Source organism: Nonomuraea sp. NPDC002799 (assembly GCF_053592075.1).
Genome location: NZ_JBSFVA010000015.1, coordinates 1 through 56,630, shown reverse-complemented (window position 1 = coordinate 56,630; position 56,630 = coordinate 1). Strand labels below are relative to the sequence as shown.

At 71.1% G+C, this 56,630-nt stretch carries 52 protein-coding genes (1 of these 52 running past the window's edge); 25 read left to right on the top strand and 27 right to left on the bottom strand.

The genetic code is table 11. The annotated features are described in order from the left end of the window. Nucleotides 1-570, bottom strand: the 5' end (the start) of a protein-coding gene (locus tag ACWD0F_RS26140; protein ID WP_449879698.1) for a fatty acyl-AMP ligase. The gene continues 1,095 nt to the left of window position 1, outside the view; the window shows 570 of its 1,665 coding nt (coding positions 1-570); it begins with the start codon at nt 568-570; the stop codon falls past the left edge of the window. Between the two features lie 183 nt (nt 571-753). On the opposite strand from ACWD0F_RS26140, the gene ACWD0F_RS26135 reads away from it, so the two are divergent. Beyond that, nucleotides 754-2,001: an MFS transporter gene (locus ACWD0F_RS26135; protein ID WP_449879696.1), complete on the top strand. Its 1,248-nt coding sequence runs from the start codon at nt 754-756 to the stop codon at nt 1,999-2,001. Between the two features lie 17 nt (nt 2,002-2,018). Here the strand turns inward: ACWD0F_RS26135 and ACWD0F_RS26130 are convergent, their stop codons facing one another. Both ACWD0F_RS26130 and ACWD0F_RS26125 read right to left on the bottom strand, forming a co-directional pair. After that, nucleotides 2,019-3,149 carry an NAD(P)/FAD-dependent oxidoreductase gene (locus ACWD0F_RS26130; RefSeq protein WP_449879694.1) on the bottom strand — a complete coding sequence of 377 codons (1,131 nt, stop codon included), beginning with the start codon at nt 3,147-3,149 and terminating at the stop codon, nt 2,019-2,021. 43 nt (nt 3,150-3,192) lie between these two features. Beyond that, nucleotides 3,193-3,816 carry a hypothetical protein gene (locus ACWD0F_RS26125; protein ID WP_449879692.1) on the bottom strand — a complete coding sequence of 208 codons (624 nt, stop codon included), beginning with the start codon at nt 3,814-3,816 and terminating at the stop codon, nt 3,193-3,195. 69 nt (nt 3,817-3,885) lie between these two features. Here ACWD0F_RS26125 and ACWD0F_RS26120 point away from each other — a divergent pair, with 69 nt between their 5' ends. The 7 genes from ACWD0F_RS26120 to ACWD0F_RS26090 all read left to right on the top strand — a co-directional run bounded on the left by ACWD0F_RS26120 (nt 3,886) and on the right by ACWD0F_RS26090 (nt 10,476). Beyond that, a complete protein-coding gene (locus ACWD0F_RS26120) occupies nt 3,886-4,515 on the top strand; it encodes an IclR family transcriptional regulator (RefSeq protein WP_449879689.1) in 630 nt (209 codons plus the stop codon). Nucleotides 4,516-4,592: 77 nt separating this feature from the next. Beyond that, nucleotides 4,593-5,762: a homogentisate 1,2-dioxygenase domain-containing protein gene (locus ACWD0F_RS26115; RefSeq protein WP_449879688.1), complete on the top strand. Its 1,170-nt coding sequence runs from the start codon at nt 4,593-4,595 to the stop codon at nt 5,760-5,762. After that, nucleotides 5,759-6,526 carry a hypothetical protein gene (locus tag ACWD0F_RS26110; protein ID WP_449879686.1) on the top strand — a complete coding sequence of 256 codons (768 nt, stop codon included), beginning with the start codon at nt 5,759-5,761 and terminating at the stop codon, nt 6,524-6,526. The genes ACWD0F_RS26115 and ACWD0F_RS26110 overlap by 4 nt, the downstream gene beginning before the upstream one ends. Continuing rightward, complete coding sequence (gene fahA, locus ACWD0F_RS26105; protein ID WP_449879684.1) at nt 6,523-7,629, top strand: fumarylacetoacetase; 1,107 nt, start codon at nt 6,523-6,525, stop codon at nt 7,627-7,629. The genes ACWD0F_RS26110 and fahA overlap by 4 nt, the downstream gene beginning before the upstream one ends. Before the next feature lie 85 nt (nt 7,630-7,714). Beyond that, nucleotides 7,715-8,893 (top strand): Ig-like domain-containing protein, encoded by a 1,179-nt coding sequence (locus ACWD0F_RS26100; RefSeq protein ID WP_449879682.1) that lies wholly within the window; start codon nt 7,715-7,717, stop codon nt 8,891-8,893. 71 nt (nt 8,894-8,964) lie between these two features. After that, nucleotides 8,965-9,396: an NfeD family protein gene (locus ACWD0F_RS26095; protein WP_449879679.1), complete on the top strand. Its 432-nt coding sequence runs from the start codon at nt 8,965-8,967 to the stop codon at nt 9,394-9,396. 3 nt (nt 9,397-9,399) lie between these two features. Next, nucleotides 9,400-10,476, top strand: a complete 1,077-nt coding sequence (locus ACWD0F_RS26090; RefSeq protein WP_449879677.1) for an SPFH domain-containing protein — start codon at nt 9,400-9,402, stop codon at nt 10,474-10,476. 222 nt (nt 10,477-10,698) lie between these two features. Here ACWD0F_RS26090 and ACWD0F_RS26085 read toward each other — a convergent pair whose 3' ends face one another. The 4 genes from ACWD0F_RS26085 to ACWD0F_RS26070 form a co-directional block, all read right to left on the bottom strand. Beyond that, nucleotides 10,699-11,223, bottom strand: a complete 525-nt coding sequence (locus tag ACWD0F_RS26085) for a hypothetical protein (protein ID WP_449879675.1) — start codon at nt 11,221-11,223, stop codon at nt 10,699-10,701. After that, nucleotides 11,220-11,474, bottom strand: a complete 255-nt coding sequence (locus ACWD0F_RS26080; RefSeq protein WP_449879673.1) for a hypothetical protein — start codon at nt 11,472-11,474, stop codon at nt 11,220-11,222. The genes ACWD0F_RS26085 and ACWD0F_RS26080 overlap by 4 nt, the downstream gene beginning before the upstream one ends. A 159-nt stretch (nt 11,475-11,633) precedes the next feature. Next, complete coding sequence (locus tag ACWD0F_RS26075) at nt 11,634-12,803, bottom strand: Gfo/Idh/MocA family protein (protein ID WP_449879671.1); 1,170 nt, start codon at nt 12,801-12,803, stop codon at nt 11,634-11,636. Nucleotides 12,804-12,973: 170 nt separating this feature from the next. Further along, nucleotides 12,974-14,116, bottom strand: a complete 1,143-nt coding sequence (locus tag ACWD0F_RS26070) for an ROK family protein (protein WP_449879669.1) — start codon at nt 14,114-14,116, stop codon at nt 12,974-12,976. A gap of 159 nt (nt 14,117-14,275) precedes the next feature. Between ACWD0F_RS26070 and tdh the strand changes: the two genes are divergently transcribed. The 3 genes from tdh (at nt 14,276) to ACWD0F_RS26055 (ending at nt 17,446) form a co-directional block, all read left to right on the top strand. Beyond that, nucleotides 14,276-15,304, top strand: coding sequence for an L-threonine 3-dehydrogenase (gene tdh, locus ACWD0F_RS26065; RefSeq protein ID WP_449879667.1), 1,029 nt, complete (start codon nt 14,276-14,278; stop codon nt 15,302-15,304). Next, a complete protein-coding gene (locus ACWD0F_RS26060; protein ID WP_449879665.1) occupies nt 15,304-16,473 on the top strand; it encodes a glycine C-acetyltransferase in 1,170 nt (389 codons plus the stop codon). Before tdh ends, ACWD0F_RS26060 begins: the two co-directional genes overlap by 1 nt. Before the next feature lie 70 nt (nt 16,474-16,543). Further along, nucleotides 16,544-17,446 carry a LysR family transcriptional regulator gene (locus ACWD0F_RS26055; protein ID WP_449879663.1) on the top strand — a complete coding sequence of 301 codons (903 nt, stop codon included), beginning with the start codon at nt 16,544-16,546 and terminating at the stop codon, nt 17,444-17,446. A gap of 60 nt (nt 17,447-17,506) precedes the next feature. On the opposite strand, the gene ACWD0F_RS26050 is transcribed toward ACWD0F_RS26055, so the two are convergent. The 6 genes from ACWD0F_RS26050 to lhgO form a co-directional block, all read right to left on the bottom strand. After that, nucleotides 17,507-19,402, bottom strand: a complete 1,896-nt coding sequence (locus ACWD0F_RS26050; RefSeq protein WP_449879662.1) for a YfjP family GTPase — start codon at nt 19,400-19,402, stop codon at nt 17,507-17,509. Then, a complete protein-coding gene (locus ACWD0F_RS26045; protein ID WP_449879660.1) occupies nt 19,399-21,156 on the bottom strand; it encodes an ABC transporter in 1,758 nt (585 codons plus the stop codon). Before ACWD0F_RS26045 ends, ACWD0F_RS26050 begins: the two co-directional genes overlap by 4 nt. A gap of 61 nt (nt 21,157-21,217) precedes the next feature. Continuing rightward, complete coding sequence (locus tag ACWD0F_RS26040) at nt 21,218-21,874, bottom strand: response regulator transcription factor (RefSeq protein ID WP_449879982.1); 657 nt, start codon at nt 21,872-21,874, stop codon at nt 21,218-21,220. A gap of 65 nt (nt 21,875-21,939) precedes the next feature. Further along, nucleotides 21,940-23,322 carry a sensor histidine kinase gene (locus ACWD0F_RS26035; protein WP_449879658.1) on the bottom strand — a complete coding sequence of 461 codons (1,383 nt, stop codon included), beginning with the start codon at nt 23,320-23,322 and terminating at the stop codon, nt 21,940-21,942. 29 nt (nt 23,323-23,351) lie between these two features. Beyond that, nucleotides 23,352-24,044 (bottom strand): response regulator transcription factor, encoded by a 693-nt coding sequence (locus tag ACWD0F_RS26030; RefSeq protein ID WP_449879656.1) that lies wholly within the window; start codon nt 24,042-24,044, stop codon nt 23,352-23,354. Between the two features lie 20 nt (nt 24,045-24,064). Continuing rightward, complete coding sequence (gene lhgO, locus ACWD0F_RS26025; RefSeq protein ID WP_449879654.1) at nt 24,065-25,288, bottom strand: L-2-hydroxyglutarate oxidase; 1,224 nt, start codon at nt 25,286-25,288, stop codon at nt 24,065-24,067. Between the two features lie 34 nt (nt 25,289-25,322). Between lhgO and ACWD0F_RS26020 the strand changes: the two genes are divergently transcribed. Further along, nucleotides 25,323-25,697 carry a hypothetical protein gene (locus ACWD0F_RS26020; RefSeq protein WP_449879652.1) on the top strand — a complete coding sequence of 125 codons (375 nt, stop codon included), beginning with the start codon at nt 25,323-25,325 and terminating at the stop codon, nt 25,695-25,697. A gap of 252 nt (nt 25,698-25,949) precedes the next feature. Here the strand turns inward: ACWD0F_RS26020 and ACWD0F_RS26015 are convergent, their stop codons facing one another. Then, the gene (locus ACWD0F_RS26015; protein WP_449879650.1) at nt 25,950-26,195 is read right to left on the bottom strand and encodes a hypothetical protein; all 246 of its coding nucleotides are present in this window, start codon (nt 26,193-26,195) and stop codon (nt 25,950-25,952) included. 142 nt (nt 26,196-26,337) lie between these two features. Beyond that, complete coding sequence (locus tag ACWD0F_RS26010) at nt 26,338-27,360, bottom strand: hypothetical protein (RefSeq protein WP_449879648.1); 1,023 nt, start codon at nt 27,358-27,360, stop codon at nt 26,338-26,340. A gap of 89 nt (nt 27,361-27,449) precedes the next feature. Here ACWD0F_RS26010 and ACWD0F_RS26005 point away from each other — a divergent pair, with 89 nt between their 5' ends. The 3 genes from ACWD0F_RS26005 to ACWD0F_RS25995 all read left to right on the top strand — a co-directional run bounded on the left by ACWD0F_RS26005 (nt 27,450) and on the right by ACWD0F_RS25995 (nt 30,320). After that, nucleotides 27,450-27,974 (top strand): SigE family RNA polymerase sigma factor, encoded by a 525-nt coding sequence (locus ACWD0F_RS26005; protein WP_449879646.1) that lies wholly within the window; start codon nt 27,450-27,452, stop codon nt 27,972-27,974. Beyond that, nucleotides 27,971-29,137: a hypothetical protein gene (locus ACWD0F_RS26000; RefSeq protein ID WP_449879644.1), complete on the top strand. Its 1,167-nt coding sequence runs from the start codon at nt 27,971-27,973 to the stop codon at nt 29,135-29,137. The genes ACWD0F_RS26005 and ACWD0F_RS26000 overlap by 4 nt, the downstream gene beginning before the upstream one ends. Before the next feature lie 214 nt (nt 29,138-29,351). Beyond that, on the top strand, nt 29,352-30,320 hold the full coding sequence (locus ACWD0F_RS25995; RefSeq protein WP_449879642.1) for an aldo/keto reductase: 969 nt from the start codon (nt 29,352-29,354) through the stop codon (nt 30,318-30,320). A 149-nt stretch (nt 30,321-30,469) separates the two neighbouring features. Here ACWD0F_RS25995 and thpR read toward each other — a convergent pair whose 3' ends face one another. The 4 genes from thpR to ACWD0F_RS25975 all read right to left on the bottom strand — a co-directional run bounded on the left by thpR (nt 30,470) and on the right by ACWD0F_RS25975 (nt 34,308). After that, nucleotides 30,470-31,027, bottom strand: a complete 558-nt coding sequence (gene thpR, locus ACWD0F_RS25990; protein ID WP_449879640.1) for an RNA 2',3'-cyclic phosphodiesterase — start codon at nt 31,025-31,027, stop codon at nt 30,470-30,472. A 14-nt stretch (nt 31,028-31,041) separates the two neighbouring features. Next, nucleotides 31,042-32,265, bottom strand: coding sequence for an MFS transporter (locus ACWD0F_RS25985; RefSeq protein WP_449879638.1), 1,224 nt, complete (start codon nt 32,263-32,265; stop codon nt 31,042-31,044). 23 nt (nt 32,266-32,288) lie between these two features. Further along, complete coding sequence (locus tag ACWD0F_RS25980) at nt 32,289-32,717, bottom strand: MarR family winged helix-turn-helix transcriptional regulator (protein ID WP_449879637.1); 429 nt, start codon at nt 32,715-32,717, stop codon at nt 32,289-32,291. Nucleotides 32,718-32,865: 148 nt separating this feature from the next. After that, the gene (locus tag ACWD0F_RS25975) at nt 32,866-34,308 is read right to left on the bottom strand and encodes an NCS2 family permease (protein WP_449879636.1); all 1,443 of its coding nucleotides are present in this window, start codon (nt 34,306-34,308) and stop codon (nt 32,866-32,868) included. Between the two features lie 83 nt (nt 34,309-34,391). Here ACWD0F_RS25975 and ACWD0F_RS25970 point away from each other — a divergent pair, with 83 nt between their 5' ends. Both ACWD0F_RS25970 and ACWD0F_RS25965 read left to right on the top strand, forming a co-directional pair. Next, nucleotides 34,392-34,604, top strand: a complete 213-nt coding sequence (locus tag ACWD0F_RS25970) for a DUF2530 domain-containing protein (RefSeq protein WP_449879634.1) — start codon at nt 34,392-34,394, stop codon at nt 34,602-34,604. A gap of 131 nt (nt 34,605-34,735) precedes the next feature. Next, nucleotides 34,736-36,187 carry an alpha/beta hydrolase gene (locus ACWD0F_RS25965; RefSeq protein WP_449879632.1) on the top strand — a complete coding sequence of 484 codons (1,452 nt, stop codon included), beginning with the start codon at nt 34,736-34,738 and terminating at the stop codon, nt 36,185-36,187. A 69-nt stretch (nt 36,188-36,256) separates the two neighbouring features. On the opposite strand, the gene ACWD0F_RS25960 is transcribed toward ACWD0F_RS25965, so the two are convergent. Beyond that, complete coding sequence (locus ACWD0F_RS25960) at nt 36,257-39,292, bottom strand: sacsin N-terminal ATP-binding-like domain-containing protein (protein ID WP_449879630.1); 3,036 nt, start codon at nt 39,290-39,292, stop codon at nt 36,257-36,259. Nucleotides 39,293-39,470: 178 nt separating this feature from the next. Next, nucleotides 39,471-40,271 (bottom strand): DUF3027 domain-containing protein, encoded by an 801-nt coding sequence (locus ACWD0F_RS25955; RefSeq protein ID WP_449879628.1) that lies wholly within the window; start codon nt 40,269-40,271, stop codon nt 39,471-39,473. A gap of 125 nt (nt 40,272-40,396) precedes the next feature. On the opposite strand from ACWD0F_RS25955, the gene ACWD0F_RS25950 reads away from it, so the two are divergent. Beyond that, nucleotides 40,397-41,914, top strand: coding sequence for an MFS transporter (locus tag ACWD0F_RS25950; protein ID WP_449879626.1), 1,518 nt, complete (start codon nt 40,397-40,399; stop codon nt 41,912-41,914). Between the two features lie 120 nt (nt 41,915-42,034). Here ACWD0F_RS25950 and ACWD0F_RS25945 read toward each other — a convergent pair whose 3' ends face one another. Both ACWD0F_RS25945 and ACWD0F_RS25940 read right to left on the bottom strand, forming a co-directional pair. After that, nucleotides 42,035-42,430 carry a cold-shock protein gene (locus ACWD0F_RS25945; protein WP_449879624.1) on the bottom strand — a complete coding sequence of 132 codons (396 nt, stop codon included), beginning with the start codon at nt 42,428-42,430 and terminating at the stop codon, nt 42,035-42,037. Between the two features lie 90 nt (nt 42,431-42,520). Beyond that, nucleotides 42,521-43,138, bottom strand: coding sequence for an HAD family hydrolase (locus tag ACWD0F_RS25940; RefSeq protein ID WP_449879980.1), 618 nt, complete (start codon nt 43,136-43,138; stop codon nt 42,521-42,523). A gap of 229 nt (nt 43,139-43,367) precedes the next feature. On the opposite strand from ACWD0F_RS25940, the gene ACWD0F_RS25935 reads away from it, so the two are divergent. Further along, nucleotides 43,368-43,985, top strand: a complete 618-nt coding sequence (locus tag ACWD0F_RS25935) for a TetR/AcrR family transcriptional regulator (protein ID WP_449879622.1) — start codon at nt 43,368-43,370, stop codon at nt 43,983-43,985. On the opposite strand, the gene ACWD0F_RS25930 is transcribed toward ACWD0F_RS25935, so the two are convergent. Then, on the bottom strand, nt 43,978-44,913 hold the full coding sequence (locus ACWD0F_RS25930; RefSeq protein ID WP_449879620.1) for a hypothetical protein: 936 nt from the start codon (nt 44,911-44,913) through the stop codon (nt 43,978-43,980). The genes ACWD0F_RS25935 and ACWD0F_RS25930 overlap by 8 nt on opposite strands. 45 nt (nt 44,914-44,958) lie before the next feature. Here ACWD0F_RS25930 and ACWD0F_RS25925 point away from each other — a divergent pair, with 45 nt between their 5' ends. Next, nucleotides 44,959-47,316: a helicase-associated domain-containing protein gene (locus ACWD0F_RS25925; RefSeq protein WP_449879618.1), complete on the top strand. Its 2,358-nt coding sequence runs from the start codon at nt 44,959-44,961 to the stop codon at nt 47,314-47,316. A gap of 23 nt (nt 47,317-47,339) precedes the next feature. Here ACWD0F_RS25925 and ACWD0F_RS25920 read toward each other — a convergent pair whose 3' ends face one another. Continuing rightward, on the bottom strand, nt 47,340-48,722 hold the full coding sequence (locus ACWD0F_RS25920) for a hypothetical protein (RefSeq protein ID WP_449879616.1): 1,383 nt from the start codon (nt 48,720-48,722) through the stop codon (nt 47,340-47,342). A gap of 352 nt (nt 48,723-49,074) precedes the next feature. Here ACWD0F_RS25920 and ACWD0F_RS25915 point away from each other — a divergent pair, with 352 nt between their 5' ends. The 3 genes from ACWD0F_RS25915 to ACWD0F_RS25905 all read left to right on the top strand — a co-directional run bounded on the left by ACWD0F_RS25915 (nt 49,075) and on the right by ACWD0F_RS25905 (nt 52,746). Then, complete coding sequence (locus tag ACWD0F_RS25915; protein WP_449879614.1) at nt 49,075-50,553, top strand: AMP-binding protein; 1,479 nt, start codon at nt 49,075-49,077, stop codon at nt 50,551-50,553. Nucleotides 50,554-50,628: 75 nt separating this feature from the next. Further along, a complete protein-coding gene (locus tag ACWD0F_RS25910) occupies nt 50,629-50,988 on the top strand; it encodes a hypothetical protein (RefSeq protein WP_449879612.1) in 360 nt (119 codons plus the stop codon). Between the two features lie 105 nt (nt 50,989-51,093). Beyond that, nucleotides 51,094-52,746, top strand: a complete 1,653-nt coding sequence (locus tag ACWD0F_RS25905; protein WP_449879610.1) for a DNA repair helicase XPB — start codon at nt 51,094-51,096, stop codon at nt 52,744-52,746. A gap of 216 nt (nt 52,747-52,962) precedes the next feature. Here ACWD0F_RS25905 and ACWD0F_RS25900 read toward each other — a convergent pair whose 3' ends face one another. Then, nucleotides 52,963-53,298 (bottom strand): hypothetical protein, encoded by a 336-nt coding sequence (locus tag ACWD0F_RS25900; protein WP_449879608.1) that lies wholly within the window; start codon nt 53,296-53,298, stop codon nt 52,963-52,965. 142 nt (nt 53,299-53,440) lie between these two features. On the opposite strand from ACWD0F_RS25900, the gene ACWD0F_RS25895 reads away from it, so the two are divergent. After that, nucleotides 53,441-55,447, top strand: a complete 2,007-nt coding sequence (locus ACWD0F_RS25895) for a HelD family protein (RefSeq protein WP_449879606.1) — start codon at nt 53,441-53,443, stop codon at nt 55,445-55,447. Between the two features lie 64 nt (nt 55,448-55,511). After that, complete coding sequence (locus tag ACWD0F_RS25890; RefSeq protein WP_449879604.1) at nt 55,512-56,042, top strand: YbhB/YbcL family Raf kinase inhibitor-like protein; 531 nt, start codon at nt 55,512-55,514, stop codon at nt 56,040-56,042. 119 nt (nt 56,043-56,161) lie between these two features. On the opposite strand, the gene ACWD0F_RS25885 is transcribed toward ACWD0F_RS25890, so the two are convergent. Next, nucleotides 56,162-56,386, bottom strand: coding sequence for a hypothetical protein (locus ACWD0F_RS25885; RefSeq protein WP_449879602.1), 225 nt, complete (start codon nt 56,384-56,386; stop codon nt 56,162-56,164). Nucleotides 56,387-56,630 lie beyond the last annotated feature (244 nt).

The window sequence follows — 56,630 nt, the reverse complement described above, 5'->3', positions numbered from 1 at the left end:
CAGCTCCCAGAGCTGGGTGGCGTTGGCGGTGAGGTTCCCGTGGGTGATCTCGACGCCGGCGGGGGCGCGGGTCGAGCCGGAGGTGTACTGCAGGTAGGCGAGGTCGTCCGGCGCGGGGTGCGCGGGCTCCCACTCGTCGGCGAGCAGGTCGGACACGCCGTCCACGGTGACGACGTGCCTGGGCGCCCGCGCCGTGTCCAGGAACCCCGCGACACCGGGCAGCGCGGCCGTGGTGGTCAGCACGAGGGCGGGGTCGGCGTCGGCGTAGGCCCCGGCCAGCCGTTCGGCGTGCCCGGGCAGCCCGGGGGCGAACAGCGGCACCGCGACGAGCCCGGCGTACATCGTGCCGAGCATCGCCACCACGTAGTCCAGCCCTTGGGGCGCCAGCACCGCCGCCCGGTCGCCGGGCCCGGCGAGTTCGCGCAGCCGTACGGCCAGGGCCCGGGCCTTGAGGTCGGTTTGCCGCCAGGTGAGCGTGCGCCGTGAGCCGCCCCCGAGATGGTCGACGAACGTGTACGCGGGCGCGTCCGGTGTTTCCCGCGCCCACCGGGCCACCTGAGCGATCAGCATGCCTGGTCCCCTCGCCGACAGCAGGGACCTAGCAAATTACGGGAGCGGGGGAACCGGATTCTTGCCAAACGCCTGCACATTCCGCGTTCGGACTTGTCCCGGAGTGACAAGAATATGGGGCGACACGGACAAAGAAGACCGGCAGAATAGCGGGGTTTGTCGTTTTCAGGGGGTCAAAGTCCGGTGCACAACTATCTCAGCGATCTCGGCCTGCTGCGAGACCGCCGTTTCGCCTTGTTGTTCTCGGCGCGGACGTTGTCGATGCTGGGCAGTTCGTTCGCCCCCGTGGCGCTGGCGTTCGGCGTGCTGGGCCTGCCGGGCGCGAACGCCACCACGCTGTCGATCGTGCTCGCCGCCGAATCGGTGCCCATGATCGTGTTCATGCTGATCGGCGGCGTCATCGCGGACCGGCTGCCCCGGCAGCGGGTGATGACGGCCGGCGAGCTGCTGATGGCGGCGGGCTTCCTCGGGCTGGCGCTGATGATGCTCACCGGCTGGACGCCGCTGCCCGCGATGTGCGCGGCGGCGGCGCTGACCGGGGTGGCCACGGCCGTCACGTTCCCCGCGCTGACCGGCATCATCCCCGAGGTCGTGCCGGTGGAGCGGCTGCAGACCGGCAACGCCCTGCTCGGCCTGGGCGCGAACGCCTCGCGGGTGGCCGGGGCGGTGCTCGGCGGCGGCACGGTGGTGCTGTTCGGCGGGGGCTGGGCGCTGGCGGTGAGCGCCGCGATGTTCGTCGTGGCCGCCGTGCTCATCGCGATGTTGCGCGGGGCGCCCGGCGCGGCGCAGGAGCGCGTGAAGCAGTCGGTCTTCGCCGACCTGCGTGACGGCTGGCACGAGTTCAGGTCGCGGCAGTGGATCTGGGTGGTGGTCGCGCAGTTCTCGGTGCTGGTCATGGCCATCCAGGCCGGGCACGGGGTGCTCGGCCCGCTGATGGCCCAGGAGCGCCTGGGCGGTCCGGCGGCCTGGTCGGCGTTCCTGGCCGGCGAGGCCATCGGGACGATCGTGGGGGTGCTCCTCGCCCTGCGGTTGCGGCCCCGGCGGCCGATCCTGGTGGGCGTGCTGCTCTGCCTGCCGGCCGCGCTGCCGTACGTGCTGCTCGGGCTCGACGCGCCCTTGTGGGCCATCGTGGCGGGGGCGTTCGTGCTCGGTGTCTGCTTCGACGTGTTCGGGGTGTTGTGGCAGACCACGATGCAGCGCGAGATCCCGGCCGAGGCGCTGTCCCGGGTCAGCTCGTACGACGTGCTCGGCTCGCTGATGTTCGGCCCGATCGGGCTGCTGCTGGCCGGGCGGGCGGCGGACGTGTTCGGCACGGAGGAGGCGCTGCTCGGCTGCGCCGTCCTGGTCGTGGTGTCGACGCTGGCCGCGCTGCTCTCCCCCGGGGTGCGCAATCTGCGCTCCGAGCGGGTCTCTCACACCGACCTGCAGTAGGCGTCGGCCCCTTGGGGCTATCCGGTCTGCCCGCTCGTGCGCAGCCCGCGTGCGGAGGCGCGCTCGTGCAGCCCGAAGCGCGGCTCCGGCTCGTGGGCTCCGTCGAGGGCGCCGGCCACGTAGCGGGCCAGCGCGGGCGCGTGCTTGAACCCGTGCCCGGACTCCCCGCCCATCAGCCACACCCCCGGCGACACCTCGGCGATCACCCACTCGGCGTCGGGCGTGAGCGTGTACTGGCACACCTGGCTGAACAGCACCGGCGCCTGCGCCAGCGAGGGGAACCTGCGCCCCAGGTAGCCGCGGGCCCGCTCGACGCTGATCGGGTCGACCACCCGCGTGCCGTGCTCCGGCTCGTACGGCGGCCCTTCCACGTCGGAGGTCGCCTTCATCCCCGTGCCGTCCACGTCGCCGTGCCCGTAGACGGAGGCCCCGTAGTCGACCCAGGCGGGCGTCTCGGGGATCGACCACGCGGGCGGCACCGCGAAGTGCACCGTGTCCTGCTTCGTCACGGTCACCGGCACCTCGCCGAACAACTCGGGCAGCCACGCCCCGCACGCCCACACCACCCGGTCGGCCCGCCGCACCTCGCCGTCGACCTCGACCGCGCTCAGATAGGGCGCCGCGTCGCCGGCGACCGGCGTCGCCCGCCCTCTGACCAGCCGGACCCCGGCCGCCGCCGCCAGGGCGGCCGTCACCTGGGTCGCCCGCCTGGCCCTGATCACCCCGGCGTGCGGCTCCCAGAGCAGGAAGCTGAGGCCGTCGCCGCGGAAGTCGGGAAAGAACCTGTCTCCGTCGGCCGGGTCGAGCACCTGGCAGGCGATGCCGAGATCCTTCAGCACCCGGGCGCTGGCCTGCTCCAAGCCGTCCGGCGTGCGGGCGAACCAGACCATGCCCGCCTCGTGGTAGAGCTCCTCGCCGGCCCGCTCACCCAGCTTCAGCCAGTCGCTCCTGGCCTGCCAGGCGAGCCGGGCGTACCAGTCGTCGCCGCCGTGCGCGCAGCGCAACAACCGCGTCTCGCCCGCGCTGGCCTGGCGTACGTGGCCCGGCTTGTGCTGCTCGATCAGCGTCACCTGCCAGCCGGTTTCGGCCAGCCACAACGCCAGTGACGACCCCCAAATGCCCGCTCCGACCACAATGACCGATTTCATGAGACCACGGTGACCGGAAAGAGCCGCCGATGGCAAGACTCGTTCACACGATGATGAGCCGGACCACGACGCCGGCGCAGTTGCCCGCCACGCAGACGCGCACCGGCACCTCGGAGATGCCCGGCTTCGCGGGCACCCCGCCCACGTGGCCGTCGGGCCCGATCGTCACGTCCGGCGGCAGCCTGCCGTGGTCGGTCACGGTGAAGGTGGGGACGACGCCTCTCGGGCCGCCGTTGATGCCGATCTCGCCGGTCAGGGCGGTGCCGGCCCGGCCGGGGAAGGTCAGCTCGCGCGGCTCCCAGGGCACGTTGCCGAGCACGACGAGGGTCAGCTCCTGCTGCTCGCACACCTGACCGGCGCAGATCTGGACCGCGGCGACGTAGGTGCCGGAGCGCTGGGGCTTGCCGTAGAGCCGGCCGTTCTGGTCGACCTTGATCCCGACGGCGAGGTAGGCGGCGCGGAACACCACGCCCTTCGTGATGGGCAGCAGCCGCTGGCTTACCTCGATGCCTTCGGTGACGTAGAAGGTGTCCTCGACCACGGCCGCCGCCGGGTCGAGCGGGGTCCGCCCGGCCATCTCGGCCACGGGGCCGGTGAGCGCGGGCACGGCGGGCGCCAAGGCGCACATGGCCAGCCCGGCCAGCAGCAGCACCCACCTTTGCCGCATCCTTACCCCCCGCTCCCCTGTACCGATACGTACCCCCTCACCGCGCAGCGTCACTAGATAATCGATGGCATGGTCGCTGAATCCGCTCAGACCCTGGAACGCGGGCTCCGCCTGCTGAGGTTGCTCGCCGACGGCAAGGGCGGGCGCACCCCGACCGAGCTGGCCGCCGGGTTGTCGCTGAGCCGTCCTGTGGTGTACCGCCTGCTCACGACGCTGCTGAACGAGGGTTTCGTGCGCAGGGACGGCGAGGGGCGGGTGCATCTCGGGTTCGGCCTGCTGGCGCTGGCCCAGGCCGTGCAGCCGCTGCTGCGCGCGACGGCGGTGCCGACGCTGCGCAAGCTGGCCGAGCAGGTGGGCGCGACCGCGCACCTGACCGTGGCCGAGGGCGACGACGGGCTGGCCGTGGCGGTGGTCGAGCCGTCCTGGACCAACATGCACGTGGCCTACCGCGAGGGCTCGCGCCATCCGCTGGCCAAGGGCGCGGCCGGGCGGGCGATCCTGGCCTTGCGCGAGGGGCGCGACGACTACTTCGTGTCGGAGGGGCAGTTGCAGGAAGGGGCACGGGGTGTCGCCGCGCCCGTCACGGGGCTGCCCTGGCTGGAGGCGTCGGTGGGGGTGGTGACGTTCGGGACTCTGGAGGAGTCCACCGGGCCCCGGGTGGTGGCGGCCGCCGCCGAGCTGGCGGCCGAGCTGGCTTGACAACTCCCGACTGATGGCAGACGTTTGGTACGTATAAAGGACACTTCCGTCCGCTTAGCGGACACATGGAGGAGCGGATGCCGTACTACCGAGTCGTGGGTGAGGTACCCCGCAAGCGGCACGTGCAGTTCAGACGGCCGGACGGCGGGCTCTACGCGGAAGAGCTGATGGGCGAGGAGGGCTTCTCCTCCGACTCCTCGCTGCTCTACCACCGGCACCTGCCGACGGCGATCGTCAAGGCCGAGACGGTCACGCCCGCAGTGGACACGCGGTTGGAGCCCAACCTGCCCCTCTCGCCGCGCCACTTCCGCACCCAGGACCTGCCGGGCGCGGGCGACCTGGTCACCGGACGCCGGCTGCTGGCCGGCAACGGCGACGTCCGATTGTCGTACGCCACCAGCGACCAGCCCAGCGAGCTCTACCGCGACTCCATGGGCGACGAGTGCGTCTACGTGCAGCGCGGCAGCGTGCGCTTCGAGTCCACCTACGGCGTGATCGAGGCGGGCGAGGGCGACTACGTGATCGTCCCGACCGGGACCATCCACCGCTGGGTGCCGAACGGCCAGGTCAACGTGCTGGCCATCGAGGCGGCCGGGCACATCAGGCCGCCCCGGCGCTACCTGTCGCAGTACGGGCAGTTCCTGGAGCACGCGCCCTACTGCGAGCGCGACCTGCGCGCCCCCGCCGAGCCGCTGCTCGCCGAGGGCGCGGAGGTGCCGGTGCTGGTGCGCACGCGCGGCGGGCTGACCCGGCTGGTCTACCGCGACCATCCGTTCGACGTGGTGGGCTGGGACGGCCAGCTCTATCCGTACGCCTTCAACATCCGCGACTTCGAGCCGATCGTGAAGAAGACGCACGCGCCGCCGCCGGTGCACCAGACGTTCGAGGGGCCCGGGTTCGTGGTCTGCTCGTTCTGCCCGCGGCCGCTCGACTTCCATCCCGAGTCGGTGCCGATCCCGTACAACCACCACAACGTCGACTCCGACGAGTTCATGTTCTACGTCGGCGGCGACTACTCCGCGCGCGCGGGCTCCGGGATCGACGTCGGCTCGATCTCGCTGCATCCGGCCGGGTTCACGCACGGGCCGCAACCCGGCGCGGTGGAGGCGGTGATCGACGCGGTCGCGCGCGGCGTCACGACCACGAGCGAGATGGCCGTCATGGTCGACACCTTCCGCCCGCTCGACCTCGGCCAGAGCGCGCTGGCCTGCGAGGACTCCGGCTACGCCTGGACGTGGGCCCGATGAGCATCTTCACCGAGCTGATCGACGACGCCGGCCTGTTCCCGCCGACCTCCCTGCACATGGACGAGGCGCTGGCCCGCAACCGGCGCGACCTGGAGCACGGCAGCACGGTGCTCACCCACCGCTTCCTGTGCCCCGCCGGCCGGCTCGACCGGCTGCGCGGCCTCCCCTACCGGCCGCGGCGGATCGGCGTGATCGTGGACACGGTCGGACTGCCGGCCATCGACGACCTGCCGGTCGACTTCGTCGAGATGTCCCTGCCGGACGACACGACCGTCGAGGAGCTGGCCGGGCGGCTCGGGCTGCCGGACGGCGTGCGGCTCTTCGTCGAGATGACGGCCAGGAAGCTGACCGTGGAGGTGCCCGCCGGCGTGGGCCTGAAGGTGCGCTGCGGCGGCTCGACGGCCGAGGCGTTCCCGCCGGTGGAGCAGCTCGCGGCCTTCATCCGGTTCTGCGTGCAGCACGAGATCCCGTTCAAGGCCACCGCCGGGCTGCACCACGCCGTCCGCCACTTCGACCCCACGCTCGGGGTGGACCGGCACGGCTTCCTCAACCTGCTGCTGGCGGTCTGCGAGGCCGTGGACGGGCGCGATCCGGCGCCCGTCCTGCGCTCCACCGACGTCGGCCATCTCGTACGGCTGGCGCACGCGGTCGAGGCGGACAGCGCCGAACGCGCGCGGCGGCTCCTGGTGAGCTACGGCTCGTGCAGCACCAGCACACCCGTCGAGGACCTGCGCGCCCTCGGACTGATCAAGGAGGATCTGTGAGCTGGGGAGTCGGCAATCTGCCGTATGGGGTCTTCTCCCCGCCCGGGCAGGAGCCCCGGGTGGGCGTGCGGTACGGCGACAAGGTGCTCGACCTGGCCTCGGCGCTGCACGACGAGGTGTTCGCCGCCCCTTCGCTGAACCCATTCATGGCCAGAGGCCGCGCCGCCTGGCACGACACCAGGGCCCTGATCCAGAACAAGCTCACCGGCGACCTCCCGATCACCGAGCGGCACCTGGTCCCGCTGGACCGGGTGCGGCTGCACCTGCCGTTCGAGGTCGCCGACTACGTCGACTTCTACTGCTCGCTCGACCACGCGAGCAACATCGGCGCGATCTTCCGTCCCGACGCCGAGCCGCTGCTGCCCAACTGGCGGCACCTGCCCGTCGGCTACCACGGCAGGTCCGGGACGGTGGTGGCGTCCGGGACACCCGTCAGGCGGCCGCAGGGGCAGCTCGGGGCCGGGGTGTTCGGGCCGTGCGCGAAGCTGGACATGGAGGCGGAGCTGGGCTTCGTGGTGGGCGTGCCGACGGAGCAGGGCTCACCTGCCGGGGCGTTCGAGGACCACGTGTTCGGTGTGACGCTGGTCAACGACTGGAGCGCGCGGGACATCCAGGCGTGGGAGTACGTGCCGCTGGGGCCGTTCCTGGCCAAGTCGTTCGCCACCTCGATCTCGCCGTGGATCACGCCGCTGGAGGCGCTGCCCAGGATCCCCGGTCGCGCCCAGGATCCCGAGCCGGCCGCCTACCTGCGCAGGCAGGCCGACTGGGGGTTCGACATCCGCCTCGAAGTGTTGCTGAACGGCGAGATCGTGTCGCGGCCGCCGTACTCCTCGATGTACTGGACGCCCGACCAGATGCTCGCCCACCTGACGGTGAACGGGGCGTCGTTGCGCACCGGAGACCTGTTCGCCAGTGGCACAATCTCCGGGCCCGAGCCCGGTGAGCGCGGTTCGCTGATCGAGCTGACGTGGAACGGGAACGAGCCGATCAAGCTGCCGGGCGGCGAGACGCGGGCGTTCCTGCAGGACGGGGACACCGTGACCATCAGGGCCACGGCCGGCGACTCGACGCTGGGGGAGGTCACCGGCACGATCATCTCCTGACTTGTCCGGCATGTAACTCGACGTGCTCGACCCATGACAGGCCGCTACCCTGGGAACACCCCTTCCCTCGGAAAGCAGGACTGACATGCGGCGTGCCGTGATGATGTGTGTCGTCTTCCTTCTGGTCTGCCTGACCTGCGGCTGCGACTCCGAGGCGACCGAGCCCCCTTCCGCTCCTCCCGTCGTGCAGGTCTCACCGAGCTTCGACAGCAAGCGCGCCAGGACCGACCACGGCCTGGTCGTCACGGTGCGCGGCGGCACGCTCAGCCAGGTCCTGGTCTACGAGGGCGGCGAGCCCGTGCCCGGCACGCTCAACGGCACCCGCACCGCCTGGCGCACCGACTGGACGCTCAAACCGGGGACCGAATACACGGTGACCGCCACGGCCTCGGGCGACGACGGGCCGGCCACGGTGGCGATCGGGCGCCTGCGCACCCGTACGGCGGAGCACACGGTCCAGGTGGTCTCCACCGCCCCGCTGCCCGGCGAGACGGTCGGCACCGGCATGCCGATCATCCTCGACTTCGACACCCCGGTGGCCGACCGGACGGCCGTCGAGCGGGCGCTGGAGGTCACCTCGGACGGCCCGGTCGAGGGCGCCTGGCGGTGGACCGGCGACACCCAGGTGATCTACCGCACCCGCAGGTTCTGGAATCCCCGGCAGAAGGTCACGGTCACCGCCCACCTGGCCGGCGTCCGCGCGGGCCCCGGCCTCTACGGCGCCACCGACACCACCTTCGCCTTCACCGTCGGCCGCAGGCAGAGCAGCTCCATCGACACCACGACCCACCAGATGGTCGTCCAGCGCGACGGCGAGATCGTCCAGCGGATGGCCATCAGCGCGGGCAACGCCACGACGCTCGAATACACCACGACCAGCGGCGTCCACCTGACCATGGACAAGGGCAATCCGGTCCGGATGGTCTCCCCCGGCCGCGACGAAGGCGATCCCGGATATTACGACCTGCTGATCGACCACGCCGTGCGCATCTCCAACAGCGGCGAATATGTACACGCCAGGGACAACGTCTGGGCCCAGGGCCGGGCAAACGTCAGCCACGGATGCATCAATTCCCGCCCTGACCAGGCGGCCTGGTTCTACGACAGCTCCCTGCGCGGTGACCCCGTCACCATCACGGGCACCAGCCGCGCCCTCGAATGGGACAACGGATGGGGTTTCTGGCAACTGTCGTGGGAGAAATGGCAACAAGGAAGTGCGCTGCGCGACGACGGGACAGGGGCCGGACGGGTGCCGCAGCGGTGATTCCCGGATTACGGTAGAAGAAGGGGAACCACTCGCTTACTCAGGCCCGTTGTCTCATCAGGAGGGCCGGCATGGATGAATGGATCGTCTGGATAATCCTCGCAGTAGTCCTCGGCGTGGCCGAGATCTTCACGCTCACTGCCTCGCTCGGGCTCCTCGGGGTGGCCGCGCTCCTCACCGCCGCCACGGCCGCCATCGGATTGCCCGTTCCCCTGCAGTTACTCTTCTTCGCCGCCTCCTCCGCGGCCGGCCTGCTGGTGCTCAGGCCGATCGCGATGCGCCACATCAGACAGCCACCACTGCAGCGGTTCGGCGTGGAAGCGCTCGTGGGCAAGCCCGCCTACGTCGTCGCCGAGGTCACGGGCCGCGACGGCCGTGTCCGCATCGGCGGCGAAGAGTGGTCAGCTCGTGCCTACGACGAGACCCTGGTGATCCCCACGGGGGCGACCGTAGACATCATCGAGATCGAGGGCGCCACAGCCCTCGTATATCCCCGGGAGTAAGTCATGGATCCGCTGCTGCTGGTCGGGCTGTTCATCATACTTTTCGCGGTGTTCACCGTGCTCAAGGCCGTCCGGATCGTCCCCCAGGCACGGGCGCGCAACGTCGAACGGCTCGGCAGATATCACCGCACCCTCAAGCCTGGCCTCAACTTCGTCATCCCCTACATCGACCGCGTCTACAACATGATCGACCTCCGCGAGCAGGTCGTCTCCTTCCGCCCGCAGCCCGTCATCACCGAGGACAACCTGGTCGTCGAGATCGACACGGTCCTCTACTTCCAGGTCACCGACCCGCGCGCGGCGGCGTACGAGATCGCCAACTACATCCAGGGCGTCGAGCAGCTCACCGTCACGACCCTGCGCAACGTCGTCGGCTCCATGGACCTGGAGAAGACCCTGACCTCCCGCGACACCGTCAACAGCCAGCTCCGCGGGGTGCTCGACGAGGCCACCGGCAAGTGGGGCCTGCGCGTCAACCGCGTCGAGGTCAAGGCCATCGACCCGCCCAAGACCATCAAGGACGCGATGGAGAAGCAGATGCGGGCCGAGCGCGACAAGCGGGCCGCCATCCTCAACGCCGAAGGGCAGCGGCAGTCGCAGATCCTCACCGCGGAAGGCGACAAGCAGAGCCGCATCCTGCGCGCGGAGGGCCAGCGCACGGCCGCCATCCTGGAGGCCGAAGGCCAGTCGCGCGCCATCGACCAGGTCTTCCAGGCGGTCCACCGCAACGACCCGGACCCGAAGCTGCTGGCCTACCAGTACCTCCAGGTGCTGCCGCAGCTCGCGCAGGGCGAGAACAACACGTTCTGGGTGATCCCGAGCGAGGTCACGTCGGCGCTGCAGGGGGTCTCGAAGGCCTTCACGGAGGCCCTGCCGAAGTCGGCGGCGACGCGCGAGGAAGTGCCCGCGAGCACGGCCGCCGAGGAGGAGGCCGCCAGGGCGGCGGAGGCTGCGGCCGCGGCGGTCGCGGACGCCCAGGAGGCGGAGAGCCCGAACGGTCCGCGCCAGCTCACCCAGGCCGCCCAGGACCCGGACCCCCTGGCCGACCTCAACCGCAAGCCCAACGAAGCCGAACACTGACCCACGCACCACGGCCGTCCACAGCGTGAACAAGGTCATCAGCCCCCGCAGAGAAGGACCCGCAGGCGTGACGGCCGAGGGCCAGAGTGAAGGGTGAGGACTGGCCCAGGGCGAGGGATGAGGGCCAGTTCAAAGTGAGTGAGGGGTGACCAGAGCGAGTGTTGAAGGCTGGCCCAAAGTGAGGGGTGAGGGCCGAGATCAGCGTGCGGGACGCGAGCCAGGCTAGGAGGCGACGTCGAGGAGGTGGCGCACCTCGGTTTCCTGGTGGGTGGCCCTGGCCCGGCAGGCGAGCTTGACGGCGGCGTCGGCCAGGGCGATGTCACGGCTCACGGGCGCGATGTCATCCCCCATCCGGCTGCGCAGCCAATCGGAGATCTCGGCCCAGGAATAGACGCTGATGTTGTCAGCCTCGATCACCGGCGCGGGAAACCCACCCGGACCCCGCTGCCCGCTGGCGAGCTGCCGGAGACTGGCCTGCGTACGACCCCCATGCCGCCGCGCCGCATCACCCAGCGTCACCCCGTCGTTGTGCCCGACGCCGATCGCCCAGAGCCCGTCGACCGTCCTGATCTCGGTGAGGACGGCCGCGATCGCGTCGAGAAGGCGCTCCGCTTCGCGGTCGCACATGAAGTACGGTTGCGAGCCGCCCACCAGCGCACAGTCGTCCATCCCCGCCTCGAACAACAGGTTGAACTCCTCAGGGTCCGGCTCACGATTGAGCATGACCCGGAAATCCCAGACAGTCATGAAGTCTCCTCCTTGTCGCCGCCGCCACACGCGAGGTGCGTGGCCGCCCATCGGCGAATCTGCTTGGCGTGAACATCGGCGTTGCGGGGTGTGGAGTTGATCGAAAATGGGCTTCTGCCGCAGATGCAGGTGATCCACCCCCACCGGTGACCGTTGTGATCCTCGGCAACGGAGAAGGTTGCGCTGATCTTGCGAAGCGCTCTGATCGTCGCATTGATCTCGTTGTGCTGATGTCTTCCTGGACTGATCACGTTCTAATCTTGCAACAGTGTTGCATAGTTAGAACGGCTTTTCCAGCCCTAGAGCGCCAGCTAGGACACGACGATGCCCGTCACAGCCCCGACGATGCGGGCGCGCAGCGCCATATATCTCCTGCCGCCCGGCCGCCGCGGTTCCGGCCGATAGCGAGGTCAGCGCTGGCCGTTGTCGAAGTACGCGGCCAGCTCCGGGTCCAGGGGCGGCACGTCGTACGGCATGCCGTTGTCCCGCAGCGACATCGTCGCCATGTATCCGGCCGCCACGCTCATCCGCGCCGCCACAGGAGAGGTGTCCGTGACCCCGCCGTCCCTGACGAACCGGCAGAACTCGGCCAAGATCTGCCCGTCCGCGCCCCCGTGCGTCCCCTCGGCCGCCGGCACCTTGTACGTGATGTCGGAGTCATCCCGGTAACCCGTGGGCCCGGTGTTCCACACCTTGACCGTGTCCCCCGGCCCGTCGCCGAAGTTCTCCAGCCGCCCCTCGGTCCCGATGACCGTGTAGTTGCGCACGTAGTCGGGCGTGAAGTGGCACTGCTGGTAGGCGGCGATGACGCCGTTGTCCAGCCGCATGTTCATGACGGACACGTCCTCCACGTCGATGACGTGGTGCAGGTTCTCGCGCGCGGTCGGCGGCCACTCGAACTCCTGGAGCCAGCCCTCCGGGCGCGGCGTGTCCGGCCGGCGGCGCGGCAGGTCGCCGTAGAGCATCAGGTCGCCGAAGGCGTTCACCCTGGTGGTGTAGCCGCCGGCCAGCCAGTGGATCACGTCCAGGTCGTGCGCCGCCTTCTGCAGCAGCAGGCCGGTGGTGCGGGCGCGGTCGGCGTGCCAGTCCTTGAAGTAGTAGTCGCCGCCGTAGGAGACGAAGTGGCGCACCCAGACGGTCTTCGGCTCGCCGATGACGCCCTTGCCGATGATGTCGCGCATCAGCCGGACCACGCCCATGTGACGCATGTTGTGGCCGACGTACAGGCGCGATCCGGTCTCGCGGGCGGCGCGCAGGATCCTGTCGCAACCGTCCACCGTGATGGCCATCGGCTTCTCCAGGTAGACGGCCTTGCCGGCCTGGAGGCAGTCGATGGCCAGGCGCTCGTGCGTGTCGTCGGGCGTGTTGACGATGACCGCGTCGAGGTCGCGCCTGGCGAGCAGCTCCCGGTGGTCCTGCGTGCGGAACTCCGCGTCGAAGTGGCCGGCCTGACTGTCGAGCGCCGCCGGGTCGGAGTCGCACAGCGCCGTGACGATCGAGCCCCGGCCGGGCCGGTGCGCGGCCAGGGCGATGCTCGTCCGCAGGCCGAGGCCGATGACTCCGATACGCAGGTCTTCCACAGACGTCCTTTCTCTTTCGAGCCCGAGCAGGCGATGCCTGTCCAGCAGAAACCACGTGACAGGGGAGACTAGCGCCGATTTATGCAAATAACTAGTTTAAAGATGGCACATCTGCGCAGCGGCAGCGGCCGACCGCGACATCTTCGCGGCCGATCGCCGGGTTCTTTTGCTCAGGACGGCAGCGTGAAGAGCAACCTGTCGGCGTGGTCGAGTGCCCACCTGATCGCGCCCAGCGTGACGCACTCGCCGCCCAGGCCGGAGGCCACCACCAGGGGCGGATAGAGGCAGATCTCCGCGAAATGCTCCTGGATCGGCCCGACGAGCAGGTCGCCGGCCTTGGCCAGGCTGCCGCCGATCACCACCATCTCCGGGTCCAGGGGATTGACCAGGGTGGCCAGCCCTTCGCCGAGGTGGCGGGCGAGGGCGCGGACGGCGCGGGCGGCCGGCTCGTCCCCGGCCCGCGCGCGCTCGATGGCGAACTCGGCCGCCTCCCGCTGGGTGCGCATCTCCCCGGGCTCCACGGAGTCGGCGTACTCGGTGACGTGCCTGAAGGCCCGCCAGTGGTCGCCGGTCTGGCGGCCGAGCTCGCCGGAGGCGGCGTGCGCGCCCCGGTGCGGCCGGCCGCCGATCAGCAGCCCGACTCCCAGCCTGCTGCCGGTGAAGAGGTAGAGCACGTCGTCGCGCCCCTGCGCGGCGCCGCGCCAGCGCTCGGCCAGCACGGCCAGCCGCATGTCGTTCTCCACCAGCACCGGCGCCGGCAGCCGGCGGCCCAGCTCGCCCTGCAGGTCGAGGCCCGTCCAGCCGCCCAGCGCGACGCTCTTGACGACCCGGCCGGCGCCGTCGACCGTGCCGGTGGTGCCGACGCCGACGACGGCCACCTGCGCCACGCTCAGCCCCGCCGCGCCGGTCACGGCGCGCACCAGCGCGACGATCGCCTCCAGCCGCTCGGCGGCGGACAACGACGGGTGGTTGGGCACGCGGTGCGTGGCCACGATCGTGCCGTTGAGGTCGGCGACCATGGCCCGCATCCAGGACGCGCCGATGCCGACGCCGGCCACGTGCCCGGCCGACGCGCGGAAGCCGAACCTCTTGGCGGGCCGGCCGCGCCGGCGGTCGCCCGGCTCCTCGCCGCAGTCCTCGGCCCACCCCTCGGCCAGCAGGTCCTCCATGATCACCTCGGCCGTCGGCCTGGACACGCGGGCCGCCCTGGCCAGCTCCGACAGCGTCGCGACCTCGGCCTCGCGCAGGATGCGCAGGATCGCCGCCGAGTTGAGCCGGCGCAGAAGGGAGGCGTCACCGCTCTGCTGTCTCACTGGACCTCCGGTCGGTTTAAGCAACTTTGTTACTTTATTGCACCTGATCGCGGCGCCGCGTGAAGCAGAGCTGTGGGGGCACTTAAGAATCCCTCGATGGACATGTTCCGAGCGGAGCGGGCACAGTGCGTTAGGTTCGGACTAGGGGGAAACAGAACCATGAAAGCGCTGGTCAAGGAGACGGCCGAGCCGGGGCTCAGGCTCGCGGAGGTGCCGGAGCCTGAGATGGGGCCCGGCGAGGTGAAGATCCGGGTGCTGCGTACCGGCATCTGCGGCACCGACCTTCATATCCGGAAATTTGATGACTGGGCGCGGCAGACTCTCAAGCTTCCGCTCATCATCGGACATGAGTTCTCCGGCCATGTGGTCGAAGTGGCGCCCGGCGTCGAGGACGTCTCCGTCGGCGACCTCGTCAGCGGCGAGGGCCACCTGGTCTGCGGCAAGTGCCGCAACTGCATGGCGGGCCGCAGGCACCTGTGCCGCAACACCGTCGGGCTCGGGGTCAACAGGGACGGCGCCTTCGCCGAGTACGTCACGCTGCCCGCCTCCAACGTCTGGGTGCACCGCGTCCCCGTCCACCCCGACGTGGCCGCCATCTTCGATCCGTTCGGCAACGCCGTGCACACCGCGCTCTCCTTCCCCCTGGTCGGCGAGGACGTGCTGATCACCGGCGCGGGCCCCATCGGCCTGATGGCGGCGGCCGTGGCCACCCACGTCGGCGCGCGCAACGTGATGATCACCGACGTCAGCGACGAGCGCCTCGACCTGGCGGGCAAGCTCGGCGTCTCCCTCGCCGTGAACGTCTCCCGCGGCTCCATCGCCGAAGGCATGCGCACGCTCCACATGCGCGAGGGCTTCGACGTGGGACTGGAGATGTCCGGCAATCCGGGCGCCATGCGCGACATGATCGCGAACATGACCCACGGCGGCAAGATCGCCATGCTGGGTCTGCCGGCCGAGGAGTTCGCGATCGACTGGGCCACCGTGGTGACGTCCATGATCACCATCAAGGGGGTCTACGGGCGCGAGATGTTCGAGACCTGGTACAACATGTCCGTCCTGCTGGAGAAGGGCCTCGATCTGGCCCCGGTGATCACCGACCGTTACTCGTACCTAGACTTCGACGCCGCCTTCGACACGGCCGCCAGCGGCCGCACGGGCAAGGTCATCCTGGATTGGAGCGCTTGATGTTCACGAACGTGCGCCGGCAGTTGCGTACGACCCTCGACGAGATCACCGAGGCCGGGCTGCACAAGCCGGAGCGCGTGATCACGACCCCGCAGAGCTCCCGGGTCAGCGTGGCCGGCCGCGAGGTCCTGAACTTCTGCGCCAACAACTACCTGGGCCTGGCCGACCACCCCGAGGTGGTGCGGGCGGCCAAGGAGGCGCTGGACCGGTGGGGGTTCGGCATGGCGTCCGTGCGGTTCATCTGCGGCACCCAGGAGGTGCACAAGGAGCTCGAAGCCCGGCTTTCCGACTTTCTCGGCATGGAGGACACCGTCCTCTACAGCTCCTGCTTCGACGCGAACGGCGGCGTGTTCGAGACCCTGCTCGACGCCCAGGACGCGGTGATCTCCGACGCGCTCAACCACGCCAGCATCATCGACGGCATCAGGCTGTCGAAGGCCCAGCGCTTCCGGTACGCCAACCGCGACATGGCCGAGCTGGAGGCCAGGCTGAAGGAGGCGTCGGACGCGCGGCGGCGGCTGATCGTGACCGACGGCGTGTTCTCCATGGACGGCCATCTCGCCCCGCTGCGGGAGATCTGCGACCTGGCCGACCAGTACGACGCCATGGTCATGGTCGACGACTCCCACGCCGTCGGCTTCGTCGGCCCGACCGGTCGCGGCACGCCCGAGCTGCACGGCGTCACCGACCGGATCGACATCATCACCGGCACGCTCGGCAAGGCGCTCGGCGGAGCCAGCGGCGGCTACGTCGCGGCCCGCAAGGAGATCTGCGAGCTGCTGCGCCAGCGGTCGCGCCCCTACCTGTTCTCCAACTCGCTCGCCCCCGCCATCGCCGCGGCCTCGCTGCGCATCCTCGACCTGCTGGAGACCTCCAACGAGGCCCGCGAGCGGCTGCACGCCAACACCGCCCGCTTCCGCGGCGAGATGGCCAAGGCGGGGTTCGACATCCTGCCCGGCGAGCACCCGATCGTGCCCGTGATGATCGGCGACGCGGCGGCGGCGGGGGCCATGGCCGATCGCCTGCTGGACCTGGGCATCTATGTGGTCGGCTTCTCCTATCCCGTGGTGCCGCACGGCCAGGCCAGGATCCGCGTCCAGCTCTCGGCCGCCCACTCGGAGGCCGACGTCGACCGCGCCGTCCAGGCGTTCATCGAGGCGCGCGGCTGACCGAGCGGGCGCCGGTGCCCAGCCGGCATGCGAGCGCGTCAATCCGGCTCCGGGTGAGTATCCTCGCAGCGTGATAGACACGCGGCGGCTGCGCACGCTGCGCGCGGTGGCCGACCACGGCACGGTCACCGCCGCCGCGGCGGCGCTGCACCTCACCCCTTCGGCGGTCTCCCAGCAACTCGTGGCGCTGGAGCACGAGGTGGGCCATCGCCTGTTCACCCGTGACGGGCGCGGCGTGCACCTGACCGCCGTGGGCAAGATCATGGTCGGGCACGCCACCGAGGTGCTCGCCCAGCTCGAACGGGCCGAGGCCGAGGTGGCCGCGTACACGACGGGCTCGGCGGGCGAGGTCACCGTGGCCTGCTTCGCCACCGCGATCAGCGCCGTGCTCTCCCCCGCGATCACCACCCTGCGCGCCACCAACCCCGGCCTGCAGGTACGCGTGCTCGACGCCGAGGGCGACCACAGCCTCTCCATGCTGCTGGACGGCGAGGCCGACCTGGCCATCGCGGTCGAATACCGGGGTGCCCCCGACGCCGCCGACCGCCGCATCTCCCGCTCCCCGCTGTACGCCGAGCCGTTCGACCTGGTGCTGCCCCGCGATCATCCTGGGGCCCGGTCGGCGACCCTGGTGTCCCTGGCCACCGAGACCTGGATCGGCCCCTATCCGGGCAACCCGGTGCACGACCTGATCACGTTCGCCTGTCAGCAGGCGGGTTTCACGCCGAACCTGGCCCACTGCTCCGACGACTTCCGCGCCGTGGCCGCCCTGGTCGGGGCGGGGGCGGGGGTGGCGCTCGTGCCACGCCTGGCGCTGCGGGACATGGCGCTGGCCGGGGTCGTGGTGCGCCGGACGCCTGGGCCGGAGCGCCGCGTCTTCGCCGCCGTACGCCGGGGCGCCGACTCCCACCCTCTCGTGCGCCCGCTCCTGTCCACCCTCCGTTCGGTGGCTCACTCGCTGGGTGCGGAGTGATCGTGGGGCCGGCTCCGGCGGGCTGATCGGCGACGGCGGCTCGTGGGGCGGGCCGTGAGCTCAGGAGCGGGCGAGTTCGAGCGCGTCGGCGAAGCGGGCGTGCCGGTCCAGCTCCGCCTGTACGGGGTCCAGCACGTGCGTCCTGCTGACCTCGCCGATGGCCGCGCGCAACGCCTTGGCCGTACGTCGTGCCCTGCGTCTGCCGCCCGCCCAGGCGGCCAGCCGCGACAACAACGCGATCAGCACCCCCGCGAGCGCGCCGCCCACGAGCAGCACGGTCGGCCACGGCACCGCGCCGACGGTCGGGAGCGGCGGCTGCGGCAGGCGCAGGTAGTCCATCCCGAACAGCGCCCCGAGCCACAGCGCACCGGCCGCCATGGTCGCGAACACCAGCCACTGCAACACGTTCACGGCCCGCCACCACCTGGGACGCCGCGTGGCGCGGACGGACGTCTTGGCCACGGCCCGGTCCACCGCGTCGGCCAGGTCCTGCGAGCCCGACCTGGCCGCCTGCCGCACCGCCGCCGCCCACGCCGCCGGCAGCCCGGACACGGCCGCGTCGCCGACGTCCCTGATCGCCGTCTCCACCTGCGCCCGCTGTACGGCCGACGCCGCCGGCACGGAGGTACGCCCGACGATCTCCCTGTCCGGTTTCCTGGCCGGCGCGATGGCGCCGATCCGCAACCGGCGTAGCGGATCGGGCCTGAACCTGCGCATCCACCGGGTGACGGGCCATCCGGTCGCGACGACGGCCCGATGCCGGTGGCCCTTGGCCACGGCCGCCACGACCATCGGCACCCCCGCCGCCTCGGACAGTGCCGCCGTCAGCCCCTTGTCGAGCCCCGCCACCCGCTTCGAGGCATCCTTCGGACCGCCCGCCCCATCACCACCCTGCTCACCGGCACCCTCAGGGGTACCGTCCCGCCCGGCCGCGTCACGTCCCCCCTCCAGCACACCACCCGGCACCGCCGCCCGGCGACCGTCCGGAGGCACATCGCCCGGCACCGCCGCCCGGCGACCGTCCGGAACCACATCGCCCGTCTCGGTGGCTCGTGCGCCGTCCGGAGGTGCTTCGGCGGGGTCGCCGGAGACGATCGCCTCGCGTTCACCCTCGATGGCGCCATCGCCGGATGCTTCAAGGCCGGTCGCGGGGCCGGCCGTGGCGAGGTGGCCGGCGGCGGCGGTGATGTCGGCGGCCAGCCGGTCGGACCAGGCCCGGCGCTTCGAGACCCGGTCTCCGAGAAGCGACCGGAGCTCGGCCAGGCCCGTGCCGGTGCGGGCCGAGACGGCCAGAACCGGCACGCCCGCCAGCCCGTCCTCGTCAAGGAGCCGGCGCAGGTCGCGGACGCAGCGCTCGACGGTCTCCGGCGGCAGCCGGTCCACCTGGTTGAGCAGCATCACCATCACGTCCCGGTGCCCCGCGAGCGGGCGCAGGTAGCCGTCGTGGAGGGCGGCGTCGGCGTATTTCTGCGGATCCACCACCCACACCAGCAGATCGACCAGCTCCACCAGCCGGTCCACCTCCAGGCGGTGGGAGAGCCGGATGGAGTCGTGGTCCGGAAGATCCAGCAGGATGAGTCCGGATATGTCGGAGTTCGGGGTGGCGGAATGGCGCTGCGGAACCGACAACCAGTCGAGCAGCGGGCCCGAACCCTCCCCGTCCCAGAGCGCCGCCTGAGCGGCCGAGGTCGTGGGCCTGGTGATGCCCACGGTCGCCAGCTCCGTACCGGCCAGCGCGTTGTAGATCGACGACTTGCCACTGCCGGTGGCGCCCGCCAGCGCGGCCACGGTGTGGTCGACGGACAGGTGGCGGCGGGCGCCCGCGCGGTCCGCCACCGCCCGCGCGGCGGACACGGCCCGCCCGGACAGCCGCCCCTCGGCCAGCGTGGCCGCCTCCAGCAGCGCGGCCAGCCGGGTGTCGAGTGAGGGCCCCTCCTTGCGACGCAGCAGCTTCACGACCCCTCCTCCCCGCTCCCACCACGCCCAGGACGAGGAAGCTCGGCGGTCGGTGCGGCCGGCAGTTCCGCTCGATGGTCGCGTACGGTGCCGACGGCGGCCAGCAACGCCTCCCCCGTCCCCCGAGGCGGCTCGACGACGGCCAGCTCATCGGTGAACCGGGACGCCTCCTCCGCCAGCAACCCCCGCACCCGCTCCCGCAGGTCCTCCCGCGCCCGGCTGGTCAGCGACCGCACCGCCTGATCGCCGAACACCGCCTCCAGCAACTTCTGCGACAACACGCTGGTCCCGCCCGCGATCCCCACCTCGAGCCCGGTCAGCCCGCCGGTCGAGGCGAACACGGCGAGCATGACCAGCAGTCCGGCCCCGTTCACCCCGAACGAGGCCACCCGGGCGGTCGTCCGCTTCTCGGCCCCTTCCTGGCGAACCAGCTCAAGCACGTATTCCTGCCAGCCGCGCACCGCCGTCTCGGTCCGCCGGCCGAGATCGGGAGAGGCGCGGCCGAGCCGGGCGGACCGGACGGCGCCGAGCCGTTCGAGGAGGCCGGGCCCGCCGGGCGCGGCGGACCAGCCTTCGAGTGCTCGCTCGGCGGCCCCGTCGGCGGCGCCCCTGATCAGCGCCTCCACCCCGCTCTCCAGGGCGTCCCTGAGCCGCACCTCCGGCACCCGCCCGGTGAAGAAGCCGACGATCCGGTCACGCAGCCACCCCACGCGGCTCTCCAGGCCGCGCATGAGGTCGCCGGTGCCGACGAAGTCCTGCCAGCGCGCCAGCACCTCGCCGCGCAACAACGACCCGTCGCGCATGCCCTCGTCGAAGTCGGCCAGACCGCCCGCGTACGCGCCCGCCACGATGGAACGCAGCCCGTCGAAGGCCGCCTGCTGGCGGGAGACGGCCGTGGCCAGCGCGGGCACCCGGGTGGCCAGGCTGTCGAGCGCGCCGGACAACGTCTGGCGTACGACACGGGAGCGTTGCGCGGCGTCGGCGGCCAGCCCGGTGAGCCAGGAGGAGATGGGCCGCACCGTCTCGGCGGGCAGCCGGGCCTTCTCGGACGGCAGCGCGGCCTCGGGGACGGTGAAGAGGCGGGTGCCGGCCAGGCCGTTCTCGACGAGGAGGCGGGACAGGTCGCGCGAGACGGGGCCGTCGGCGTCAGGGGGGACCCGGTCGAGGACGATGGCCAGGGCGGTGCTGCGTTCGCGGGCCGAGCGCAGGAAGCTCCAGGGCACCTCGTCGGCGTAGCGGGCGGCGGTCGTGACGAACAACCACAGGTCGGCGGCGGCCAGCAACTGGGCGGCCAGCTCGCGGTTGGCGGTGACCACCGAGTCGATGTCGGGCGCGTCGAGCAGCGCGAGGCCCGCTCCGAGCGCGTCGGAGGTCACCACGCGCAGCGCTCCAGGGCCGGAGCCGGTGGCGCGCGACAGGCCCGGCAACACGTTCTGGCCCAGGAACCAGGCGTGGTCGTCCGGGCTGACCACGAGCGTCGGCACCAGCGTGGTGGGCCGCAACACGCCGGGCTCGGCCACGTCGGCGCCGACCAGGGAGTTGACCAGGGTCGACTTGCCGGCGCCCGTGGAGCCGCCGACGACGGCGAGCAGCGGCGCGTCCAGCGCGCGCAGCCGGGGCAGCAGGTAGTCGTCGAGCTGGCCGGTCAGCTCCCGCAACGCGCGCCGATCGTCGGCCGCCGCGCCGATCGCGAGCGGGAACAACTCGCGATCCAGCGGCCGGCGTAGCGTTTCCAGCGCGCCCAGCAGGTCCATACGGCCCACCCTACGGGTGGTCCGCGTCCAGCGGCCCACCCCGCGCGGCGGCGTTTCGCGCCTAGCCGGCGGGCGGCTCGCGCAGCACGTAGCCGACGCTGCGCAGGGTGTGGATGAGCCGGGGCTCGACGTCGTCGACCTTGCGCCTGAGGTAGGAGACGTACGACTCGACCACCCCGGCGTCGCCGCCGAAGTCGTAGTTCCAGACGTGGTCGAGGATCTGGGCCTTCGACAACACCCGCCCGGCGTTGACCATGAAGTAGTGCAGCAGCTTGAACTCGGTCGGCGACAGGCGTACCTGCCGCCCGCCCCGCCACACCTCGCGGGCGTCCTCGTCGAGCTCCAGGTCGGCCACCTTCAGCTTGCTGGCGGGCGCGCCCTCGGCCCGGGTGCGCCGCAACACCGCCCGGATCCTGGCCTGCACCTCTTCCAGGCTGAACGGCTTGGTCACGTAGTCGTCCCCGACCCGCAGCCCGGCGATCTTGTCCTCGGTGGCGTCGCGGGCGGTGAGGAAGAGCACGGGCGCGCCGATCCGCCGGGCCACCTCGAACCCGTCCAGGTCGGGCAGCATGACGTCGAGCACCACCAGGTCGGGAGAGGTCCGCTCGGCCACTTCCACGGCCTCCTGGCCGTCGGCGGCGGTCAGCACCTCGAACCCGGAGAAGCGCAGGCTGGCGGAGAGCAGATCCCGGATGCTGGGCTCGTCGTCCACCACCATGATCAGCGCCTCGGGTTTCGTCACCTACTTAGAGTGACGCAGCGAGCTTAGGGTTAGCTGAAGGCTCACTCCAAGGCGAGTGGGAGTTCGACGCGGAAGGTGGAGCCGCCCTCCGGCGAGCTGTCCACGGTCACCGTGCCGCCGTGGGCCAGCACGAGCGCCTGCACGATGGACAGGCCGAGCCCGCTGCCCCTGGCCTCGCCCGAGCGCCGGCGCGACCTGGCGGAGTCGGCGCGGTAGAAGCGCTCGAAGACGTGTTCGCGCTGCTCCGGGGTGAGGCCGGGGCCCTGGTCGGCGACGTCGAGGAAGAACGTGTCGGTGCCCGCTCCGGCGCGCACGACGATCGGCGAGCCGGCCTCGGTGTGGATGATCGCGTTGGTGACGAGGTTGCTGATGACCTGGCGCAGGCGTACCTCGTCGCCGGAGACGATCAGGGCCGCGCCGCCGACCACGTCCAGCTTGATCACCCGCTCGGGCGCGAGGATCCGGGCATCCTGTACGGCGTCCGCCGCCAGGGCCAGCATGTCCACCGGCCGCATCTGCAGCGGTCGTTGCTGATCCACCCTGGCCAGCAGCAGCAGGTCGTCCACCAGCACGCTCATCCGCCCGGCCGCCTTCTCCACGCGCTGCATCAGCTCGGCGGGGTCGGCGCCGGTGTTCTGCCGGGCGTACTCGGCGAAGCCGCGGATGGAGGTCAGCGGCGTGCGCAGCTCGTGGGAGGCGTCGCCGACGAACTGGCGCATGCGGTCCTCGGAGCGGCGGGCCGCCTCCTCGGAGGCGGATCTGGCGGCGAAGGCGGTCTCGATCTGGGCGAGCATCCCGTTCAGGGACCCCGCCAGGCGGCCCACCTCGGTACGGGGATCGCCGTCGGGCACCCGGCGGCCGAGCTCGCCCGCCGCGATGGCCTCGGCCGTGCGCTCGATCTGGCCGAGCGGGCGCATGCTGCGGCGCACGATCGTGACGCCCACGACCGCGAGGATGAGCAGGATGCCGCCGCCGCCCAGCAGCTCGATGAGGATGAGACGCCGGGTGATCGCGTCGACCTCCTCCAGGTCCACCGCGACCACGAGCGTGCGCCGCTGGACCATGCTCTCCAGCACCCGCCACTCGCCGTCCCCCTGGAGCGCGGGGGCGGTGTAGACCTCCTTGCCCGGCGACGGCGACAACACCGGCTTCGGCTTGGCGTCGACGTCGCGGTCGCTCAGCATCGGCACGAACCCGCCGCCCGGCTCCCTGACGAGGGCGATGGCGTCGGACTCGATCAGTATCGGCCGGTCGTCGGTCGCCCTGTCGTTGCGCCAGTCGCTTTTCACCTTCTTGTCCATGCGCGCGCTGAGCAGGTGGAGCTGGCTGTCCACCCGGTCGATGAGATAGCCGTGCAACACCGAGACGCTCACCAGGCCGATGAAGGTCATGCCGAAGCCGAGCAGCGCCAGCATCGACGCCATGAGCTTGATCCTCAGCGGCAGACCGCTCATTAGGGGCTCGGCGGCAGACGGAGGACGTATCCGACACCGCGCAGGGTGTGGATGAGCCGCGGGCTACGGTTGTCGATCTTCCGCCGCAACACGGACACGTACGACTCCACGATGCCCACCTCGCCCCTGAAGTCGTAGTCCCAGACGTGGTCGAGGATCTGCGGCTTGGACAGGACGCGGCCGGCGTTCGTCATGAAGTAACGCAGGAGCTTGAACTCGGTCGGCGACAGCGCCACCGCGTTGCCGCCGCGCCACACCTCGTGGCTCTCCTCGTCCAGCTCGATGTCGGCGAACGTCAGGCGGGGCGGGGCCGCCTGACCCTCCCCGCTCGTCCGGCGGAGCACCGCGTGGATCCTGGCGACCACCTCCTCCAGGCTGAACGGCTTGGTCACGTAGTCGTCGCCGCCGATCGTCAGACCGCGGATCTTGTCCTCGGTCTCGTCACGGGCGGTGAGGAAGACCACCGGCGTGTGCAACCCGCCGCTGCGCATCCGCCTGACGATCTCGAATCCATCCAGATCGGGCAGCATGACGTCGAGCACGACGAGGTCGGGGCGGTGTCGTTGCACAGCCGTGACGGCGTCCAGGCCGCTCTTGGCCGTGGTGACGTCGAAACCCGCGAACCTGAGGCTCGCGGCGAGGAGTTCGAGGATGTTCGGATCGTCCTCGACTATCAGCAGGCGTGATTCCATCACATCCAAGGATGCCCTCATTAGACGAGTGCTGGGACAATTCCGGCAATGTGTCTGGCAATGGCCAGACTCGACGTGGCGGCCGGAGAGGGCGCATTGCGTACCAGAACCACGTTTCCGTGCACGTCCACCACGAAGTCGTCGACCAGCTTCCCATCCCTGGCCACGGCCTGCGCACGGACCCCGCCGTGGGTGCGTTCGAGGTCGGCGGCGGTGAGCTCGGGGACGTAGCGGCGGGCGGCGCGGAGGAACGCGCCTTTCGCGAGGGACCCGTGGACTTCCTTGATTCCGGTACGCCAGTGCGCTCTGGCCATCCGCCATGTTCCCGGCCAGCTAAGAATTTGCCCGAAATTTCCGATATTTCGCCATTTGTACCCTTCGTAGGCCATCGCGAGCACCGCGTTCGGCCCCACCAGCACCTCACCGTCGATGTGCCGCGTCAGATGCACCCCCAGGAACGGGTAGCGCGGATCGGGCACCGGATAGATCAGCCCGCGCACGAGCTCCCTGGCCGCGCCCCTGAGCGCGTAGTACTCACCCCGGAACGGGACGATCCTGACCTCCCCCGGCTCCCCCGCCATTCTCGCCACCGCGTCGGTCTGCAGCCCGCCGCACACCACCAGGCGGTCGAAGGCGAACCTCCGCCGCCCCGCCAGCACCTCAACGCCGCCCGAACGCTCCCTGATGGCCCGGACCGGATGCGACAGGCGTACGGACCCGCCCAGCTCCGCCACGTCCTGCGCGAGCCGGCGGGCGACGGCGGGGAAGTCGCAGATCGCGGTGTGCGGCGAGTGGATCGCGCCGACGCCCACCGCGTGCGGCTCGATCTCGCGCAGCGCCGGTCCGTCGAGCTCGACGATGCCCGGCACCCCGTTGGCGCGCGCCCGCTCGGCCAGCGCGCTCAGCCGGGGCCGTTCGGCGTGGCTGCTCGCCACGACCAGCTTGCCGACCTCCTCGTACGGCAGGCCGTGCGCCGCGCAGTACGCCTTGAGCAGCGCCACGCCCTCACGGCACAACCTGGCCTTGAGCGAGCCCGGCGGATAGTAGATGCCGGCGTGCACGACGCCGCTGTTGTGCCCGGTCTGGTGCGCGCCGACCTGGCCCTCCTTCTCCAGCACGGTCACTTCGGCGCCCCTGGCGCGGGCCAGCTCGCGCGCCACCGCCAGCCCGACGATGCCCGCCCCCACGATCCCGATCTTCTCCGTCACACCCCGATTTTCCGCCAACCACCCCGTCCCCGCCATATCCGGACGAATCGAACATGAGTACGATGTCACTATGTACGTCCCGCCCGAGTGGCCCGCCGAAGTCCGGCCACCCAGCGTTCCCGACTGGGAGACGTCGGCGGTGGCCTGGCTGCTCGACGCGGTCCCGCCGGACTATCGTGCGTACGAGGTGCTCCGGCGGCAGCCGGTGGCGCTGGCCAGCATGGCCCGCCACCACGTCGCCTCCGCCGTCGAGGCGGCCCGCGCGGGCTACCGGGGGGCGGCGGTGGACCTGAAGGGACACCTGCCGCCGCACGCCATCGAGGAGGTGCTCGACACCTACCGGCAGGAGGGGCCGCGCCTGGTGCGCCTGTCCCGCTCCATCGAGGTCGTCGAACGCGCCCTGCGCGGAGACCTCTTCACCGCCACCATGCGCCGGAACCCCTGACCGGGAACCCGGCGGCAAGGTTTCAGCAGCAAGGAGGCCCCGCCGGCCAGACGACCGGCGGGGCCTCCGTCGCCGCTGACATGCCCGCCTACGTCCGCGACCCGGCCAGCCCCTGGCACCGCGGTTCCAATGAGAACGCGAACGGCCTGCGGCGATGGAGCCCGCTCGTTGATTGATCAGGAGCGGTCTCGGGGCACTTGCATGACTCCACGCCCCCCGTTTGTCATGAGGTGCGTGGGGATGGGCTGTGGGTTAGTTGACCCACAAGCGGTAAATGGCATCAAAGCCCGGGATGCCCGAGTCCAGCCTGCATGTGTAGTCGTTGACGGCGCCGCTGGTCTTGTAGGTATTGCCGTGGGCCATGCACCACACGTGCAGATGGTGGGTGTAGTCGGTCGGCCGATAGGTGTCGGCTTGGGCAGCCGTGGGGGTGAGGGCGAGCAGGGCGCCTGCGGCGGCGGCGCTCAGGGCGAGGGCGAGTGCTCGGGTGGGACGCATGTACGCCTCCAGGGGGATTGAATGATCCGAGACCTAACTACCCAGAGTTATAGATCCACTACCCTGCGTGCATATTTCCCGCTGCCAAAAGCCGGTCACAGTGTTGCGACGACTCCTGAATGCGCCGGCGTCTCCCGAGGCGTCAGCGTGTGCGCCGGGCGATGAAGGTGATCACGCCCAGGGCCGCCGCCGCGGCGGCGAGCCAGATGAGGATGTCCCTGACCGTCAGCCCGCCCGTGCCGGCGTCCGTGGCGGCCTGTGACGGCGACCCGTCGTCGTCCCTGGAGGCCGCCGCCGGGCTGGGCGTGGGGGTGGGGGTGGGAGTGGCGGGCTGGGCGCTCGCGGGGATCGGGACGCGGTAGACGGGGCTGCGCGGCCCCTCCGTGCCCGCCAGGAGCGCCCGGCCGTCGGGCGTGTAGGCGATCGACTCCGCCTGCTTCAGCTCCGGCATCGACACCTTGGTGATCGTCTCGCCCGTGGGCCGGTAGAGGGTGGCCGAGAAGTAGGTCCGGATGACGTACGAGGAGCCGTCGGGGGCGTAGGCGGCGTCCGTGGCCATGATGGGCGCGGTGCCGATCTTGCGCAGGATGTTCGTCCGGTCGGTGCGGAGCTTCTTGGGCGCCGCGTAGACCGAGCCGGCGAACTCCTTGGACACCACGTACAGGCGGCCGGTCTTGGGGTTGATCATGATGCCTTCGGCGTTGCGGCCGCCGTCGGCGTAGCGGAAGCGGTAGCGCGTGGCCGACAGCGTGGCGTCGCCGAGCGTCCGCGGCTCCATCACCCGATAGACGGAGATGTCCGGCCAGGCCCCGTCCAGATTGTCCCCGATGTCGGCGAACCAGAGCACCCCGCGCCCCGTCCGCGGATCCTTGGTCGCCGCCATGGCCTCCCAGTCCCGGGCCTGGGCGCCCCGCACCTGGTAGGTGGCCTTCGTCCGGCCGCCGCCGTCGACCGCGTAGAACGTCGGCGCGGCGGCGCTGTCGTTGTGCGTGTAGTAGACGCCGTCGAGCGTCGGCGACGCGGCCAGCCCGCTGGACTCCGTGATCTCCGGATCCTTGAACGTGAAAAGCTTCTCCGTCCCGTCATCCGCCGCGTAGGCGGGAACCGCGGTCAGAAAGCAGGTCGCCACCATCGCGGCGAGCACCCGAAACACGACATCCCCCACTCCGCCATCATGCCCCAACCACCGCCCGCCCGGCCCGCCTTCCAACGCCGCCGCCCCGGCCCGCGTTCTTACCGGGTGGAAGGAGTGGCATGGACCCATATGAGGGCTTCCTGGAGTTCGTACGGGAGCGCCAGCAAGCGCTGATGCGTACCGCGTACCTGCTCACAGGCGATGCCCCGCAGGCCGAGGACCTGCTGCAAACCGTCTTCATGCGAACGGCCAGGCACTGGAGGAAGCTGGCCGACAGCGGCAACCCCGAGGCCTACGTGCGCAAGGCCCTCGTCAACGAGCACATCTCGTGGCGGCGGCGCAGGCGCGTGGAGACGCTGACCGCGTCGCCGCCGGAGACCTGGGCGCACCCCGACCCTGGGGACGAGAGCCTGCGCCGCATGGCGCTGCGGCAGGCTCTGCTGCGCCTGACGCCGCGCCAGCGGGCGGTGCTCGTGCTGCGGTTCTACGAGGATCGCAGCGTCGACGAGACCGCCGGCCTGCTCGGCTGCTCACCGGGCACGGTCAAGAGCCAGACCAGCCACGCGCTCGGCCGCCTGCGCGCTCTCGCGCCCGAATTGGCCGGCCTGCTCCACGACGTCGAGCCCGAGGAGGTCTCCCGATGACCGGATTCCGTGATGAGCTGCGTCTGCTCGCCGCCCAGGCGCCCGAGGTCGACCTGGCCGAGCGGGCCCTGCGCGGGGCACGCCGGCAGCGGAGCGCGACGCTCGGGTCCGTGGTGGCGACGCTGGTCGCGCTGGCCCTCAGCACCTTGGTCCTGGCCGGGCCGTCCGGTGTGACGACCACCGGCAGGATCGCCGACGTGCTGCCCGTCTCCGGCGTGGATCCCGCCGCCTACGCCTATTACGACTGGTGCGGAAAGCGGTGGGACTACCGGAAGAACACCGGGACGTTCGCCGGCGAGGAGTGCGTGCAGTGGCGGCTGGTGACCCGTACCGGCCAGAGCTTCAGGATGCCGGAAGCGTTGAGCGTGTACACGGACCAGAGCCCCGACAACTACATGAACACCGCCGCGCCCCTGGTGATCTCGTCGGACGGGCGGCGGGTCGCGTACTACAGCGAGAAGGACCAGCGGTTCGCGGTCCGGGACCTGGCCGACGGCCGGATCTGGCTGACTCCGCAGACCGTCCCGCGAGCGGCGATGCTGAAGGGCGGCGGGATGCTGCAGCTCTCCCCCGACGGCCGCTTCCTCGGCATGTCGGGGATCGACGTGCCGAACGCCGTCGTGGACATGGAGACGGGCCGGGTCACCGAGGTCCCGGCGGGCTGGTGGGCGCATGCGGTGGGCCGTGGCGGCGGCCCGATCGTGGTCCGCGACGAGCGCGACCGGCTGGGTGTCCTCGACGAGGGAAAGGTGCGCGTGGTGGTCAAGGCGGCCGGGGAGCCCCGCGCCTACGGCCAGTTGTCTCCGGACGGGCACGTCATGGCCTATCTCGACGGCGCGAAGACGGACGGCGACAACATGGTGACCAAGAACTACGACACGGTGGTGACCGTCGACGTGACCACTGGCGAGGAAGTGCACAGGGTCAGATTCCGGGACGCCCCCAAGGGGTTCAAGACCATGCGGATGGGCGGCTGGCAGAGCGCTTCGGAGGTGACGGTCTCCGACATGGTGCGAAACGACCCGCGTCGCCGCAAGATCGACGACGTCCCGACGCTGGGCGAGGTGACGTACGGGATCGAGGTGGGCACCGGACAGGTGCGCACGCTCACGTCGTACACCTACCGGGCCTGGGCCGGCGACCTCTCACTCCCGGGCTTCTGACGTGACCCCGTAAGCACGCTCACCTGGCGTTGTGGGTGGCCGGCGCCCTGGAGCAGCGCCGGCGGCCCGCCGGGACCCCGGTGATCCCCCAGGTCCTGGCCACGGGCGCGGCGGCCAGGACCGGCAACCGGGCGACGGCAGATGGCGGCTTTGCCGGAGATCATGAAATGACCCTATGGCCTGGAGCGCACTCCAGGTCTTTAGGGTTGGAAGCATGGAATACGTCAACCTTGGACGCAGCGGCCTGCGAGTGAGCCCGCTCTGTCTCGGCACCATGAACTTCGGCCCGCTGACCTCGGAGGAAGACTCCTTCGCGATCATGGACAGGGCCCATGAGCTGGGCATCAACTTCTTCGACTCGGCCAACGTCTACGGCTGGAAGAAGGGCGAGGGCATCACCGAGAACATCCTCGGCCGGTGGTTCGCCCAGGGCGGCGGCCGCCGGGAGAAGACGGTCATCGCCACCAAGCTCTATGGCGACATGGGCGACTGGCCCAATGAGGGCAAGCTGTCCGCCCTCAACATCCGCCGGGCCTGCGACGCCTCACTGAAGCGCATGCAGACCGACTACATCGACATCTACCAGGCCCACCACGTCGACCGGAACACCCCGTTCGACGAGTTCTGGGAGGCCATGGAGGTCCTGCGCCAGCAGGGCAAGATCATCTATGTCGGCTCGTCCAACTTCGCGGGCTGGCACATCGCCAAGGCCCAGGAGACGGCCGCCAGGCGCAACTTCACCGGCCTGGTCAGCGAGCAGTCCCACTACAACCTGCTCACCCGCGCGGTGGAGCTGGAGCTGCTGCCCGCCTGCGAGGACTACGGCATCGGCGTGATCCCGTGGAGCCCGCTGGCCGGCGGCCTGCTCGGCGGCGTGCTGCGCAAGATCGACAAGGGCCGCTCGGCCAACGAGAACATGCTCAAGGAGCTGGACAAGCACCGCGACAAGATCGAGCAGTACGAGAAGTTCTGCGACGAGCTGGGCGAGGACCCGGCCAACGTGTCCCTGGCCTGGCTGCTCAAGCAGCGGGCGGTCACCGCTCCGATCATCGGCCCGCGCACCATGGAGCAGCTCGAAGGCAGCCTGCGCACCCTGGAGATCGACCTCGACGCCGCCGCCCTGGCCCGCCTCGACGAGATCTTCCCCGGCCACCGCACCGCGCCGGAGGACTACGCCTGGTAACCCTCGGGTGCCGACGTACGCCATCGGGCCCGGCTCTGCGACGGCAGGGCCGGGCTCAGGTCAGCAGGGCGCCGAACACGACGATCAGCAGCAGCAGGCCGAGCACGATGGGCAGCAACCAGGAGCGAGGACGATCCACGCCCTGGAGCCTAGCCCTGCCCGGCGGGTGCCAGCGCCCATTCGGCGAGTGACTCGTACCTCACCTGGGGCCCGGTGTGACTGCGGACAAGCCGGACCCGCTCCGCCCGCCACGGCGAGCCGCTGAACCCGGCCAGCGACTCCACCAGCGGCCGGAGGTCGGTCTCGGCCTTGGCGCGGGCCACCGTGAGATGCGGATGGAAACGTTTGTCATCCGTCTGACCGGCACCGGCCCGCCGCGCGCCCGCCTTGACCGAGTCCGCCAGCCGGACCATGGAGTCACCCGTGACGCCCGCCCAGAAGACCCTGGCGCGGCGCGCGGACGAGAAGGCCCCGAAGCCGGAGAAGGCCAGGTCGACGACGCTGTAGCGGTGTACGGCGCGGGCCAGGCGCACGTCGAGCTCGGGCAGCGCCTGCTCGGGCACCTCGCCGAAGAAGGCGAGCGTGATGTGCCAGGTGGCCCGGTCCGGCCAGCGCAGCCCCGGCACCTGCCCGACGTGCGGCGCGATCACATGGGCGATCTCGTCCAGCACCTCGTCGGGCGGCACCAGCGCCGCGAAAAGCCTCATGCCACCTGATTCTGTCAGGCCATGGCGAGCGCCGGCCGGTTGACGCGGGACCTGATCAGCCGCGTCAGCAGCACCGACAGCCCGGTGCCGATCAGCACCATCACCCCGGACAGGACCACGCCCGCCCGCGGCCCGCCCAGCTCGGACAACCACCCGATCAGCGGCGCCCCCAATGGCGCCCCGCCGGTGAAGACCAGCATGTAGATCCCCATGACCCGCCCCCGCATGTCGGGAGAGGTGGCGATCTGCACACTGGCGTTGGCCGCCGTGTTGATGGTGATCAGCGCTACTCCCGTGGGAATCAGCAGCAGCAGGTAGGCGGGGTAGAACGGCGCCAGCCCGGTGGCGATCTGGAACACCCCGAACCCGAGCGCGCCGGTGAACAGCAGTTTGCGCGTCAGCCGGGCCCGCCTGGCCGCGAGCAGCGCCCCGCCGAGCGCGCCCACCGCGAACATGCTGGAGGCCAGCCCGAACGACGACGCCCCCGCCTTGAAGACCTCCCGCGCCATCAGCGCGATCGACATCGAGAACGACTGCGAGAACATCGACACGAACCCGATCAGCAGCACCGGCATGAGGAGCTCTTCGCGCTCGATCACGTAGCGGAGCCCCTCGCGGAGCTGGCCCTTGGCCCGGGGGATGGGCGCGGCGGTGTTCAGCTCGGCCTTGCGCATGAAGACCAGGCTGGAGATGACGCCGCCGAAGGTCAGCGCGTTGATCAGGAAGATCGGCCCCGTCCCGCCGAGCACGAAGATCAGCACGCCGGCGAGCGCCGGGCCGACCACGCGGGCCAGGTTGAAGATGGAGCTGTTGAGTGCGATCGCGTTCGGCAGGTCCTGCCGGCCCACCATCTCGACCACGAACGCCTGCCGGGTCGGCACCTCCACGCAGGAGATGATGCCGAGCAGGAACGCCATCACGTACACGTGCCAGACCTGGGCCGAGCCCGTCATGGTGAGCACGCCGATGGTCAGCGCCAGCCCCGCCATCAGGCTCTGGGCGGCGATGAGGATCGGCCGCTTGGGATAGCGGTCGGCGAGCACTCCGCCGAACATCCCGAACAACAACATCGGCAGGAACTGCAGCGCGGTCGCCCAGCCGAGTGCCGCCGCGCTGCCGTGGGTCAGGTCGAGCACCAGCCAGTCCTGGGCGGTGCGCTGCAGCCAGGTGCCCACGTTGGAGACGATGCCCCCGGCTGCGAACATGCGATAGTTGTGCACCCTGAGTGACCGGAACATCCCGGTCCTGGGTTCTTCAGGTTCTAGATCCTGCTGAGCTTCTCCAGGATCGGCGCCGCCTGCCGCAGGATCGACTTCTCCTCGGGAGAGAGCTCCTTCAGCTGCTGTGTCAGCCACGCCTCCTTGCGGCGGCGCTCCTCCTTCAGCAACTTCTCGGCGGCCTCGGTCACGGTCACGGTCACCTGGCGCCGGTCGGTCGGATGCGGGCTGCGCGCGAGAAGGCCGCGTTCCTCGAGACCCGCGATCACGCGCGTCATCGAGGGTGGTTGCACCTTCTCTAGCTCGGCCAATTCGCCGGGGGTTATCCCGGAATGCCGTTCCACCGCGGCGAGCGTCGCGAACTGCGTGGGAGTCAGCGAGTGCGCCGCCGCCTGACGTCGTAGCCGCCTGGTCAGCCTTGCCATCGAGACGCGCAACGCTGAAGCCAGGCCTGCGTCGCCGCGCAGGTCCATCTTGGGCTGGGGTTTGGTTAGCATGAGTCATTACCTTTGCTAACTATACGCGAAGGCGGGATATTTCCCCACATCTGGTGTCTCACACCTTGATACCGCGAAGCCGCCCCACGCGGGTGCGGGACGGCCTCGACGGCGTGGTGTTCCGTCAGATTCCGAACAGGGCCCGGATCGGACCGATGGCGAAATAGAGCACGAACAGCGCGGTGACGCCCCACAACAGCGGATGCACCTCGCGGGCCTTGCCTCGAACGATCTTGATCAGCACGTAGCTGATGAAGCCGGCGCCGATGCCGTTCGAGATCGAGTAGGTGAAAGGCATGATCACGATGGTGAGGAACGCCGGAATGGCGATCTCGTACTCGTTCCAGTCTATGTCGCGGATGGCGGTCATCATGAGGAAGCCGACGACGACCAGCGCGGGGGCCGCGGCCTCGTACGGGACGACCGTGACGAGCGGCGCGAAGAAGATCGCCACCAGGAAGAGCAGGCCGGTGACCACGCTGGCCAGACCGGTGCGCGCGCCCTCCCCGACGCCGGCCGCCGACTCGATGTAGGTGGTGTTGGAGGAGACGGAGCCCGCGCCGCCCGCCGCCGCGCCGATCGAGTCGACGAGCAGGATCTCCCTGGTACGCGGCAGCGTCCCGTCCTCCGCCACCAGGTTCGCCTGGCGGCCGACGCCCACGATCGTGCCCATGGTGTCGAAGAAGTCCGTGATGAGCAGCGTGAACACCAGCAGCACGGCGAGCAGCACCGAGACCTGGCTGAAGGCGCCGAACGGATCGAACTCCGCGAACAGCGTCAGGGGGTTGTGGAACCCGATGATCTGCTCGGGCAGGGTGGGCGCGTTGCCCTGCCAGCCGCCGGGGTTCTCGGCCGAGAAGGCGCCCGACTTGGTGACGAGCTCGATGATGATCGCCAGCACGGTGGTTCCGACGATGCCGATCAGGATGGCGCCCTTGACCTTGCGCGCCACCATCACGGCCGTGGCGAGCAGCCCCACGACGAACACGAAGATCGGCCACGACGTGAGAGTGCCGCCGATGCCCATCTCCAGCGGCGGCCCGGCGGGCACGCGACGCACGAACCCGGCGTCCACGAAGCCGATCAACGCGATGAACAGGCCGATGCCCACGCTGATGGCCGTCTTGAGCTGGGCCGGGATGGCGTGGAAGACCGCTGTTCTGAGCCCGGTGAGCACCAGGACGGCGATGATGACACCTTCGAGGAAGACCAGGCCCATGGCCGCCTCCCAGGTCATCACGGAGGCGATGTTGAAGGTGACGAAGGCGTTCAGGCCCAGGCCGGCCGCCATCGCGAACGGAACTCTGGCGACGACGCCCATGAGGATCGTCAGGATGCCGGCCAGGAACGCGGTCCCGGCCGCCACGAGCGCCACGTTGGGCGTCGTGCCGTCGCCGATGACCTGCTTCTGCACGTCCGTGCCGTTGGCAATGATGATCGGGTTCAGCACCACGATGTAGGCCATGGTGAAGAACGTGGCCAGGCCGCCCCGCACCTCACGGGAGAGCGTGGAACCTCGTGCGGAGATGTGGAAGAAACGATCTAAAGCGTTACGTGTGTCACTCACGACGCGAAGAGTGACAGTCGTGGTGAAGTGCGGAGAAGGGCCAGTGATGAGATCGAGACCCGATTGGAAGCTAGGCTGGACACGTGCAGCAGCGCCAGTGGCATCCCGATCCGGAGCCGATCAAGACCAACGACACCAAGGCCGTCGCCGTGGGGACCGCCGTGTGGGCCGTCGCCCTCGTCGTCCTGCTGATCTTCCGGCCCGCGCCGGAGCACACGTGGCTGATCTGGACCTGCGCGACCGGGGTGGTCTTCGGGCTGCTCGGCATGTGGCTCGTCCGGCCCAAGGACAAGTGACCGGCATACTCCGTACGAGCTGACATTCATCATCTTCGGCGCTTCGCCGAAGTCACCCGTTAGTGGTGTTTCCCCCCACTACATCGGCCCATGCCCGCTCCAGCATGCTGGACGGCATGAAGAAGCCCATCGTGACAGTCCTTCTTGGCGCGGCGGTCCTCACCGCCTGCGGCACGGCCGCCCCGCCCGCCGGCTCGTCGGCCACCGCGCCCGCGGGGACGATCGCCTGGAGCAAGTGCACCGATGTGACGGGCCAGGACGGCAGGCCGGCCGACCCCGGCCCCGGAGTGGAGTGCGGCAGAATCCAGGTCCCGCTCGACTACGCCAAGCCCGGCGGCGAGAAGATCGACCTCGCCCTCATCCGGGTCAAGGCCACCGGCGACCGCGCCGGCTCGCTGGTCTTCAACTTCGGCGGGCCCGGCGCCTCAGGTGTGGACACGCTGGCCGTGGCCGCCAAGGCGTTCAGCAGCCTGGGCGGCAGCTACGACCTGGTCAGCTTCGATCCGCGCGGCGTCGAGCGCAGCTCCGGCGTCAAGTGCGGCGGCGAGCTCGAAAAACTCATCGCCGCCGGGGTCGAGGAGGACGGGGACAAGCTGGCCGAGGAGTTCGCGCAGGCGTGCCGGCAGGACTCGGGCAAGGTCCTGCCGTACGTCGGCACCGTGAGCGCCGCCAAGGACCTCGACCTCCTGCGGGCCGCGCTCGGCGACGACCGGCTCAACTACCTCGGCTTCTCCTACGGCACCCACCTCGGGGCGGTGTACGCCACGCAGTTCCCCAAGAACGTCGGCCGCTTCGTCCTGGACGGCGCCTTCGATCCCACGGTCACGTTCGAGGAGCGGGCGGTGATCCAGTCGACGGGCTTCGACGGGGCCTTCGAGGCGTTCGCCAAGAACTGCGTGGCGCTGAGCTGCGAGCTCGGGGCCGACCCGGCCACCGTCGAGAAGACCGTGGAGAAGCTGCTCGACGGGCTGAAGACGAAGCCGATCAAGGTCGGGGAGCGCGAGCTCACGTACGGGCTGGCGCAACTGGCCGTCATCACCCCCCTCTACGCCAAGTCGACCTGGCCCATGCTCGAACAGGCCGCGGCCGCGGCGATCAAGGGCGACGGCACCCAGCTCCTGGCCCTGGCCGACGCCTACACCGGCCGCCGGCCGGACGGGACGTACACGACGATGATGACCAGCTCGCAGGCCATCAGCTGCGCCGACAACGCCGAACGTCCCACGGCCGCCGACACCGCCAAGACCAACGAGCAGGTGGAGAAGATCTTCCCCATCCTGGCGGCGGAGGGAACGGCGGGCGGGACCTGCGCCCACTGGCCCGTGCCGGGGGACGACACGGCCAAGCACATCGACGCCACCGGCTCGGGCCCCATCGTGGTCATCGGGGGCAAGGGCGACCCCGCCACGCCGTACCAGTGGGCGACGAAGCTCACGCAGCAGCTCAAGACGGGCGTCCTGGTCACCTACGAGGGTGAGGGCCATGGCGCGTATCTGAGCGGCAACGCGTGCGTCATGAAGCTGGTGGACGCCTATCTGCTCGACGGCACGGTGCCCGCCGCGAACAGCACCTGCGCCCCCTGACCACCGCCCCCTGACCCCACCGCCACCGTCCCGGCCGTGTGCACCCACCCGGCCGGGACATCGGCTGGATCAGGACAGGTCGGCCTCGGCCAGCAGCAGCGGCACCGACTCCGGGTCACGGAGCAGGGCGGCCACCGCGAGCCGGTCGTTCCACTGCCCCGTCGCCCACGCCAGCCCCCGGGCCAGCCCGTCGGCGCCCGTGCAGTGCACCGCCCCCTCGAAGAACCGCCACGTGCACTCCACCCCGTCGACCAGGAGCTTTTCGTGCTCCACATAGGTGGCGGGCGCGGTGGGCAGCAGCGCGGCCACCTGCGCGGGCACCTCGCGCACGGCGCCCTGCGAGGTCACCTCGCCCACGGCCAGCTCCCCCGCCAGCGGCAGGTCGAGCAGCTCGGACAGCGCCTCGGCCAGGTCGTAGGGGGCCAGCACCAAAGGCCGGTCCACCACGAGCTGCAGCAGGTCGGGCGCCTCCACCACCACGGCGTCCGCGGCCGCCGCCACCACGATGACGCCCTGCCGCACGGCCCGCACCCGCGACGGCGGCGCCACCCGCGACGGATCGACGCCCGCCAGCGCCACCCACAGCGCACGCAACTGGGCCCGGTCGACCGTGATCGACGGGTCGGCCAGCAGATCGAGCAGCTCCTCCGGCCCGCCGTGGGAGGCGAGCAGGTCGGCCAGCGTGGTGCGCACGCCGAGCATCGACAGCGCGGGCTCGTCGAGGCCGGTGGGCGCGTCGTCGTAGAGGCCCTGAAGCAGCGGGTCGGCGCCCGGAAGCCGCAGCTCCAGCGGCTTGCGGCCGTCGAGCACGGAATGGTTGGCCAGCCACCACGCGGTGTAGGACGGCACTTCCACGCCGTCCACGCGCAGCGGATGGAGGGCGGCCCGCAGCGGCGGCCGGGTCAGCAGCGTCAGCGCGGCCGGCCATTCGGCGACCAGCTCCAGGTCGCGCACCGCCGCGAACTCCGGCACCAGCGGCGGCACGTCGAGGTCGGGCAGCAGGTCGAGCACGTGCTCCAGCCACTCGTCCTCGCCGTCGAGATCGTGGTCGCAGTCGTCCTGGTCGAGCAGCACGTCGGACTCCAGCACGACGGCGAACCCGTCGAGCACGCCCACCGCGGCGAGCACCCGCGCGCCGAACGTCTCCACCAGCTCGGCGGCGGCCACGCCGAGCTGCGCGCCGGACTCCAGCAGCCCGGCCAGCGCACCGTCGGCCAGCATGAGCTCACCCGCCGGGTAGAGCTCGCCGTCGGTGCCGCGCAGCGCCAGCTCGGCCAGCCACGGCGCCTCGCCGGGCGCCAGCCCGGCCGCTGCCACGAGGGACAGGACGGCCCGCGCCACCGGCTCGGGCTCGGGGTTGTCGAGCGACTGTGCGACGGCGGCCTTGGTCAGCGGATCTTCGAGGATCGTCCTGGGCGTGGCCTCGGCCGCGCCCAGGCGCAGCAGCGCGGGGTGGGCGGCGTCGGGGTGCACGATGCGCAGCCCGAGCGGCGCCAGGTCGAGGTCGGCGCCGCCGTCGGTCAGGATGAGCGTGCCGCGCGGCCCGCGCACCAGCCGGCCGTCCGTGAGGGGCACCGGCAGCGCGCCCAGCGACTCGGGGTCGTCGGCGGGCAGGACCTCGTAGACCGAGCGCCACCACGACGGCTCCCGCGCCTCCACGGCGTCGCCGGAGAGCAGATCGACCACGTCGGCCAGCTCGACCTTGCGCACGCCCAGTGAGGCCATGGCGGGATGCCTGGCGGGCCATCCGGCGGGCAGCAGGCCGGGCACGAAGCCGGCGACCGCGGACAGCAGCTCCGCGCCGCCGGAGACGATCACGGCCGCCTCCCGGCCGGCGACCACCCAGCCGTCGCCGTCGGGATCGGGCGCCGGCTGCTCGACCGCCCACCGCGCGTCGGGCTCGTAGACCGGCGCGTCGGCGAACGACGGGGTCTGCACGACCGGGGCGGGCGCGGACAGCGCGGGCAGCAGCGGCGTGGCGGGCAGCCGGGCCAGCACGGCGCGGCGGATGCGGGCGTCGAGCTCGCCCTTGCCCATGAGGGAGGGCACCAGGTCGAGCAGCTTGGACGTGCGCGGCAACTCCCGCAGCAGCCGGACGTAGGCGTCGGCCACCCGCTCGACCAGGAAGTCGGTGAGCCGCCCCTTGGCGACGTGGCGCCGGTCGGTGGCCATCGGGAAGGAGGCGATCAGCAGTGCGGGCAGGTCGAGCGGCTCGTCGCTGGGCGTGGGCGCGTGCACGGCGGGCGGCACCGTGGCGGGCAGCGGCCCGGGCTCGCCGGTGCCGGTGAGGGGCACCGCCCAGCGCAGGGACCAGAACGGGCGGGCGCGCTCCTCGGTGGGCCGGTCGGCGAAGAGCTCGGCGACCTCCTTGGCGGTGAACTCCCCCGACTCCGAGACCACGTGCCAGCCGTCGGCGACCACGGTGCGCAGGGACCCGTCGAGCTCGATCTCGATGGCCTCCAGCGCGGGCAGGCCGAGCAGCAGCGCGGGGCTGGTCTCGGCCAGCATGTGCCGGACGGCGGCCACGCTGGCCTGGTCACGCAGCGGCAGGCGGACGAGCGTGTCGAACCCCTGGGGCACGTCGACCATGGGTGGCGCGTCGAAGGGCAGCCGCAGCAGCGGAACGTGCCCCGAGCGGTCGGCGAGCTCGCCAGCGAGCGCGGGGGTCTCGGCGACCAGGGCCGCGGTCTCCGTACGGGACCAGCGCACCGCGCCGTGCCCGCGCGAGCCGACGGACGGCGCGTCGCAGACCGACACCACCGCCGCGAACCCCACGCCGAACCGGCCCGCCGCGCCGATCTCGGCCCGCTTGCCGGAGACGCGCAGCGTCGACAGGCCCTCCACGCCCGTGGCGTCGAGGGCGGCACCGGTGTTGGCGGCCAGCAGCACGTCGCCCTGGAGCGTCAGCCGCAGCACCCCTGGCACACCCGCCCGCAGGGCCGCGTCGGCGGCGTTCTGGGCGAGCTCGACGATCAGCCGGTCGCGGTAGCCGCCGAGCGCGAAGTCCTCTTCGGCGTTGGCGTCTTCGCGGAACCTGGCGGGCGAGGCGGTCCATGCGGACAGGACCGCGGCTCGCATCCGGTCAGTGCCGTAGGTGTCGGTCATCGATCACGATCCTGATTGGAGGTAGGGGGCCTGGGTAGGTTAGCGGCCCGGACCGACAGGAGCGCCGCTCCTCGGCCTGCCACCCCGGAGCGCCGCTTGTTGGTCGGCCACCCCGGAGCGCCGCTCCTTGGCCCGCCACCCCGGAGTGCCGGCACGGGATCCGGGCCGGCACCTCGCGTCAGGAGTGCCCGAGCTCCTCCGAGGCGGATTCGTCGACCGAGCCCGCCTCCTCCTCCATCAGGTCATAACCCAGGTCGTCGAGAATGGGAATGGCCTGCTCCATGGGCGGCGGCTGGACCGCGGCCTCGGAGTGGGCACCGCAGCCGTGGTCGGCGGCGACGACCTTGCCGTCGTCCGGCGCGTACTCGTTAGAGCAGACTCCGAACATCTGCCGCAGCCCACCCGCGAGCAGCCAGTAGAAGCCGCAGGTGGAGCACTGCGCGGGTGCGGCGTGTGCGATCGGTGTATGCGGCCCGTGCTCGCCCGAATGCCAGCGTCTGGCAGCCTGGTCCTTGCCATCGGCCGAGAGCACACGTGCCCGGCCCAGGCCGTACTCGAAAATCGCCTGGTGGTCGGCGTCGTCGTCCGTTTCGGTGAAACCCGGCGCCAGCCGGTCGTCGTCCTCCGGGGTGGGGAGCAGGTCGCCCACGCCAAGGTCGCCTGGGCGCAGTCGCTCGCTCCACGGCAGCCATTCGGGCGCGAGCAGCGCGCCGGCGCCGGGGAGCAGGACGACCTCGCAGACCGTGACGTTCTTCGCGCGCGAGGCACGCGTGACGGTGACGGCCCACCGCCAGCCGCGGTAGGCGCGGTCGAGGCAGCCGAAGTAGTGGGTGACGATCCGGTCGCCCTCGCCCTCGTAACCGAGGTGCTCGCCGGGCTGACCTGGACGCGCGAGCTCAGCGGCCGCGGCGCGGGCCAGATCGACCGCGGCGACACAGGCCTGGTCAGGGGCGGAGACACGGGCCCTCGTGCGGCTCATCGGGCCGTCTCCGCCGGAAGGTACTGTTCGCTCACACTTCATTCTCACCCATGACCGGACCAGGAAGGCCCACAACCGGAGATCCCGCTCCGAGATCTCCGGCGAATCGGGTAAGACTGGTAGGCGTGGAGGGTGGCTGGGATCGGGCGCGCGAGATCTCGCGGCGGGTGGCGCGCGGCGCCGCCGGCGCGGGGCGCGCGACGGCGCGGGCGAGCAGGGCCACGGCGAGCGGGACCGCCCGGGCCGGCAAGGCCACCGCCAAAGGCGCGCAAAAGGTCGGCAAGGCCACCCGCAGGCTCACCGACGCGGGCGGCGCCGGCCGCACGGGGCTCGGCCGCCTGATCGAGCTGTCGGCCGGCAACAGCGCCGGCGACTCGTTCGTCACGGTGGCGCTGGCCAGCACGGTCTTCTTCGGCGTCCCCGTCGGCGAGGCCCGGGGCTCCGTCGCCCTTTACCTCGTCATCACGATGTTGCCGTTCGGGCTGCTGGCGCCGTTCGTGGGGCCGATACTCGACCGGTTCAGGTCGGGGCGGCGCTATGTGATGGCGGGCACCCTGTTCGGGCGGGGGCTGCTCTGCTTCGCGATGGCGGCCGCGGTGGGCCCCGGCGACCTGCCGACGTTGTTCATCGGGGCGCTGGGCGTGCTGGTGTTGTCGAAGGCCTACAACGTGTCACGGGCGGCGATCATGCCGAGCGTGCTGCCCGCCGACATCACGCTGGTGTCGGCGAACGCGCGGGTGGCGCTGTTCACGCTGGTCTGCGCCGGGGCGGCGGTGCCGATCGGCGCCGGGCTGACCGCGTGGCTGGGCAGCGCGACGATGTTGCGTGCCGCGATGGTGGCCTTCCTGCTGCTCGGGGTCGCCGCCGTACGCCTGCCGCGCCACATCGACTCCCCCGATCTGGAGGAGGAAGGCGCATCGCCGCGCGGGCGCACCCTGTTCAAGGTCGGCCCCGCGGTCGCCGAGGCCGTCTGGGCCAACGTGGCCATCCGGATCTTCTCCGGCTTCCTGCTGTTCTTCCTGCTGTTCCTGGTGCAGGACAAGGCGGTGCCGTGGCTGGCGGTCACGCAGCCCTGGGCGCAGGACCCGTTCTTCGACATCCCCAAGACGATCGCGCTGCTCGCGGCGGCGGCCGGGGTGGGCGGCCTGTTGGGCGCCGTGATCGCCAACTGGACGCGCAACCACGCGCCGCAGCTCATCGTGCTGGTCACGCTGGCCGTGACCAGCGTGACGAGCATCGTGACCGCGCTCTTCTTCGGCTTGTGGGCGGCGCTGGCGATCGCGCTCGTCACGGCGTTCGCGCAGGAGCTGGGCAAGCTGGCGCTGGACGCGATCGTGCAGCGGGAGATCGGCGAGGAGGTGCGCTCGTCCACGTTCGGCGTGGTCGAGGCGGTGCTCCAGCTCGCCTGGGTGTTCGGCGGCCTGGTCGGGCTGGTGCTCTCGCTCACGCAGAGCAGCCTGGCGGGGCTCATCGCGCTGGCCGTCATGCTGACGGCCGCGCTCGGCTGGCTGCTGATCGCCAGGCGCGAACGGGTGCGGGCGGCCGACGCCAAGCTGAGAAGGAAACGGGCCGAGGTCCCCGACCCGCCGCAGCGGCCGGACACGCTCGACCCGACCAAGCCCTTGACCAATCCGAACGGCTAGCGCCCTGACCGAAAACGATCACCGGGTGGGTGAAAGGTTCAGGTCACGGGTTTGCGGGGTCGGCCGGTAATCGTTTCCGGGCACAGCACTGGGCATCGAGCCTTTGACCAACCCGAACGGCTAGGCGTCGAGGTCGTCCGCGACGGCCCTGAGCACCTGCGCGATCTTCTTGGCGTGCGTCGCCTCCGGGTGTTTGCCCCGCTGGTAGGACGTCGACACGTCGTCGAGCAGCTTGATCAGGTCTTCGACGATGACCACCAGTTCGTCGGGCTTCTTCCGCTTGGCCTTGGGCTTGGGCTTGGCCAGCGTCGGCGGCTGCTCCAGGATCCGGACCGAGAGCGCCTGCTGGCCCCTGCGCCCTTCGGCCACCCCGAACTCGACCTTCTGGCCGGGCTTGAGCGGGCCTGCGCCAGTGGGGAGCGCGGAGGAATGCACGAAGACCTCACCGCCGTCGTCACGGGTGAGGAAGCCGAAACCCTTGTCGGCGTCGTACCACTTGACCTTGCCACTCGGCACAGGGACCTCGTTCAAACCGTCGAAAAGACAATGGATGGATGTAGGTTATGCCCCGAAGCGCTTCGGGGCGACCGGGTAAATGCCAGGGAATTAGCGGACTTCATCGTGCTCGGGCCAACCGGCGAACCATGCGCCGAATTCGGTCAGGTCGCCCAGCGCCACATCCGCACCATGATCACGCAGCTCTCCAGTCGTGTAAGGACCTGTCGCCACTGTCACGCTCACGGCCCCACCGGCACGCGCCGCCTCGATGTCCATGACATGGTCCCCAACATAAGCCGCCGCGCCGAACCGCGCGAGTGCCGATCCTTTGGCCGCCCCGAACAACGAGCCGACCACCTCGTCCACGACAAACCCGAGGGAGGCGACCGTGCCGCGGGCGTCCCGGACGTTCTTGCCGGTGACGACGATGACCCGGCCGCCGCGGGCGCGTACGGCCTCGATCGCCTCGTGCGCGCCGGCCATGGCCGTGTGCGCCGGAACCCCCATTTCCGGGTATATCTCCCTATACAGATCGGCGGCGGCGGCCACCTCTCCGGCGGGCAACCAGTTGGCCAGCTCCGTCTCCAAGGGCGGCCCCAGCCGCGTGACGATCGCGGCGCTGTCAAAGGCGATGCCCATACGCACGGACAGCTCGTCGTAAACGGCGGCGATGCCGGCTCGCGTGTCCGCCAAAGTCATGTCAAGGTCGAAACCCACCGAAGTCATCACACTGTGCAGGATGCCAAACGATGTCCAGCTCGCGGTAACGGCCCCCTTGTTCCGCGACCGCAGGAATGGGAAGAAAGGAATTACTTATCGGAGAGGAGCGGCCGTGACCGACACCCCCAGCCGCCGCGGGCCATCGTCCGGCCGATCATCGGCTCCGCCCTGGCGAGCCTGAGCCTGCGGGCCGCTCCCGAGCGACTACTCTCCTTACGGAGGTATCAGGATAGACATGACCAGATCGACCCGTGAGCGGATCGTCGACGAGGCCCTGCGGCTGTTCGCCGAGCGCGGCTACGCCGCCACGTCCGTGGCCGAGATCGAGGCCGCCTCAGGGCTGTCTCCGGGCGCCGGAGGGCTCTACCGGCACTTCAAGTCCAAGTACGAGGTGCTCTCCGCGGCGATCAACGAGCACGCCAGCCGCACCAGGGTCCAGGTGGCCGAGAGCCTGGCCGAGCTGAGCACCATGGAAGCCTCGGTGGACCTGGAGGAGCGCCTGTCGCACGTGTGCCGCGCCGGCCTGGCCAAGGTGCGTGAGGAGTCCGAGCTGACCCGGGTCTTCTTCCGGGACCTGAGCCAGTTCCCCGAGCTGGTCACCGTGGTACGCGAGGGGCTGCTGCAACCGATGTTCGACGCGATCGTCACGTGGTTTCAGGCCCAGCCCGAATATTGCGACGCCGAGCTCGACTGGGCGGGCATCTCGGCGGTGCTCGGCGGCTCCGTGGTGCACTTCCGGTTGTTCCAGGAGACCGTGGGCGAGCTGCCGGGCCACGCGGACAAGGACAAGTTCGTCGCCGCGTGGGTGCGCCTGGCGGTCGGCCTCCTTCCCAGCCCCGCCCCCGTCAGCTGAGGTCGAGCAGCCGGTAGCCCAGCCACATGACGCCGAGCACGGTGCCGATCATGAACATCGTGCCGCTGACGTCGTAGAACTGCGTGACGAACGCCTGCACCCCCGGCTCCGTCCCCACCCGGAGGCCGCCGATGACCGCTCCGCCGGCGGAGTAGCCGAGCAGCGGGGCGGCGGCTCCGGCGAGCTTGTCACGCGCCCGCCAGCTGTCGCTGAACAGCACGAGCACCGTGCCCGTCGCCCACACGAGCACGGGAACCGGGAAGATCGCCACCGGCGCCAGGTCGAACGGCACCAGCAGCGCCGCCACGACCAGGATCACCAGGGCCGCCGTGTCGCGGGGATGCTCCTTGACGACGGTCCTGGCGTCCCTGCCGCCGGTGGCCATCGGGTTGGCGCTCGACATGGCCGCCCTGCGCAGCCCGGCGAACGGCATCCCCCTGGCGGCCTGTCCGCCGCGGCTCCCTTGCGCGGGCCTGCGGGGTGACCGGGCGCCGGGCGCCGGGTCGCGGTCGTCGACGATCGAGGGAAAGCGCAGCGTGGAGCCGACCCCACGCACGCCCCCCGAAGCCGCTGGGAAAGCCTCGGGGGCGGGCCGCGTCGCGGCGACCGGTGGGGCCTGAGAAGCCGGTGGGGCCTCAGGTACGGGCCGCGTTTCCGGAGCGCGGGCGGCGGCCGGGCCCGACACCGTGGCGACGCCCTCCTCCGCCAGCCTGCGGGCTTCCCGCTGCACCAGCGCCACCGGGTCGCCCAACCTGGCCAGCACCTTCGACACCTGGCGGACGTTCTGGTTCCCGTTCCGCTCGGCCTCGATTCTGGCCCGCAGCCGCCTGGCGAAGTTGAGCCGCTGGTCGGCTCTGAGCACGCCGTGAGCGGCGTCGGCCGCCTTGGAGACGTAGTTCAGGACCAGTTGGTCCGCGCGCTCTATCACGCCTAGCAATGCTGCCCCAATCAGGGTGGACATACCATGGCATCGATGGAGTTCACGGAGTGGATCAGGGGGCGCACCGACGAACAACTACGGGCGCTCGTGTCCGCGCGCCCTGAGTTGATCACTCCGGTGCCCGCGCATCTGGAGGGCCTGGCGTCGCGAGCCGCCAGCCCGTCGGCGATCGGCAGGGTGCTGGACCGGCTCGACCGTTTCACGCTCGCCGTCGTGGAGACGCTGGCCGTACAGGCCGGCCCGGTGCCCAGAAAACGCCTGCGCGAGCTGATCGGCGCGGCCCTGGCGCGTTGTGACGCGCCGGCGGGCCCGGCGGCCCGCGACGCCGAGCCGGCGCTGTCGGCCGCGCTCGCCCGGCTGTCCGACCTGGCCCTGGTCTACGGGCCCGACAAAGCGCTCGACCTGGCCCCCGGCGTACGCAAACTGCTCGAAGACCCGGCCGGGCTCGGCCCGACGGCGGTGGACGCGTTCCGGCACCACCCTCCCGAGCAGCTTGAGGAGATGGCCGACGACATCGCCCCCGGCACCTCCGGCACGGGCAAGGAGCGCCTGGCGGCCGCGCTGGCCGCGCCGGCCGCCCTGATCGAGGCCGTCTCGCCCGAGGCCAGGGACGCGCTCGACCAGCTCGTCTGGGGCCCGCCGACCGGCCGCGTGCCCAACGCCAGGCGCGAGGTGCGCATGGCGACGGCCCGCTCCCCCATCGAGGAGCTGCTGGCCAGAGGGCTGCTCGCGGCCACCGGCGAGGAGAGCGTCTCACTGCCCCGCGAGGTCGGCCTGCACCTGCGTGGCGGCCGGGTGCACCGTGACCTGTTGGCCGTGCCGCCGGCTCTCGACGGGGCCGCGCGCGACCGGAAGCTGGCCGATCGCACGGCGGCCGGGCAGGCGTTCTGGTTCGTCAGGGCGGTCGAGGAGTTGTGCGAGCGGTGGAGCGCCGAGCCGCCGGGCGTGCTGCGTACCGGCGGTCTGGGCGTGCGCGACCTGAAGCGCGCGGCGGCCGAGCTGGACCTGCCCGAATGGGTGGCCGCGCTGGTGATCGAGGTCGCGCACGCGGCCGGGCTGGTCGCCGCCGGCGGCGGCGTTGACGGCGAGTGGCTGCCGACCTCCGGCTACGACCTGTGGCGGGTCAGGGGGACGGCCGACCGCTGGGTGACGCTGGCGGCCACGTGGCTGCACATGGACCGCGTGCCCGGCCTGGTGGGCGAGCGAGACGAGCGTGACAGGCCGCTCAACGCCCTGCACACCGACCTGCGCCGCTCGTCCGCGCCCGGGGTCAGGGCGGCCACGCTGGGCGTGCTCGCCTCCGCTCCCGGCCTCGCGCCAGGACGCGACTCCATCCTCGAACGACTCACGTGGGAGCAGCCGCGCCGCCGGGGGCCGCTGCGCGAGCAGCTCACCGAGTTCGCCCTGCGGGAGGCCGAGCAGGTCGGCGTGACGGGGCTGGGCACGCTGTCGGCCCACGGCCGGGCGCTGCTCGACGGCGCCGACCCGGCCCGGCTGCTGGCGCCGCTGCTGCCGGAGCCGGTCGATCACGTGCTGCTCCAGGCCGACCTCACCGCCGTCGCGCCAGGGCCGCTGACGAGCGAGCTCAACCGCTGGATGACGCTCAGCGCCGACGTCGAGTCGAAGGGCGGGGCGACGGTCTACCGGTTCAGCGAGAGCTCCATCCGGCGGGCCCTCGACGCGGGGCACGGCGGCGAGGAGCTGGTGTCGATGCTGGCCCGCCACTCGGCCACGCCGGTGCCGCAGGCGCTGTCCTACCTGGTGACCGACGTGGCCCGGCGCCACGGCCGCATCCGCGTGGGCACCGCGAGCGCCTACATCCGCTGCGACGACCCCGCGCTCCTCGACCAGATCACCGCCGACCGGCGCTCCGCCCCGCTGCGGCTGCGCCGGCTGGCCCCCACCGTCATCGCCTCCCGCTCGTCCAGGGCGGCGCTGGTCGACTCGTTGCGGGCCATGGGGTACGCGCCCGTCGCCGAGTCGCTCGACGGCGACGTGATCATCTCGCAGCTCGACAGCCGCCGTACCGAGGCGCTGGCTCCGGCCCGCGCCGTGGCCTCGCCCAACGGCCTGGACCCCGGCGTCGCGACGGCGGCCGTCCGCGCGCTGCGCGCGGGCGACGCGGCCTATCTGGCGCGGCGCGAGCCCGTGGACGCGCCCGGTGGGCAGGTGCCGCGCGGGCCCGCGACCGCGACGATCTCCGCGCTGCAGGATGCGATCAAGCAGGGTGTCCGGGTGTGGATCGGCTACCTCGACTCGCAGGGCAACGCGACCTCGCGCATCCTGGAGCCGGCCCGGATGGAGGGCGGCTACCTGACGGCCTACGACGAGACCAGGGCCGCCGTCCACCGCTTCGCCCTCCACCGCATCACGGGCGTCGCGGGCCTCTGAGCCAACCTCTCACGCTCCCCGCCTCACGGGCGTCGCGAGCCGTTGAGCTCACCTGTCTCCTGCCCGGCGAGCAGTGCCAGCGCCCGTCCCGCCACCGTCGCGGCGGGGCCGGCGCCGGACGCCAGGCGCAGCAGGTGCCGCAGCGAGTCGCCCGGATAGCGGACGGACAGCCCGCCGGCCAGCGCGACGGCCGCCGTCGTGGCCCGCAGGCCCGCCGGATCGGCCGCCCAGGCCAGCGCGAGCCGGAGCGCCTCGGGCGCCAGGGCGTCGTCGGCGCACATGTACGACAACACGTGCGCCGCCGTCACCCGCTCGCGGGCCGTGCCCTCCGCCCAGACCTCCAGGATCTCGTGCCGGGTCTCGCCGGCCGACCGCGCCGCCAGCAGGGCCACGCCTTCCGCGGCCCGTACCTGCACCTCGGGCCCCTCCACCGCCAGCGAGCGGACCCATTCGCGCAGCGGTTGCCACAGCCGGAACCCGTACCGCGCGACCAGCTCGGCCAGCACCCGCGCACGATGCCGCGGCGCGCCGAAGGCCACGAACCCGCCGGAGGTGACGGCCAGCGGATGCGGGCCGGCCGGCCGGTGCTCGCCGCAGAGCCGCTCCAGCCTGGCCAGCAGCGGTGCGAAGACGGGCGCGGGCAGCCCGTGCGCGAACACGAGCGCCGCCGCCGTCACCACGTCCCGCATCGGCGGCTTGGTGTCGAACCAGGCCGTTATCTCCGCACTCACCGGCGGGTGGCCCGCGGTCAGCCGGATCGCCACGCTCACGACCTCGGCGGGCGACGGCAGGGTCAGCGCGAGGTCGCGGGCGCGGGCGAGCTCCTCAGGGCTCCGGCACGCCCGCCGGTCGAAGGTGCGCAGGCACAGGTCGAACAGCTCCCCCGGATCGGGCACGGCCCACGGCAGCTCCACCTCGACCGCCTGGGAGGGCGGGCCGTCCCTGGTGACGACCAGGTAGGAGCCGAACTCGGCCAGCTTGCGCGCCAGGTTGACCAGCTCGATCCGGTCGGTGCTCGCCGCGATCCAGTCGTGCAGCAGGTACGCCCGGCCCGGCGCGTACTCGGTCCCGGACACCAGCTCGGCCGCGGTGCCCGCCGGGGACAGGACCGTGATCCGGCCCTCCGCCAGCGACATGCGCGACAGCAGCGCGATGGCCCCTAATCGGCGGCCCGTCTCCTCCTCGCCCACGAGAACCAGCAGGTGGCAGGCGGCCAGCCGGCGCACGGCCTCGGGAAAGCACCCCGGCTCCAGGTACGAGCGGAGCAGCGTGTCGGCCTCTCGCCGGTTCAGGTCTCCGGTGACCGGAGCGGCCAGCGCGCGCAGATGGTCGTTGACGGCCATCAGGGACTGGACGAGCGTTATATCGTCCAGGTCGATCTCGCCCGCTTCAGGCGTTTCGGTCACGAAATTCACCTCAGGTTTGACTGCGAAACTTTCCTACAGAAAATACGATTACCCAACGAGTTTCTTCGCCTTCCGCGAAGAAGCCCTGCCGCGCGTCCATACCTGCCTGACCAGGTATTTCGCGCGGCGATCGGTTGCGGGGGCCGCCGGAACAGGCTTGTCGCTCACGCTCTCCCTTGCACTCGGCAGGCCCCTGTCGCCTCTCGATCTCCAGCAATACACGATCTAGCCCACCAAGAAAACACGAATGACAACATAAGAAGATTTATGGCTATTTACCGTGCCGGCACGCTCGTCCACCAGGGACGGTCAAGGGTTGACGGCACAACCTCGATCGCATCAGGTTGGGCATGTGACCGAGCAGACGCTGGGCCGATTGGCCGAGGACTCCTGGAACCGCTTCGACGACCACGACGCGGTGTTCTACGAGGGGGCCTGGCACCGCAGCGACGCGCTGGCCGTGCGGGCGCGCCGGATGTGCGGCGGGTTCGTCGGAGCGGGGGTGCGGCCCGGCGACCGGGTGGCGGTGATGATGGCCAACTGCCCCGAGGTGCCGCTGATCTACCAGGCGCTGTGGGCGGCGGGCGCGGTGGTGACGCCGGTGGTCTTCCTCGTGGGCTCCGACGAGCTGCGCCACATCCTCACCGACAGCGGGGCCACCGCGATCGTCACCTCGCCCGAGATGGTCGACACCGTACGCGCCACGGGCCTCGACCTCCAGACCTACGTGGAGACGACCGAGCTCGAACGCGCCTCCGAGCACGGCCCCGTCGCCAGGGACCCCGGCGACCTGGCCGCCCTCATGTACACCGGCGGCACCACGGGCAAGGCCAAGGGCGTCATGCTGAGCCATCGCGGCCTCTGGCAGGTGGCCAAGGACGCCTACGACCTGTCCCACCAGGAGGGCAAGGACCGCGCCCTGGTGCCCGTGCCGCTGTCGCACGCGTACGGGCTGATCATCTCGGTCGCCCGGTTGCACGCGGCGGACCCGCAGCAGGCGGTGCTGATGCGCTGGTTCGAACCGCAGGAGTTCCTCAAGCTGGCCGCCGAGCAGCACGTGCAGTACGGCACCGTCGTCCCCTCCATGATCCAGCTCCTGCTGGCCGAGCCCCTGGAGTCGCACCCGCTGCCCGACCTGGCCTTCCTCACCTGCGGCGCGGCACCACTGGGCCGCCAGGCGCTGGAGGAGTTCGAGCGCAGGATGCCCGGCGTGCAGATCCTCGAAGGGTACGGCCTGACCGAGACCAGCGCCGTCACCACCTTCAACCCGCCGGGCCGGCGCAGGGTCGGCAGCGTCGGCCTGCCGCTGCCCGGCTATTCGATCACCGTCCGGGACAACGAGGGCGAGGCGATGGAGACCGGGGACGTCGGCGAGATCTGCGTCTCCGGGGCCTCGCTGATGCTGGGCTACTGGGGCGAGCGGGAGCCCGACCCCGAGGGCACCGCGCTGGTCGGCGACGAGCTGCGGACCGGCGACATCGGCTGCGTGGACGACGACGGCTACCTCTACATCGTGGACAGGAAGAAGGACCTGATCATCCGCGGCGGCTTCAACGTGTTCCCCCGCGACGTCGAGGACGCGCTCAACGAGCATCCCGACGTGGTGATGTCGGGGGTCGTGGGCCGCCCGGAGCCCCGGCTCGGGGAGGAGGTCGTGGCGTTCGTCCAGCTCAGGTCAGGCGCGACGACGACGGACGAGGAGCTGATCGGCTGGGCCCGCGACCGGGTGGGCCGGGTGAAATATCCGCGCGAGGTGAGATTCGTCGACTCGGTGCCGGTCACGAGCGTGCTCAAGCTCGACCGGAAGGCGCTGCGGGGCCGGCTGGACTGATCGCTCACCAGATCCCGGAGCACGGTCAGGCACCTGTCATTTCCGTGATAAGTGTTGACCTGTCTGGAGGTGAGCGTGAGCCAGGAAGATCCGCCGGGTTATCCGTACCCACCCTATGGTGTGCCCTACGGCGAGCAACCGCCGCCGCAATCCGGCTACGGCTATGGTTATCCGCCGCCTCCCCGGCGCAACGACGGGCCGAGCGCCAACGCCATCGTCGCGCTCGTGCTCAACTGCCTCGCCCTCCTGTCCTGCTGCAACGTCCTGGGCCTGCCCGGCGCGATCCTGGCCGGCCTGGCGATCGGCCGCGCCGCCACCGACCCGCGGCGCGCCCGGACCATGGTCATCTGGAGCTGGGTGCTCTTCGGGCTCGGCTTCGTGCTGAGCCTCGGCACCATCCTTTTCCTGGGCCTCAACGGCTACCTCGACGACTAGCCGGACTAATCCCGGCCTCGCGGTTGTTGGAGTCTGGAGCGGCCGAGCCGGGATCAGGAGACGATGGTCCCGTTGCGCCAGGCCCCGCACCGAACCCACGGAGACATGCCAGTGAGCGATGGACCGCTGATCGTCCAATCGGACAAGACGCTGCTGCTCGAGGTCGACCACGACAACGCGGACGCCTGCCGTAAGGCCATCGCGCCGTTCGCCGAGCTCGAACGCGCTCCAGAACACGTGCACACCTACCGCGTCACCCCGCTGGCGTTGTGGAACGCCCGCGCCGCCGGCCACGACGCCGAGCAGGTGGTCGACGCGCTGATCGGCTTCAGCCGCTATCCGGTGCCCCACGCGCTGCTCGTGGACATCGCCGAGACCATGGCCCGTTACGGCCGGCTGCGGCTGGAGAAGGACCCGGTCCACGGCCTGGTCCTGACCTCCATCGACCGCGCCGTGCTGGAAGAGGTGCTGCGGTCCAGGAAGATCCAGCCGATGCTGGGCGACCGGCTCGGCCCCGACTCCGTCGCCGTGCACCCGAGCGACCGGGGCAACGTCAAGCAGGCCCTGCTCAAGCTGGGCTGGCCGGCCGAAGACCTGGCGGGCTACGTCGACGGCGAGCGGCACCCGATCGCGCTGCTGCAGGACGGCTGGTCCCTGCGGTCCTACCAGCAGGAGGCGGCCGACGCCTTCTGGCACGGCGGCTCCGGCGTCGTCGTCCTGCCGTGCGGCGCGGGCAAGACCATCGTCGGCGCGGCGGCCATGGCGCACGCCCAGGCGACCACATTGATCATGGTGACCAACACGGTCAGCGCCCACCAGTGGAAGACCGAGCTGCTCAAGCGCACGTCGCTGACCGAGGACGAGATCGGCGAATACTCCGGCACCAGGAAGGAGATCCGCCCGGTCACCATCGCCACCTACCAGGTGATGACGACCAGGAGGAAGGGCGTCTACAGCCATCTGGAGCTGTTCGACGCGCGTGACTGGGGCCTGATCATCTACGACGAGGTGCACCTGCTGCCCGCGCCGATCTTCCGGATGACCGCCGACCTGCAGGCCCGCCGGCGTGTGGGCCTGACCGCCACGCTGGTGCGCGAGGACGGGCGCGAGGGCGACGTGTTCTCGCTGATCGGTCCCAAGCGTTACGACGCGCCGTGGAAGGAGATGGAGAACCAGGGCTGGATCGCGCCCGCCGACTGCGTCGAGGTCAGGGTGACGCTGACGGACGAGGAGCGGCTGGCGTACGCGATGGCCGAGTCCGAGGAGCGCTACCGGTTCTGCGCGACCACGCCGTCCAAGACCCACGTGACCGAGGCGCTGGTCCGCCGCCATCTGGGTGAGCAGGTGCTGGTCATCGGCCAGTACATCGACCAGCTCGACGAGCTGGGCGAGCACCTCAACGCGCCGGTCATCAAGGGCGAGACGCGGGTCAAGGAGCGTGAGCGCCTCTACCAGGCCTTCCGCGACAAGGAGATCCAGGTCCTGGTGGTGTCGAAGGTGGCCAACTTCTCCATCGACCTGCCGGAGGCGGCCATCGCCATCCAGGTGTCGGGCACGTTCGGCTCACGCCAGGAGGAGGCTCAGCGGCTCGGCCGGGTGTTGCGGCCCAAGGCGGACGGCGGCGGCGCGCGGTTCTACACCGTGGTCAGCAGGGACACGGTCGATCAGGAGTTCGCGGCGCATCGGCAGCGGTTCCTGGCCGAGCAGGGATACGCGTACCAGATCATCGACGCCGACGACGTGCACGGCGAAGTGTGACGGTAATGCCTGGCCGCTCGCCTGAGCGGCCAAGGCATCAGCGTGGTGTCACGTCCACGAGACTCCGCGGGCCGACGACATTCGAACCACCCCCCTCACCTGCGTACTATCACGCCGCCTGCGACATACCCTCATGATCCGGCAAACCCACCTGATATGCCCCGACTTTTTTCGGTATTTCCAGCTTGGCATCTCAAGGGCGATCTGTCGGGTTCGTCACCGCACCAGCAGGCCGCCGAAGAACAACACGGCCTCGGCGGCGATCCAGGAGAGCACCCCCGCGCCCATGAGACGCCCGAACGCGCGCGGGTCCTGCCTGCTCCGGGGGAGCAACCAGGCGGCGGCCGTGCAGGAGGTGGCGAGCGCGGCGAACAGTCCCGACACCGTCGAGACCACGTCAAGGCGCTGCGAGCACGCCGAAAGGGACTCCCCGCCCGCGCAGAACGCCTGCAGACCCCACCCCGCGAACACCGACAGAGCCCATAGCGCCGCGAGCAGGAGGCTCGCGACCGTGGGAATGATCGGCGAGAAACGGAGCTGGAGCCGCGCCACCTCCCATCCTTACCCCGCCGGTCTCGGCGGCAATCGAGGCTTCCGCCCGGTAAATGCTTTGGAGCCCCGCGTCCATCGCCGTTAAACTGGCAGATTCGCTGCCTTGACCACCTCCGTTTCTCGACCAGGGAGGCACTTTCGCATGCCCGCGCACCAACTGGCCCCCGACATACCCTCCGACGTGCTCGCCGCCGAGCAGGCCCACCTGGCGGAGTCCAGGGCCGCGCTCCAGGCCATGCGCACCCACGCCCAGTCGTTGTCGTCCGACGCGGCCGGCGACTGGGTGTCGCAGCAGATCCTCCAGGCCCTGCTCGACCAGCGGGTGGCCGCACTGGCCGACCATCCGGACACGCCGCTGTTCTTCGGCCGCCTCGACCGCGCCTCGGGCGACGACCTGCCCGGCACGCTCTACGTGGGCCGCCGCCACGTGCACGACGGCTCCAGCAAACCGCTGGTCATCGACTGGCGCGCGCCGGTGTCCCGCGCGTTCTACCAGGCCAGCCCGGCCGACCCGATGATGGTCGTACGCCGGCGCCGCTTCGGCTACCACGGCGGCGCGCTGACCGCGTTCGAGGACGAGCCGCTCGGCGAGGGCGTCGAGCTCGGCCCCTCGAAGATCCTCACCGACGAGATCGAGCGCCCGCGCACCGGGCCGATGCGCGACATCGTCGCCACGATCCAGCCCGACCAGGACGAGATCGTCCGCGCCGCCATGACCCAGACGGTCTGCGTGCAGGGCGCCCCGGGCACCGGGAAGACCGCCGTCGGCCTGCACCGGGCCGCCTACCTGCTCTTCACCCACCGCGAGCGGCTGGCCAGGTCCGGCGTCATGATCGTCGGTCCCAACCGCGCCTTCCTGTCCTACATCTCCTCGGTGCTGCCCGCGCTCGGCGAGGTCAAGGTCGACCAGACCACGGTGGCGGGGCTGCTCGGCGAGCACGCGGCCACCGAGGACCCGATGGTGTCGGCGCTGAAGGGCGACGCCAGGCTGGCCGCGGTGCTCGAACGTGCCCTCTGGCTGCACATCGTCAAGCCGGAGGAGGGCATGGTCTTCACCAAGGGCGCCTACCGCCACCGGGTGGCCGACTACGAGGTGCGCGAGATCGTGGCCTCCCTGCGCGGCACCACCCGCTACAACCCCGGGCGGGCGGCGCTGGCCCAGCGGCTGGCCCACCTGGTGCTGGTCCGCATGGAGCAGCGGGGCGAATCACCCGACGACCGCGTCCAGGACGCGGTGGCCAGGTCGAAGCCGGTCAAGGACCTCGTGCAGACGGTCTGGCCGAAACTGACCCCGGAGCAGGTCCTCCACCGCCTGCTGTCGGACCCGGAGTTCCTCGCCCACGCCGCCAAGGCCGATCTGTCGCCCGACGAGCAGGAAAAGCTCAGGTGGGAGAAGCCGTACCGGAGCTGGAAGTCCGCCAAGTGGTCCGCCGCCGACGCCGCCCTCCTCGACGAGCTCCGCGACCTGATGGAGCGCACGCCGTCGCTGGGCCATCTGGTGGTGGACGAGGCCCAGGACCTCTCCGAGATGCAGCTCCGGGCGCTCGGCCGCCGCTGCCGCAACGGCTCGGCCACCGTGCTCGGCGACCTGGCCCAGGGCACGACCCCGTGGTCGACCAGCTCGTGGAAGTCCGTCCTTGAGCATCTGGGGCAGCGCGAGGGCGAGGTGACGGAGCTGACGCTCGGCTTCCGCGTGCCGCGCGAGGTCCTCGACTACGCCGCCCGCCTGCTCCCCTCCATCGCCCCCGGCCTGGCCCCGCCGCAGTCTCTCCGCGCCGGCCTGGGCTCGCTCACCGTACGCCCGTCCGGCACGATCACCGGCGCGGCCGAGGAGGCGCTCGCCAAGGAGGGCTCGATCGGCGTCATCGTCCCCGACGCGCTGGTCGCCGAGACCGCGCTGGCGCTGGCCGGTCTGCCGCACGCCGTCCTCGACCCGGACGCCGCCGAGGACAGGTCCATCCGTCTTCAGATCGTGCCCGCCACCCTGGCCAAGGGCCTGGAGTACGACCACGTCATCGTGGTGGAGCCCGCGGACATCGTCACGGCCGAGCCCAGGGGCCTGGCCAGACTGTACGTGGTCCTGACCCGGGCGGTCACCTCCCTCACGGTCCTGCACGACAAGGCGCTGCCACCGGAGCTGGCGGCCTGAGGCGCGGCGGGCACGGCCGCTTCTAGGATGGCGGGGCAAGGAGCTCTCAACCTAGGAGGTCGCCGTGCCGGCACCGCTTCCCCACGAACACCTGCCCTCGGTCCCCGCGCTCTCGGTCGAGAGCGACGACGTCCAGGACGGCGGACGGCTCAACGACCTCCACGTCTTCAACGACTGGGGCATGACCGGCCAGAACGTCTCCCCCCACCTGCGCTGGTCCGGCGCCCCCGCCGAGACCCGCGGCTACGCCGTCACCTGCTACGACCCCGACGCCCCCACGGGCAGCGGCTTCTGGCACTGGGTGCTGTTCGACCTGCCGGCCTCGGTGACCGAGCTGCCCGCCGGGGCGGGCACGGGGCCGGAGTTCAAGGGGCTGCCCGCGGGCGCGGTCCACGCCCGCAACGACTACGGCACGAAGGAGTACGGAGGCGCGGCGCCGCCACCCGGCGCCCCGCACCGCTACGTCTTCACCGTGCACGCCCTGGGCGTCGGCGAGCTGGGTGTGGACGGCGACGCCAGCCCGGCCGTGGTGGGCTTCAACATCACCGCCAACACCCTGGCCCGCGGCCACATCGTCGCCGAGTACGGCATCTGAGCGCATCAGGGCGGCCTGCGTTCCGGCCACCACGAAAAGTTCCGGTCACCGCGGAAAGGCCCTGCGCCCGGCCGACGCGAAAGGCGCCCCGCCGATGTCGGCGGGGCGCCTTTCGCACGTCATCGCGGCGAGATAAGCCCGCCGCACCCCATGAGCTGCGGCAGCAGCAGGTCGAGGACCGGGATCCCGGTCGGGTCCCCGGGCATGCAGAACGGCATCCGAAGCTCATGAAGCACGGCCTCGCCGATCAGATCGTCGTCGGCGTGCGCGGGAGCTGCCATCGTGCCCATGGCGGCCAGACTCAGAACGGCGACGCCGAAAATGCGCTTGCTGCGGGAAATCATCCGCTACTCCTTTGTTGAGGCGAGTGTCAAACCCACCCTTCCTCACTCCAAGTAGCGGATCAATTATGAAACGTCATGATTGGGAAACGAAAACAAGGGCGGCCCGGAAAACCCGGACCGCCCTTCGTGTCAACGGCGAAGAAAGACCTAGAAGTCCATGTCGCCGCCGCCCGGCATGGCCGGAGCAGCAGGGTTCTTCTCGGGCTTCTCCGCGATGACGGCCTCGGTGGTGAGGAAGAGCGCC

Coding starts and splice junctions, on each gene's coding strand:
- ACWD0F_RS26130 (WP_449879694.1), bottom strand. CDS start 3,149: ATGAAATCGGTCATTGTGGTCGGAGCGGGCATTTGGGGGTCGTCACTG.
- ACWD0F_RS26125 (WP_449879692.1), bottom strand. CDS start 3,816: ATGCGGCAAAGGTGGGTGCTGCTGCTGGCCGGGCTGGCCATGTGCGCC.
- ACWD0F_RS26120 (WP_449879689.1), top strand. CDS start 3,886: ATGGTCGCTGAATCCGCTCAGACCCTGGAACGCGGGCTCCGCCTGCTG.
- ACWD0F_RS26115 (WP_449879688.1), top strand. CDS start 4,593: ATGCCGTACTACCGAGTCGTGGGTGAGGTACCCCGCAAGCGGCACGTG.
- ACWD0F_RS26110 (WP_449879686.1), top strand. CDS start 5,759: ATGAGCATCTTCACCGAGCTGATCGACGACGCCGGCCTGTTCCCGCCG.
- ACWD0F_RS26100 (WP_449879682.1), top strand. CDS start 7,715: ATGCGGCGTGCCGTGATGATGTGTGTCGTCTTCCTTCTGGTCTGCCTG.
- ACWD0F_RS26095 (WP_449879679.1), top strand. CDS start 8,965: ATGGATGAATGGATCGTCTGGATAATCCTCGCAGTAGTCCTCGGCGTG.
- ACWD0F_RS26090 (WP_449879677.1), top strand. CDS start 9,400: ATGGATCCGCTGCTGCTGGTCGGGCTGTTCATCATACTTTTCGCGGTG.
- ACWD0F_RS26085 (WP_449879675.1), bottom strand. CDS start 11,223: ATGACTGTCTGGGATTTCCGGGTCATGCTCAATCGTGAGCCGGACCCT.
- tdh (WP_449879667.1), top strand. CDS start 14,276: ATGAAAGCGCTGGTCAAGGAGACGGCCGAGCCGGGGCTCAGGCTCGCG.
- ACWD0F_RS26060 (WP_449879665.1), top strand. CDS start 15,304: ATGTTCACGAACGTGCGCCGGCAGTTGCGTACGACCCTCGACGAGATC.
- ACWD0F_RS26045 (WP_449879660.1), bottom strand. CDS start 21,156: ATGGACCTGCTGGGCGCGCTGGAAACGCTACGCCGGCCGCTGGATCGC.
- ACWD0F_RS26040 (WP_449879982.1), bottom strand. CDS start 21,874: ATGGTGGTGGACGACGAGCCCAGCATCCGGGATCTGCTCTCCGCCAGC.
- ACWD0F_RS26035 (WP_449879658.1), bottom strand. CDS start 23,322: ATGGCGTCGATGCTGGCGCTGCTCGGCTTCGGCATGACCTTCATCGGC.
- ACWD0F_RS26030 (WP_449879656.1), bottom strand. CDS start 24,044: ATGGAATCACGCCTGCTGATAGTCGAGGACGATCCGAACATCCTCGAA.
- lhgO (WP_449879654.1), bottom strand. CDS start 25,288: ATGGCGGGGACGGGGTGGTTGGCGGAAAATCGGGGTGTGACGGAGAAG.
- ACWD0F_RS26020 (WP_449879652.1), top strand. CDS start 25,323: ATGTACGTCCCGCCCGAGTGGCCCGCCGAAGTCCGGCCACCCAGCGTT.
- ACWD0F_RS26015 (WP_449879650.1), bottom strand. CDS start 26,195: ATGCGTCCCACCCGAGCACTCGCCCTCGCCCTGAGCGCCGCCGCCGCA.
- ACWD0F_RS26005 (WP_449879646.1), top strand. CDS start 27,450: ATGGACCCATATGAGGGCTTCCTGGAGTTCGTACGGGAGCGCCAGCAA.
- ACWD0F_RS26000 (WP_449879644.1), top strand. CDS start 27,971: ATGACCGGATTCCGTGATGAGCTGCGTCTGCTCGCCGCCCAGGCGCCC.
- ACWD0F_RS25995 (WP_449879642.1), top strand. CDS start 29,352: ATGGAATACGTCAACCTTGGACGCAGCGGCCTGCGAGTGAGCCCGCTC.
- thpR (WP_449879640.1), bottom strand. CDS start 31,027: ATGAGGCTTTTCGCGGCGCTGGTGCCGCCCGACGAGGTGCTGGACGAG.
- ACWD0F_RS25985 (WP_449879638.1), bottom strand. CDS start 32,265: ATGTTCCGGTCACTCAGGGTGCACAACTATCGCATGTTCGCAGCCGGG.
- ACWD0F_RS25980 (WP_449879637.1), bottom strand. CDS start 32,717: ATGGACCTGCGCGGCGACGCAGGCCTGGCTTCAGCGTTGCGCGTCTCG.
- ACWD0F_RS25960 (WP_449879630.1), bottom strand. CDS start 39,292: ATGACCGACACCTACGGCACTGACCGGATGCGAGCCGCGGTCCTGTCC.
- ACWD0F_RS25955 (WP_449879628.1), bottom strand. CDS start 40,271: ATGAGCCGCACGAGGGCCCGTGTCTCCGCCCCTGACCAGGCCTGTGTC.
- ACWD0F_RS25940 (WP_449879980.1), bottom strand. CDS start 43,138: ATGACTTCGGTGGGTTTCGACCTTGACATGACTTTGGCGGACACGCGA.
- ACWD0F_RS25935 (WP_449879622.1), top strand. CDS start 43,368: ATGACCAGATCGACCCGTGAGCGGATCGTCGACGAGGCCCTGCGGCTG.
- ACWD0F_RS25925 (WP_449879618.1), top strand. CDS start 44,959: ATGGAGTTCACGGAGTGGATCAGGGGGCGCACCGACGAACAACTACGG.
- ACWD0F_RS25905 (WP_449879610.1), top strand. CDS start 51,094: ATGCCAGTGAGCGATGGACCGCTGATCGTCCAATCGGACAAGACGCTG.
- ACWD0F_RS25895 (WP_449879606.1), top strand. CDS start 53,441: ATGCCCGCGCACCAACTGGCCCCCGACATACCCTCCGACGTGCTCGCC.
- ACWD0F_RS25885 (WP_449879602.1), bottom strand. CDS start 56,386: ATGATTTCCCGCAGCAAGCGCATTTTCGGCGTCGCCGTTCTGAGTCTG.